The organism is Rapidithrix thailandica (assembly GCF_039710355.1).
Taxonomy (GTDB): Bacteria; Bacteroidota; Bacteroidia; order Cytophagales; family Flammeovirgaceae; genus Rapidithrix; species Rapidithrix thailandica.
In genome coordinates, this window is record NZ_JBDKWZ010000001.1 from 1 (window position 1) to 57671 (window position 57671).

At 42.7% G+C, this 57671-nt stretch carries 38 protein-coding genes (1 of these 38 running past the window's edge); 24 read left to right on the forward strand and 14 right to left on the reverse strand.

Going from position 1 to position 57671, the window contains the following annotated elements; all coding sequences use genetic code 11:
* Positions 1 to 406: hypothetical protein (locus tag AAG747_RS00005; RefSeq protein WP_346819054.1), on the reverse strand; the 406-nt coding region annotated here is incomplete at its 3' end.
* Positions 407 to 777: 371 nt separating this feature from the next.
* On the opposite strand from AAG747_RS00005, the gene AAG747_RS00010 reads away from it, so the two are divergent.
* Positions 778 to 4038, forward strand: a complete 3261-nt coding sequence (locus AAG747_RS00010; RefSeq protein ID WP_346819055.1) for an efflux RND transporter permease subunit — start codon at positions 778 to 780, stop codon at positions 4036 to 4038.
* A gap of 127 nt (positions 4039 to 4165) precedes the next feature.
* Here the strand turns inward: AAG747_RS00010 and AAG747_RS00015 are convergent, their stop codons facing one another.
* The 3 genes from AAG747_RS00015 to AAG747_RS00025 all read right to left on the reverse strand — a co-directional run bounded on the left by AAG747_RS00015 (position 4166) and on the right by AAG747_RS00025 (position 7015).
* Positions 4166 to 4954, reverse strand: coding sequence for a C40 family peptidase (locus AAG747_RS00015; RefSeq protein WP_346819056.1), 789 nt, complete (start codon positions 4952 to 4954; stop codon positions 4166 to 4168).
* Positions 4955 to 5053: 99 nt separating this feature from the next.
* Complete coding sequence (locus AAG747_RS00020) at positions 5054 to 6031, reverse strand: isopenicillin N synthase family dioxygenase (protein WP_346819057.1); 978 nt, start codon at positions 6029 to 6031, stop codon at positions 5054 to 5056.
* 246 nt (positions 6032 to 6277) lie between these two features.
* Complete coding sequence (locus AAG747_RS00025; RefSeq protein ID WP_430300546.1) at positions 6278 to 7015, reverse strand: superoxide dismutase; 738 nt, start codon at positions 7013 to 7015, stop codon at positions 6278 to 6280.
* 467 nt (positions 7016 to 7482) lie between these two features.
* Between AAG747_RS00025 and AAG747_RS00030 the strand changes: the two genes are divergently transcribed.
* The 5 genes from AAG747_RS00030 (at position 7483) to AAG747_RS00050 (ending at position 18133) form a co-directional block, all read left to right on the forward strand.
* Positions 7483 to 10248: a PAS domain-containing protein gene (locus AAG747_RS00030; RefSeq protein ID WP_346819058.1), complete on the forward strand. Its 2766-nt coding sequence runs from the start codon at positions 7483 to 7485 to the stop codon at positions 10246 to 10248.
* Between the two features lie 638 nt (positions 10249 to 10886).
* Positions 10887 to 11504 carry an RNA polymerase sigma-70 factor gene (locus AAG747_RS00035; RefSeq protein WP_346819059.1) on the forward strand — a complete coding sequence of 206 codons (618 nt, stop codon included), beginning with the start codon at positions 10887 to 10889 and terminating at the stop codon, positions 11502 to 11504.
* 167 nt (positions 11505 to 11671) lie between these two features.
* A complete protein-coding gene (locus tag AAG747_RS00040; RefSeq protein ID WP_346819060.1) occupies positions 11672 to 12691 on the forward strand; it encodes a FecR family protein in 1020 nt (339 codons plus the stop codon).
* Between the two features lie 385 nt (positions 12692 to 13076).
* Positions 13077 to 16523 carry a SusC/RagA family TonB-linked outer membrane protein gene (locus tag AAG747_RS00045; protein ID WP_346819061.1) on the forward strand — a complete coding sequence of 1149 codons (3447 nt, stop codon included), beginning with the start codon at positions 13077 to 13079 and terminating at the stop codon, positions 16521 to 16523.
* A 20-nt stretch (positions 16524 to 16543) separates the two neighbouring features.
* A complete protein-coding gene (locus tag AAG747_RS00050; RefSeq protein WP_346819062.1) occupies positions 16544 to 18133 on the forward strand; it encodes a SusD/RagB family nutrient-binding outer membrane lipoprotein in 1590 nt (529 codons plus the stop codon).
* 465 nt (positions 18134 to 18598) lie between these two features.
* On the opposite strand, the gene AAG747_RS00055 is transcribed toward AAG747_RS00050, so the two are convergent.
* A complete protein-coding gene (locus tag AAG747_RS00055; protein ID WP_346819063.1) occupies positions 18599 to 19027 on the reverse strand; it encodes an ester cyclase in 429 nt (142 codons plus the stop codon).
* 520 nt (positions 19028 to 19547) lie between these two features.
* Between AAG747_RS00055 and AAG747_RS00060 the strand changes: the two genes are divergently transcribed.
* Complete coding sequence (locus AAG747_RS00060; protein ID WP_346819064.1) at positions 19548 to 19991, forward strand: HNH endonuclease; 444 nt, start codon at positions 19548 to 19550, stop codon at positions 19989 to 19991.
* A 30-nt stretch (positions 19992 to 20021) separates the two neighbouring features.
* On the opposite strand, the gene AAG747_RS00065 is transcribed toward AAG747_RS00060, so the two are convergent.
* The 5 genes from AAG747_RS00065 to AAG747_RS00085 all read right to left on the reverse strand — a co-directional run bounded on the left by AAG747_RS00065 (position 20022) and on the right by AAG747_RS00085 (position 27093).
* Positions 20022 to 20465 (reverse strand): response regulator, encoded by a 444-nt coding sequence (locus tag AAG747_RS00065; protein WP_346819065.1) that lies wholly within the window; start codon positions 20463 to 20465, stop codon positions 20022 to 20024.
* The gene (locus AAG747_RS00070) at positions 20446 to 21966 is read right to left on the reverse strand and encodes an ATP-binding protein (RefSeq protein WP_346819066.1); all 1521 of its coding nucleotides are present in this window, start codon (positions 21964 to 21966) and stop codon (positions 20446 to 20448) included. The genes AAG747_RS00065 and AAG747_RS00070 overlap by 20 nt, the downstream gene beginning before the upstream one ends.
* A gap of 151 nt (positions 21967 to 22117) precedes the next feature.
* Positions 22118 to 25651 carry a response regulator gene (locus AAG747_RS00075; RefSeq protein ID WP_346819067.1) on the reverse strand — a complete coding sequence of 1178 codons (3534 nt, stop codon included), beginning with the start codon at positions 25649 to 25651 and terminating at the stop codon, positions 22118 to 22120.
* A 3-nt stretch (positions 25652 to 25654) separates the two neighbouring features.
* Positions 25655 to 26251 carry a chemotaxis protein CheB gene (locus AAG747_RS00080; protein WP_346819068.1) on the reverse strand — a complete coding sequence of 199 codons (597 nt, stop codon included), beginning with the start codon at positions 26249 to 26251 and terminating at the stop codon, positions 25655 to 25657.
* Entirely contained in the window at positions 26248 to 27093 is an 846-nt protein-coding gene (locus AAG747_RS00085) for a CheR family methyltransferase (RefSeq protein ID WP_346819069.1), read from the reverse strand. The genes AAG747_RS00080 and AAG747_RS00085 overlap by 4 nt, the downstream gene beginning before the upstream one ends.
* Before the next feature lie 379 nt (positions 27094 to 27472).
* Here AAG747_RS00085 and AAG747_RS00090 point away from each other — a divergent pair, with 379 nt between their 5' ends.
* From AAG747_RS00090 to AAG747_RS00110, 5 genes are all read left to right on the forward strand, one after another.
* A complete protein-coding gene (locus AAG747_RS00090) occupies positions 27473 to 29671 on the forward strand; it encodes an ATP-binding protein (RefSeq protein ID WP_346819070.1) in 2199 nt (732 codons plus the stop codon).
* A gap of 295 nt (positions 29672 to 29966) precedes the next feature.
* Complete coding sequence (locus AAG747_RS00095) at positions 29967 to 32627, forward strand: TonB-dependent receptor (RefSeq protein ID WP_346819071.1); 2661 nt, start codon at positions 29967 to 29969, stop codon at positions 32625 to 32627.
* A 13-nt stretch (positions 32628 to 32640) separates the two neighbouring features.
* Positions 32641 to 33963, forward strand: coding sequence for a DUF4876 domain-containing protein (locus tag AAG747_RS00100; RefSeq protein WP_346819072.1), 1323 nt, complete (start codon positions 32641 to 32643; stop codon positions 33961 to 33963).
* A gap of 226 nt (positions 33964 to 34189) precedes the next feature.
* Positions 34190 to 35746 (forward strand): DUF6850 family outer membrane beta-barrel protein, encoded by a 1557-nt coding sequence (locus AAG747_RS00105; RefSeq protein ID WP_346819073.1) that lies wholly within the window; start codon positions 34190 to 34192, stop codon positions 35744 to 35746.
* Positions 35747 to 35793: 47 nt separating this feature from the next.
* The gene (locus tag AAG747_RS00110; protein ID WP_346819074.1) at positions 35794 to 36942 is read left to right on the forward strand and encodes a cytochrome-c peroxidase; all 1149 of its coding nucleotides are present in this window, start codon (positions 35794 to 35796) and stop codon (positions 36940 to 36942) included.
* Positions 36943 to 38041: 1099 nt separating this feature from the next.
* Here the strand turns inward: AAG747_RS00110 and AAG747_RS00115 are convergent.
* Entirely contained in the window at positions 38042 to 38923 is an 882-nt protein-coding gene (locus AAG747_RS00115; protein ID WP_346819075.1) for an RluA family pseudouridine synthase, read from the reverse strand.
* Between the two features lie 187 nt (positions 38924 to 39110).
* Positions 39111 to 40313, reverse strand: coding sequence for an SPFH domain-containing protein (locus AAG747_RS00120; protein WP_346819076.1), 1203 nt, complete (start codon positions 40311 to 40313; stop codon positions 39111 to 39113).
* A 725-nt stretch (positions 40314 to 41038) separates the two neighbouring features.
* Here AAG747_RS00120 and AAG747_RS00125 point away from each other — a divergent pair.
* The 12 genes from AAG747_RS00125 (at position 41039) to AAG747_RS00180 (ending at position 55763) form a co-directional block, all read left to right on the forward strand.
* The gene (locus AAG747_RS00125; protein ID WP_346819077.1) at positions 41039 to 41635 is read left to right on the forward strand and encodes a helix-turn-helix transcriptional regulator; all 597 of its coding nucleotides are present in this window, start codon (positions 41039 to 41041) and stop codon (positions 41633 to 41635) included.
* 761 nt (positions 41636 to 42396) lie between these two features.
* On the forward strand, positions 42397 to 42732 hold the full coding sequence (locus AAG747_RS00130; protein ID WP_346819078.1) for a hypothetical protein: 336 nt from the start codon (positions 42397 to 42399) through the stop codon (positions 42730 to 42732).
* A 68-nt stretch (positions 42733 to 42800) separates the two neighbouring features.
* On the forward strand, positions 42801 to 43445 hold the full coding sequence (locus AAG747_RS00135) for a hypothetical protein (RefSeq protein ID WP_346819079.1): 645 nt from the start codon (positions 42801 to 42803) through the stop codon (positions 43443 to 43445).
* Positions 43433 to 44374 (forward strand): HTTM domain-containing protein, encoded by a 942-nt coding sequence (locus AAG747_RS00140; protein ID WP_346819080.1) that lies wholly within the window; start codon positions 43433 to 43435, stop codon positions 44372 to 44374. The genes AAG747_RS00135 and AAG747_RS00140 overlap by 13 nt, the downstream gene beginning before the upstream one ends.
* 415 nt (positions 44375 to 44789) lie before the next feature.
* Positions 44790 to 45182, forward strand: coding sequence for a thiol-disulfide oxidoreductase DCC family protein (locus AAG747_RS00145; RefSeq protein WP_346819081.1), 393 nt, complete (start codon positions 44790 to 44792; stop codon positions 45180 to 45182).
* 91 nt (positions 45183 to 45273) lie between these two features.
* Positions 45274 to 45804, forward strand: a complete 531-nt coding sequence (locus AAG747_RS00150; protein ID WP_346819082.1) for a hypothetical protein — start codon at positions 45274 to 45276, stop codon at positions 45802 to 45804.
* A 498-nt stretch (positions 45805 to 46302) separates the two neighbouring features.
* On the forward strand, positions 46303 to 47445 hold the full coding sequence (locus tag AAG747_RS00155) for a T9SS type A sorting domain-containing protein (protein WP_346819083.1): 1143 nt from the start codon (positions 46303 to 46305) through the stop codon (positions 47443 to 47445).
* Between the two features lie 152 nt (positions 47446 to 47597).
* On the forward strand, positions 47598 to 48518 hold the full coding sequence (locus AAG747_RS00160) for an EamA family transporter (RefSeq protein ID WP_346819084.1): 921 nt from the start codon (positions 47598 to 47600) through the stop codon (positions 48516 to 48518).
* A gap of 241 nt (positions 48519 to 48759) precedes the next feature.
* Positions 48760 to 49362 (forward strand): RNA polymerase sigma factor, encoded by a 603-nt coding sequence (locus tag AAG747_RS00165; RefSeq protein WP_346819085.1) that lies wholly within the window; start codon positions 48760 to 48762, stop codon positions 49360 to 49362.
* Positions 49363 to 49603: 241 nt separating this feature from the next.
* Positions 49604 to 50665, forward strand: coding sequence for a FecR family protein (locus AAG747_RS00170; RefSeq protein WP_346819086.1), 1062 nt, complete (start codon positions 49604 to 49606; stop codon positions 50663 to 50665).
* Between the two features lie 128 nt (positions 50666 to 50793).
* Positions 50794 to 54219 (forward strand): TonB-dependent receptor, encoded by a 3426-nt coding sequence (locus tag AAG747_RS00175; RefSeq protein ID WP_346819087.1) that lies wholly within the window; start codon positions 50794 to 50796, stop codon positions 54217 to 54219.
* A gap of 20 nt (positions 54220 to 54239) precedes the next feature.
* Positions 54240 to 55763, forward strand: a complete 1524-nt coding sequence (locus tag AAG747_RS00180) for a RagB/SusD family nutrient uptake outer membrane protein (RefSeq protein WP_346819088.1) — start codon at positions 54240 to 54242, stop codon at positions 55761 to 55763.
* A 467-nt stretch (positions 55764 to 56230) separates the two neighbouring features.
* On the opposite strand, the gene AAG747_RS00185 is transcribed toward AAG747_RS00180, so the two are convergent.
* A complete protein-coding gene (locus AAG747_RS00185; RefSeq protein ID WP_346819089.1) occupies positions 56231 to 56962 on the reverse strand; it encodes an MIP/aquaporin family protein in 732 nt (243 codons plus the stop codon).
* 78 nt (positions 56963 to 57040) lie between these two features.
* Positions 57041 to 57671 carry the 3' portion of a glycerol kinase GlpK gene (gene glpK / locus AAG747_RS00190; RefSeq protein ID WP_346819090.1) on the reverse strand. 863 nt of this gene lie beyond the right edge of the window, so the window shows 631 of its 1494 coding nt (coding positions 864-1494); its start codon lies beyond the right edge, outside the window; the stop codon is at positions 57041 to 57043.

Genomic DNA, 57671 nt, shown 5'->3' on the forward strand with positions numbered 1-57671 from the left:
AGTTTTCTTTTCTAACGAATTTTTTGACGATTAATAAATTTTGCCTGGCAATTTTTTTCCCTTCTCTCATTAATTGTTGTGCGGCTTCCAGTTCTTGTTTGTTCAAAGCCTCCTCTGAGAGGGGTTCTATTTTGCGCGTTTTGTAGTGGATTTGTTTCAGATGGAGTTTGTCTGTCCGGTTTATGAACTCTTCACAAGCCCTATGCAACTGTTTGGAGCAGTGGTGTAACTCTTGCAAGTTTTCTTTTTGGCTGGCATTGTTGAGTTGAAGTAAAATATCCTCAGCTTGTTGTACTAATATTTTATCCGTATGCAACTGGTTTTCGGAGAGGTTGGAGATAGGAATCCAAGAGCTGATTAATACTAATATGAATAAGGGAAGTTGATTTTTTGCTACTATCTTCATCAAGGATCTTCTGTTCTTCTTAAACACCATAGTACTACTAGTTTGATGAAAATACTATAATAACGGGTAGCTTTTCCTAATTAGTATAACGGTGGGATACCTGTTTTCTCAAATTTTCTATTTGCGGCTTTTTTACTATGCATTTCCCCTGTACAATTTGCCGAGTGTTCCGAAAAGCTTGTTATGCTTTGTTATAGGTTTACTCACCTCAAAACAAGACCTGTTGCATCAAATTGAGTGAAATCCTTCAACATTCCTTATCGACCAGCCTTCACTTTCATTTGCCCAACATAAAAATCCTATATTCTACAAAGTGAATTCTATGTAAATTGCTTAAAGTATCTTTCTACTCATTTTTCTATCATAAGCTTATGCGTAAACTTGTAGAACATTTCGTTCGCTACCCCTCTTTGGCCAATATTGTGATTGCGTTCACATTAATAGCCGGGCTTGCCAGCCTGTTTAATACCAAGAAATCTTTTTTTCCCTCACGCAATCCCAGAAATATCACCATACAAGTGGCCTATCCGGGCGCTTCTCCGGAAGAAATGGAAGAAGGGGTAACTCTGAAAATAGAAGAGGCTATTTATAGTATTGTCGGTATCGATGAGATTACTTCCACTTCCTCTGAAAACTCGGCTACAGTATTAATCGAGACCTTGAAAGGCTATGATATTGATGAGGTATATACGGAGATTAAAAATGCCATTGACCGGATCAACTCCTTTCCGGTGAGTATGGAGAAACCCATTATCTTCAAAGAAAAACCTCAGTCTACGGCTCAATGGGTTGCCGTGTACGGAAGTGTGGATTTGTATACCTTGAAGAAATTTTCGGAAGAGATAGAAGAAGACCTCCGGGCTACCGGGGTGATTTCGCAGATCGAAATTTCCGGATACAACGACCGGGAAATTTCTATTGAAGTAACGGAAGAAAACCTCTCGCGCTACCAACTCACCTTTGATCAGGTAGCCAATGCCGTCCGGTTTAACAACCGGGATATTTCCGCCGGTTCGATCAAAGCCAGTGATGAAGAAATCCTGATCCGTTCGAATGCCAAACAAACCGAAGCCGAACGGATCGGTGAAATCGTCCTGCGTTCTGATACCAACGGAAATAAATTATTACTCCGGGATGTGGCCGATATCAAGGAAAAGTGGGCGGATATCCCCAATAAGGCCACATACAACGGCAAGCAGTCCGTATGGATCGAAGTCCGGAAGTTAGAAACCGAAGACCTGGAAGAAATCTCTTCCATTGTGGAAAATTATGTACAGGAGTTTAACGAAAGCCATGATTCGGTACAGATGGCGGTTTCCTACAACTTTCTGGATATGTTGCAACAACGCCTGGACATGTTGGTGGACAATGGGGCCATAGGTTTGTTATTGGTAATGATCTCTTTAGGTTTGTTTCTAAGTTTACGTTTGTCTGCTTGGGTGGCATGGGGGATTCCATCTTCCTTTTTGGGCTTGTTCATTGTGGGGACTTTCGTAGGGCTGACTATCAACATGATTTCTCTTTTCGGGATGATTTTGGTAATCGGAATCCTGGTAGATGATGGAATTGTCATTGCCGAGAATATTTATACCCACTTTGAGCGGCATCATAACCCTGCCAAAGCGGCTATCGAAGGAACGATGGAAGTGCTGCCGGCTGTCTTCACTTCGGTGACGACTACCATTGTGGCATTTACCCCTTTATTACTTTTAACGGGTGGTTTTGAGTTTTTGAAAGATATGGCAGTTGTGGTGATTGTCTGTTTGGCCTTTTCCTTACTGGAAGCTTTTTTCGTATTACCCGCTCACTTGGCCAGCAGAAAAGTACTCAGTATTAAGACCAAAGGCACGCTTAGTCATAAAATCCGCTCCCGGATCAATGGCTTTATTGATAGGGTAAAAAATAACGTCTATGGCAGAATGTTGCAATTCACGATGAAATACCGGATCGTATCTGCCGCCGTAGTGATTGCTAGCTTTTTGATCGTAGGCGGATTAATGGGTGGAGGATTTATCAAGTCGACTTTCTTTCCGAATATTCCTTTCGATGCCTTCAGTGTGAACATTGCCTTTAAACCGGGCACCCGCGAACAAAAAGTAGAAGAATATATTAAGCGGTTTGACAAAGCGGTTTGGGAAGTAAATGAGGATTTGAAAAAGAAATACGATGATCCGGAAGATTATGTGACCACTACGTTTAGCACCGTTGGGTCTACCATGGACGGGCAGGAAAGCGGAAGCCATGCAGGGGGCTTGCAAGTGTTTTACCGGGAGTTAGACGATACTCCCATCAATAGTTATGAACTCTTGGATTTGGTGCGGGAGAAGATTGGGAAAGTGCCTGAAGCAGAAAAATTTAATGTGGGTGGAGGAGACAACCGCTTTGGGAAACCGGTGGCAATCCGCCTGAAAGGTAGAAATATAGAGGAACTGAATGAAGCGAAAAACTTTCTGAAAAAAGAACTGGAAAATATTAGCGATTTGCGGGACATTCAGGACAATGTGGCCTTGGGGCGAAGGGAAGTCATGTTTGAACTAAGTCCCGAAGCATATTTTTTAGGGTTTACACACAACGATATCACCAAGCAAGTCCGGCAGGGGTATTTTGGAGAAGAAGTGCAGCGCTTGCAAAAAGGAAAAGACGAAGTGCGGGTGTGGGTACGGTATCCGAAAAGCAACCGGGCCAATATGGGGCAATTGGAAGATATGAAAATCAAGGGTGAAGACGGCAAACAATATCCTTTGAGTGAGTTTACTACTTATACCATTGAACGGGGTATAGCCGGGATCAAGCATTTTAATACCATTCGCACCGTCACGGTAGATGCCGAGTTGATAGACCCCTATGCGGAAGTACCTCCGATTATTACCAATATTCAAAAGGACATTATTCCGAAATTGACCGCTTCGTACCCGGGTATTAAGATTGATTTTGGCGGGCAGTCCGAAGAAAGTCAGAAGTCGCAAGCCGAAATTGGCTTGTATTTCGGTGGGGCATTTATCTTGATCTTTTTTATCATTATGGTGACATTCAAATCCTTTTATCAGGGAATTCTGATCATGATGATGATTCCTTTGGGTTGGATGGGAGCTGCCATCGGGCATGGTATAGAAGGCATTGCCGTATCTCTATTGAGTGCCTGGGGAATGATAGCCTTGTCCGGGGTGATTATTAACGATGCGGTGGTGTTTTTGGCGAAATTCAATTCGAACCTAAAGGGCGGGATGAAGGTGTACGATGCGGCATACGATGCCGGCCTTTCCCGTTTCCGGCCTATCATTCTGACTTCCATCACTACGGTAGCCGGTTTGTATCCATTGATTCTGGAAAACAGCTTTCAAGCCCAGTTCCTGATTCCTATGGCGGTATCAGTGGCGTACGGAGTACTGATTGGTACGTTCTTTATCTTGTTATTCTTCCCTGTTCTGATTTTGATTTTTAACGATATCCGGATAGGAATTACTTGGTTCAGTCGCTGGCTTTCTTGGTTATGGACGCCTAGCTACCAGGTAGTGAAGGAAGACGGAAGTATAGAAGAGGTAAAACGGAATGTACACAAACCTACGCGTGAAGAAGTGGAACAGGTGATTATTGATTTGGAACGGAACAAAGAATTTGAAGAAGCAAATTAAAAACTTTCCACCGGGCGAATACAAAGAACAATTTCACCCGGTGGAAAACCTTTTGATATCCATTCATTCAAGTAGCGAAGCATAGTTTCGGTGAAGGAGGGAATTCATCACAGAGCTCAAGTTCGCGTTATTTACTCAACAAGTGTTCTAAAAACTTGCGGGTCTTTTTGTTATAGGTACCATTCGGATTAATTTTCCCTTGTAGTTGAAGATCGCGAATAGCCCGTGCCGTACCAGGTCCGAAGATGCCATCAGGCTTGCCACAGTCAAAACCTGCGATATTCAGGGAGTATTGCAAATCTTCAACAGCCACCCCTTTATCTCCGAATTTTAATTTTAAAGTGGGAATGACCAGGATTTTGGTTTCCAAGGCTGGTTGGTGAAACTCTTTTTCTTCAGGTGTTTCCGGGAAGGTTTCTTCAGGGTTTGTTTCCGGGGAAGGTGTAGGTTGGGGAACGGAAGGAGGGTTCATCTCCACTTCGAAAATTTTAGAAGGGTCGTCAATCAACCTTCGAAACCCTTGTACCTGGCTGGCGGCAAACTTACTGATGTCGACCTGGTCGCCTTGATTTCCTCCCAAGGTAAAGACAAAATGACACTCTTTGCTATAGCCCATGAAAATTCCCACATGGTAAATACTGTTTGATGAAGAACCAAACAGCACGATATCTCCCAACTCAGGTTGTGCTATGGCTTCTCCGACTTCCATCCAGGATTGCGCCCGGGCGTCTTTTGAGGCTTGGAGTCCGGCTTTTTGGACAGCCCAGTTCAAAAAAATACTACACCAGGGTGTCTCATCGCTATTTACCCAGTCAAAGCCGGCTTCTTGGGCATATTGCAGGATACGGGCGTTGTGCTCGGCCCCGGGAATTTCCTTTGTGCCGATTTCGGCCGATGCTATTTCTAATAGTCTCATGATATTTTAAATCAGTGGTTATAATGGACGTAAAAAATGGAGAGAAGTACCTTTTCGGCTCATCTCAGAGGCCGGAAAAGTACTCTCTTGTTGTTTATTTTATTTTTTGCTTGATAAGCCGATTTCTGCCAAGCGCTCTGCCAAAAACTCCCCGGCTGTAATATCCTGATACTGTTTTGGGTTGTCCGTATCCACACAAGTTTCCAGACAACTCAAATCCATTTCAGAGCGCGGATGCATAAAGAAAGGAACAGAATACCTAGAGGTATGCATCTTCTCTTTGGGAGGGTTAACCACCCGGTGGATGGTAGATTTCAGTTTGTGATTGGTCAAGCGGTCCAACATATCTCCTACATTGACCACAATTTGATCGGGCAGAGCCGTAATCGGAATCCATTTTCCATCCCTGCGCAACACCTGTAGCCCATCCGCACTGGCTCCCATCAACAAGGTGATCAAGTTAATGTCTCCATGCTCTGCGGCCCGTACGGCATCTTCAGGAACCTCCCTGGGATTTTCGATAGGGTAGTAATGAATCGGCCGGAGTATGCTATTGCCTTTTTCTACTTTCTTTTCAAAATACTCTTCTTCCAGGCCTAAGTACAGGGCTATGGCTTTCAACATGGTTTTTCCGGTAGTTTCCAAAATCCGGTATACTTCCACACCCACTTCTCTCATTTCGGGAAGTTCTTCCGGCCATACATTGGGTGGGTACCCGGTGGTTAAGGGATCTCCTGAGGCTACTTCCTGACCGATATGATAGAATTCCTTCAAATCTCCCGTGTTTCTTCCCTTGGCATGTTCTTTCCCTTTGCCTGTATAGCCTCTTTGGTATTGGATATCAGGCATTTCATGTCTGCTTTTTACCTCATCTGATAAGGCAAAATAACGCTGAATGACATCGTATAATTTTTCGGTTAGAGCATCTGTTAATCCATGGTTTTTGATCGCTACAAAGCCAATAGTCTGATAGGCTTCTCCCAGTTCTTGTACAAAACTTTGTTTTTTTTCCGGGTCTCCCGACTGGAAATCCGACAGGTCCAGAGAAGGGATCTCTTCGTATAATTTTTCAGACATTTTTATTTATTGGTTAAATATGAATGATTAAGCTCTGGTTAAAAGTAGCCAATGTTCTAAAAAAATGAGTCGCAATGCATTTTTTCATAAAACTATTACTTTTTAGCGATTGGAAAAAAGACCGGGGCGAAGAAAATACAGAAAATTAAAAAGGCCTTTTTGGGTAGGAGTAATTGACTGTTCAGACATAAAAAAGCTGCCTGGGGTCAAAAGGCAGCTTTCTATATTTTAGCTTATTAGGACGATTTAAGCCATTGCCTTATCAAAGCGGGCAGCAACTTCTTCCCAATTGATAATATTGTAAAAGGAATTGATATAATCCCCTCTGAGGTTTTGGTATTTTAGGTAATAAGCATGCTCCCAAACGTCAATACCCAAAATAGGCGTACCTTTTTCGCTGGCAATATTGCTCATTAACGGATTGTCTTGATTAGGCGTGGAAGAGATGAACAGTTGATTCTGAGCGTTCAATGCCAACCAGGCCCATCCTGAACCGAAACGGGTTTTAGCCGCAGTGGTGAATTGTTCTTGAAAACTTTCGAATGAGCCAAATGCAGCCGTGATCGCTTCAGCCAATTTTCCAGTAGGTTGACCTCCTGCATTCGGAGCAATTACACTCCAGAACAAAGAGTGGTTGTAGTGGCCACCGCCATTGTTGCGAACGGCTGTGTCATTTTCCCCTACATTTGCCATGATTTCTTCCAATGTCATCCCGGCAAACTTTGTATCGGCTATCGCGGCATTCAGTTTTCTTACATAGCCAGCATGGTGCTTCCCATGGTGAATTTCCATGGTCATCTTGTCGATATGGGGCTCTAAGGCATCAAATCCATATGCTAACTTAGGTAAAACAAACTCTGTGGCTCCTTGCTTGGTCTCCTCTTCCTTCTGGCTGTCTTCTTTAGAAGTACAAGCCATAAAAGGGTTAAGAAGAGTACCAGCCGCAACGGCACCGCTTACTTTTATAAATTCACGTTTGTTCATGGTGATTCTGACTGATTTATGTAAAAAAATAAATGTGACTGACTATCACAAAGGTATTACCTCAATAGGTTCTTTAAAAATTTTCATAATTTTTTTAAAATAAATTCAATTGAATGCCAAAAAATCTTTGGTGGAAATCGTATTGTGCGGAAAAACTATGGAAAAGATTTAATAACTTAAAGGATCAGATGGCTTCCTATAGCAATGCTTATCCCTGATTATCTTAACTTTCCTGACGTTGCCGGTGGTTTTTTACCTAAAAACCAAGAACTGGGATAGCGGTATATTGATTCGCGCTGCCTTGTCTTAAAAGTGCTTAAAATTGGATTTTGCTAGTATGTTCCTACAAGTAATTAATGAAAATAAATACCTTGTAAATTGGTAGAAATCCTGTATTTTGCGTAGTTTTTCCAAAAAATAACAATGCAAATATCTTTTTTGGAATATGAATTTTCCCCTAAATCACCATGAAAGTAAGTCTTAATGAAAATGAAATAAAACAGCTATTAAATACCCTTTGTGAGGTAGTATTTCAGTTGGATACGTGGGGGCGTTGGCAGTTTGTAAATCCGGCTTGGGAAAAGGTTACTGGGTTTCCCGTAGAGAGTATGATCGGTAAAATGTTTGTAGATGCTCTGTATGTTGATGATGTGATAGGGGGGCACCGGTTTTTGGATAATTTGTTCAAAGGAAAAAAAGAATCCGGCCACAAGCGCTTGCGTTTACGCACACAATGGAATAAACCTGTATGGGTGGAAATCAGGGCAAGTAAGCTGGAGCAAGAGCCGGGAGTAATTTCAGGGCTGATTACCGAAATCAAAAACACACAAACCCAGGAGATTGATGAACTTGAGCTGCTTTTGCAACAAATAGAGGAAGACAACCAGGTAGTGTATGAAACCCAAACCTTGGAAAATACACTTGTTGATAAAAACACAGCTAGGACAGCGGAAGTCCGTAAAGGGGTTTTCGACTGGAAGGTAAATGAAAATAGATTTTATTTTTCACCACAGTGGAAAAAAATGCTGGGATATGCACCGGAGGAATTGATTGACAGAGAGGTCATTTGGAAAACACTACTTCATCCGGAAGAGCGCAAGCAGGTACTGCATAAGTATATACAAAGGATTGACCGGGTGTTTGACAACGAACTCAGGTTGTTGCATAAGAATGGTAACTATTTATATGTGCGTTCGAAGGTCTATTCGGTATTGGACGAGGAAGGAAAGGTGCAGCGCATTGTAGGGCTGCACGAAGATGTAACACAAACCCGGAAACTGGAACAGCGTCTAAACGAATGCGAACAACGCTATAAATACTTATCGGACCTGATGGAAGAAGGAGTATTTATTCATGAAAGAGGGCTTGTTTTGCATGCGAACCAAGCTTTGTTGGAGATGTTGGGCTGTCGGGAGGGAGAGCTACTTGGTGAAAACCTGATCTTGAAATTTGTCCCTGATACCTGGCAAAGTTTAGTGTACGAAGCAGTGCATAAAGGTTGGGAAGGGCCTTATGAAATTGAATTGCGGAGAAAAGACAATACACTGTTTCCGGCCGAAATCCGGGCAAAACAAGTCTATTATGCAGGGGAGCAAGTACGGGTAGTAGCCATTCGTGACCTCTCACTGCAAAAAGCGGAAAAGGCAAAGCGCCAAGAAAGGGAAAATACCATAAAACAAATACAGGTAGGGGTTGCGGCCAAAGTAGGGGATAAGTTTTTTGAATCCATGGTTTCTCAACTGGCTACTCTGTTACAAGCGGACCATGTGTATGTAGGGAGGATTATCGGAGAAACAAAGGATCAGATCAAAACGATTTCCTATTATAGAGACCAGCATTTTACGGAAAATTTTGAATACAGTATTGTCGATACTCCCTGTGGGGATGCACTGTGTCAAGGATTTTGTTTTTATTCCAATGGTGTAGACAAAGTATACCCTGAAGACGAACTCTTGAAAAGCTTTAAAATCAAAGCCTATATAGGCACTTCTTTATTTGATTCGAATAACCAACCCATAGGGATTTTGGTAGCGATGTTTACCAAGCCCATCGATCATAGAACCGAAGCCGAGGCAGAGGCTTTGTTTCAGATTTTTTCTTCGCGGGCAGGCGCCGAATTAGAACGAAAACTCACAGAACAACTGGTGCGTACCAGTGAGGAAAAATTCCGGAACCTGGTGGAAAATATCAGTGGGGTCTTTTGGATCAAAAACATTACCCATAATTGCATTGAGTACATCAGCCCTCAGTTCGACCATGTATGGGATTTTGATCGCAACAAACTATACGAAGATATCCGGTACTTTTCGAAATTTATTCACCCGGACGACCGGGAACGGGTCCGTAAAGAGTACCATATTGCCAGTTTCGGTTGTAAAACGTTCAGTACGGAATACAGGATTATCGGAGGGAAAAATAAAGAAAAAACCGTATGGGCCAAATCCACTTTCTACTACAGCCGGGCCGAACATATATTGAGGGAATTCGGATACGCGGAAGATATTACCCAACGAAAAGTTTATGAAGAAGCCATTAAAGACCATAATGTACAGTTGGAAAAAGCGAACCAGGAGTTAGATAATTTTGTCTATAGCGTTTCACACGATTTGAGGGCCCCTTTAACCTCTGCCATTGGTTTGATTACCCTTGCCAAAGAGGAGCCGGATCATGAGCAGATAAAAGAGTACTTGTTATACCAGGAAAAATGTTTGGGCAAACTGGATAATTTTATTCAGGATATTTTGAATTATTCGCGTAACTCCCGGATGAAACTTGTACCGGAACGGATTACGTTCCCGGTCTTGGTCAATGAGGTGTTTGAGCAGTTGAAATATTCGAACGAAGGGCAGCAAATCCGGAAAGAAATTGCCATCCAACCGCTTGAAGAATTTTACAGCGATTACCGTAGGTTGTTTATCATTTTGAATAATTTGATTTCAAATGCCATTCGCTTTTCCAATCCGTATGCAAAAGAGCCTTATGTAAAAATAACCGTTAAAGGAACAAACGAATATGTATGGATGGAAATCGAAGATAACGGACAGGGAATAGCCGAAAGACATCTCCAAAAAATTTTTGAAATGTTCTACCGGGCTTCTGAAAACAAACCGGGCTCCGGCTTGGGTTTGTATATCGTTAAAGAAACTGTCGGTAAGTTAAAGGGAAAAGTGGGTGTTACGTCCAGGCTTGGCGAGTTTACTCGCTTTACCATTGGTCTGCCCAACCTGAAATAGCCCTTGTTGTAACTGCTTAAGTAGAGGAAAGTAAAATTTGGATAGGAAGCCTTTTTCAAGGGGGGGAATAGACGAAAATTTGAGTATAAACTATCCGGTCGCGAGGAAACAGTATTCATCGGGTTGTGTCGGGAATTACGCAAGTCTTTGGGTTTGGGCAGTATGTTTAAAGGACAATAGTAGTTTATAGGTAGAGGAAAATATGAGCTTATCCACCGGTTTTGCTTTTCATCTTTCCGGATTAGTTGTAGATTAGGGGAGGTTTTTAGAGGTTGAACCTGTTTGTTGCAAAATGAAATACCAAAAGTTTGCTTTATAAGCGGCACTTATTGCGATTTTTTGAGTGAAAACCGGTTTTCCCAAAGAAAAGTGTTTAGAGCCTGTTTAAAATTCGTTGTGGGGGACTGCCTCTTTGGTGATAAAAAATCTCTGTTTAGGGCTCTCAAAATACTGCACTGAAGTTCCTGAAATAAGAATTTTTGACCCAAAGGATCAACGTTAAACAGGCTCTTTGAGAATAATCATTTGCGATAAGATGTAGCAACTGATTAACACAGTTACTATTAACTTAGTAAGTTGAGGAGGGTGACTACCGAAATAGACCTGTTTTTACCATCCATATTTTTGATCGACCATTAATGAAGTTCAACAAAGTAAATACTTCAAAAAAAGATCTACACCTGAAACAGTTGGAGGCGTTACATGATCAATATTTTGATCGTTTGTATCACTACACACTGTACTTTGTGAAACATGCGGAAACAGCTGAAGAAATCGTGTATGATGTATTTATGAAAATATGGAAACAGATAGGCGAGTTGGATGCAATCCGCAACCCGGAGGCTTATTTATATACCCTTACCCGCAATCATGCGCTGAACCACCTGAAGTCTCATCAAAAATACAAAGGCCATCTTACCATTGACGGAGTAGGTGCGGAGCCTTCTTGTACCGATTATTTTACGCCCGAGGCCTTTTATCTCAACAAAGAATTGGAAGGGGTACTCAATGCCGCCATCGAACAATTGCCTCCTCAGTGTAAAAAAGTCTTTCGTTTGGTAAAACAGGAAGGGTATAAATACCGGCAAGCTGCGGAACAATTAAATATTTCGGTCAACACAGTGGATATTCAAATGGCCAGGGCAGTGAAAAAACTCCGGAATATCTTGCAAGAGTACGCACAACCCGATCCCACCGGCAAAGACCGTTATAATCCTTTGAAAAAAATGGTGAGTATACTCCTTTTGTTTATTTGATATGTCATAGCCTTTTTTGCATAACGTATTTTCCGGGTATTCGGAAGCAATTTTTTGGGTTTTACAAAGGGGATACAAACGCATATTCTGAAAAAAAATAATTTTTTTGAGCGGCTTGTAGTGAGATTTTTTTCCTTGGTTGTCAATACTAACAAACAAGGACTTTTATGTTTGAAGAAATTGAACATTTGATTGCCAAGACGCTCGCAGGAGAAGCTACGGAAGAAGAGGAGCAGCAATTGTCTGCTTGGCTACTAGTGGATACAAAGAACCAACAGGCATATCAGATGCTCCGGGCTTACTGGAATATCCGGGAAACAAAGAGGGGGCGGAAAAGGCATTGGCTGAAACTCCAAAAAGACATTCTTGCAATGGAAAAAGTCTCTGTTCCGGTGTATTCGAAGAGGAAATCCCCGGCAAGTATATGGTGGCGGTATGCTGCGATATGGTTGGGATTAATGCTTACCTCTTTGAGTATCTGGTGGTTTAATGCTGAACAACCTGTAGTACAGGTCCCGGAGGTGCAGACAATCGCTATGGTGGAAAAAGTGGTTCCTAAAGGACAAAAACTAACCGTAAAACTTCCGGATGGTACCTTGGTGAAACTGAATTCGGAAAGCAAATTAACCTTTCCCGAAAGGTTTGGTGAACAACTCCGGCAAGTACACTTACAAGGAGAAGCCTTCTTTGAGGTACAAAAGGATACCACCCGGCCTTTCCGCATTGTGAGTAGAGAGGTTACCACCACCGTGTTAGGAACTTCTTTTGACATCAATGCCTATCCTGAAAACTCCGGTGTACAAGTAGCAGTACTTACTGGCAAAGTAAAAGTAGAACAACAGCAGGCCGGCTCGGTGGTATTGACTCCCCGGGAGATGGCCCGGGTGGAGGCAAAACATATCACAAAAGCTACTTTTGATCCGGATAAACTTTTTGCTTGGAAAGATAACCGTCTTGTGTTCGAAAAAGCTTCTTTGTCAGAGGTGATCAAAATTCTTGAGCGCTGGTACGGATGTAATTTTGCCCTTGGCGAAAATACACAGCTTACCAAAGCTCGTCTATATACAGCCGTATTTGTGGAAGAATCGTTGGAGGTAGTGCTTCAAAACTTAAATTATTCCTACGAATTAAACTTTATCCTTGATCCAAGAACAAAAACTGTAAATGTCATTAACCCTCAAACTTAAATTATTATGAAAATGAAAATCCCATAACAAACCACACTCCTGTAGAAGTAGACTAAAATTCTTTTTGGGTTATAAATTCACCTCATTGACCGCAGTCTAAGAAATTTTTCTTGTTTGTAGTTTGGTCAAAATGTGGCCTGGCCGGGCTATGTCTGGTGAAATGCCTTGATTGCATAAATGCTGGTGGATTTAGGCCCAAAGGATATAATCTGAATAGGCTCATACAACGGACAAAACCGTTGGGTTACTTCCGGGGAAAAAACTTCAGCTGCCCTATACCGGGGCAGCTGAATTTAAATCTTGCCTCTTGCCCTTTCCATAGTTGGCACTCTCGGAACGGCACAGGCAAACATGGCTACTATTATTTCACCATTCATTCAAAAATATGAAAAGAGAACATTTACATCAAGTTTGGAAAATGACAAAGTACATTTCCTTTGGTATATTTCTCCAAGCACTACTGGGTGGATTGCTTTCGGCAGAACCGGGAATTGCCCAGAAAAGTGTGGATGAGATTTATGTATACCATCAGCATAGTAACAAAACGGTGCAGGCTGTTTTCAAAGAAATCGAATCACAAACAGATTTCTTTTTTACGTACCGGGAACATGAAGTCCTGAGTAAAAAATACCATTTGCTCTCGGGAAAAATTTCCTTGGGAGAATTGCTTCGCGATATTTCGGTTCAACATAAAGTACATTTTAAGCGCATTAATAACAACATCAGTGTCAATGACCGGCAGAAAACAGAAGAGGTTCCCATAGTCGAAGTCATGGCAGAAGAAGAGATAATGGTGAGTGGGAAAGTGACGGACAAGGCGAATGTGCCATTGCCGGGAGTCAATATTCTGCTGAAAGGAACCAGCAAAGGGACCACTACCAATGCCGAAGGTGGGTTCCAGTTGAAAGTACCGGAAGGGGCAGTGCTCGTGTTTAGTTTTATCGGATATCAGAACCAAGAGGTGGCCATAGGAGCACAAACCCGCCTGAATGTGGTGATGGAAGAAGAGTACGAACAACTCGAAGAAGTAGTGGTGACAGCCTTAGGGGTAAAAAGAGAAACCAAAGCTCTGGGCTATTCGGTGACGGAAGTGAATGCCGAAACCATGACCAAGGCACCTGCTTTGAACTCCATCAATTCCCTGGCGGGAAAAGTGGCCGGGGTGGATATCTCTGCCCCGAATACCGGTCCCGGTGGATCCTCCCGGGTAGTGATCCGAGGAAACTCGTCCCTGTCACCCAATAGCCAGCCCTTGTATGTGATTGACGGAATGCCGGTGGATAATCAAACGCCCGGCCAGGCCGGTGACTACGGAGGCTTGGACTTGGGTGACGGGATTTCCAGCCTGAACCCGGACGATATCGCTACCATGTCCGTATTGAAAGGTCCTGCCGCAGCGGCCCTGTACGGTACCCGTGCCCAGCATGGGGTTATTCTTATTACCACCAAACAAGGAAAGGCCCGCAAAGGCATTGGGGTCGAATTCAACAGCAATGTGGTCTTTGATGTGATGGGTGCGCAGTTTAAAGATGTACAGAAAGTTTATGGGCAAGGAAGTACAGAGGATCCACTTCCTGACACTCAAGACAGAGCCACAAGATATGGTAGTTGGGGGGCTAAACTGGATCCTTCTGTAATGGTTTTCCGGTTTGATGGAGAAATGGTGGATTATGGAGATAAGAACAGTACGATCCGGGATTTTTTCCGAACCGGGCATACCCTATCCAATACCCTTACGCTTTCGGGGGGTAACGAACAGAGCACTTTCCGCTTTTCCATGACCGACCTGCGCAACGAGGACATTGTGCCCAATAGCGGACTGGAACGGAAGACCTTTACCCTGCGAGGTACCACCAAACTGGGTAAAAAAATGACTGTAGACGCCAAAGTGACCTATCAGAATGAAAAAGTGAACAACCGGCCTTTCTTGGGCAATACGGATGAAAATGCCGCCCTGGTTTTGACGCGCTTGCCGGCCAATGTGGATATAAACTGGCTGAAAGACCTGCGCCTGAACGAAGACGGGACTTATCGCAACTGGAACAATAGTAGTGAACGGGTCAATCCCTTCTATATCATCAATGAGATGTCCAATAAAACGGTCAAAGACCGGATCATGGGTTTTGCGGAGTTCAACTATGCGATGACCGATTGGCTTAACCTGCGGCTTAAAGCGGGGCTGGATCAATACAGCTTTTATCATCAAAGCAAAGCTCCCCGGACTACTCCTAATCGGGTGAACGGGACCATGGAAGAAATCCATATGAAGGCCAGTGAGTTCAATGGGGAATTTTTGCTGACGGCCAAAAAGCAATTCAGTGAGGATTGGTTTGCTTCGGCTAGTGTAGGAGGAAACCTGATGAAGAGCCAGACCGAGCGTACGGACATCGTAGCTTCGAATGAAATTACGGGCAACTTGTCTTCTATCAATAATTATACGGTGTTTTCCACTCTTTTTTCACAGCCACGGAAACAAATTAACTCCCTTTATGCTTTTGGAAACCTGTCTTACCGCAACTTCCTGTTTCTGGATGTAACGGCCCGGAACGATTGGTCTTCGACCTTGCCGACTGCGAATAATTCTTATTTCTATCCCTCGGTAGCGGCCAGTTTTGTTTTTACCGATGCCTGGGATTTTACCGGTAATCTGCTTTCTTTTGGAAAAATAAGGGCCTCTTATGCGGAAGTAGGTGGGGATACCGACCCTTATAACCTTGATCTGAGTTATAGCTTGCGTCCTTATGCTTTTGGAGGAAGGCAAATGGTAGCTGCGAACCTCGATCGCATTCCGAACAAGGAACTCTTGCCTTCCCGTACCAAGGGCTTTGAAGTAGGGCTGGATTTACGCTTTTTAAAGGGACGGGTCAATCTGGACATGACCTACTACAATCAAATGACCCATGACGAAATCATTGCTTTGCCGGTGGCTCTTTCCAGCGGTTCAAGTTATTTGATTGTCAATGCGGGAAAAGTATCGAACAAGGGGATTGAATTATTGTTGACGACCAATCTGGTACAAAGTAAAAATATTGACTGGGAGTTGAGCTTCAATTTTGCCAAAAATACCAATAAAGTGGTTAAGCTATTGGAGGGTGTAAAAACACATGAATTGTCCAGAGCTACCTGGGTGTCGGCCTATATACAAGCCAACGAAGGGGAGCGGTACGGGCAAATTGTGGGCTTTGATTTTAGACGGGATGAACAGGGTAATATAATATATGCCACTTCTGGAGAAAATAAAGGGTTGCCTCTAAGATCCGGTGAGCCGGTTGTTTTGGGTAATGGAGTGTATGACTGGACAGGAGGGATTGGCAATACCTTGCGCTATAAAAACTTCGGGCTTAAAGCTTTGATCGATGTGAAAATGGGGGCGGACGTACTTTCCATGACCAATATGGCTCTGTATTTTACAGGGGTCCATATGCATACCCTGGAGGGCCGAGAAGATGGATACATCGGGAAAGGGGTGAAGCCTGTAGTAGGAGGTGATGGCACGGTAAGTTATGTGCCTAATGACCAGAGAGTAACTTCGCACAAGTATTTTACTAGTTTACAGAATAATGATATTCTCACTCCTTTCATCTATGATGCTTCGTATGTCAAGTTGAGAGAATTAGCCTTATCTTATTCGGTGCCAAACCAAAGCCTGGAAAAGTCCTTTATCCGGGGGCTGTCTTTTGCTTTGGTGGCCCGCAACCTGTGGACTATTTACAGTAACCTGCCCAATGTGGACCCGGAGTCTTCTTATAACAATGGTAACGGACAGGGCTTCGAATACGGTTCTTTACCTACCCGTATAAGCTACGGTTTTAATATTAATGCAAAGTTTTAAGAATGTAAATTGTGTAAGATATGAAAAATACAATCCTGATATTGCTGCTCATGCTTGGACTGACAAACTGCCAGCATTTTGAGGAACTTAATATTGATCCAGCCCAGCCTACACAAACCGAAATAGATAAGGTGATTACGAATGTGGAAGCGCTAATGAGCGGCTCCCGTGAGTCCATCTGGGGGTATAATTATACCTTTGGAATGGGGATTACCCAGCAGTTGGCAGGCCAATGGGCGATTGGACAGGGCTCAGTGTATCATAAAGCTTCCTACTTAATGGATAGACTTTGGAATACACATTATGAATATATCCAGAACCTCCGGATCGCTTTGCACGATGTTAAAGGTCAACCTGACATGCAGAACCACTATATAGTGGCCAATACCCTGATGATTTACTTGTTTGCCCAATTGACGGATACCTATGGAGATATTCCCTATTTTCAGGCTGGAAAGGGCTATTTGGAAGAGTTGTATTTCCCGGAATACGATGCCCAGGAAGAAATTTACAATCATTTTTTTGAAGAGTTGCAGGCCATGCATAACCAGATTGCACAGGGCTCCCAAGGCAATGTAAAGGGGGATGTTTTTTTCAATGGGAATATGCAAAAATGGCAGCGTTTGATCAATTCCCTGCACTTGCGCCTGGCCTTGCGCCTGGTGCATGTAAACGAGGCCAAAGCCAAAGAAGAAGCTTCCAAAGCTATTCAGGCCGGCTTGATGCAGAGCAATGAAGACATGCTGGTGATGAGACATGAGAACTTCCCTTATTCAGCGGGTTTAGACGAGCTCAGAGGCAACGGCCTTTCACAGACCTTCCATTTTGGAGGTGCCGAACGTATTTGTTCCACTTTTTCCGATATGTTATATCACAAAAATGACCCTCGTTTAACCATAATGTTTGGGGTATTCCAAGGAGATGCTTTTACCGGTAGTATTGATGTGACCGAAGAGTTTGGAAAATACCTGGGGCATCCCGCCGGATATTTCCTATGGGATGTTCCTAATAAAAACCCTACGGATACGGTAATTATAGAAGATGGTACAAAGTTGCCTTTGGAATATGTAGATCAACTCTTACAGGCGCGTAGAGAAATGACCCGATTGGATGCTCCTTATGTGCATATGACCTATACGGAGGTGGAATTGCTTCAGGCCGAAGCGGCCCACCGTTGGCAGGTTACGGGGGAGCCGGCTGCGGTCCATTATGAAAAAGCGCTACGGGCCCATGAAGTCATGCTCCGGGAGGTATACGGTTGTCCGCCTTCCTTAAACGGGGACATGGATACTTATTTGGAGGAATATCCTCTGACGACCGGGCAAGAGCTCCGGCAAATCAACGAACAATTGTACATCAACCATTTTCTGAACGGGCAAGAAGCTTTTGCCAACTGGAGGCGCTCAGGCTATCCGGAGTTAAAGGTAGCCCCTCCTACAGGAGATATGGATCCGGAATTGAATGGGCGGATCCCTCGTTCTTTTGAATACCCGAACGATGAACTAACTTATAATGGAGAAAATGTCCGAAAGGCGCTGGATGGAAAGCGTAATTTTTGGGGAAATACCGTTTGGTGGGATACCGATCCTATGCGGGGAGTACTTCCCTAAGGCCATGTTGGGAGAGGTAATTATTGCCAATAATTTAACATATTATGTCAATGAAACTCTACTATGTATATATCCTTCTACATCTGGCTTTATTACTGGTTTTCTCGATTTATGAAGACTCATGGGAAGTACCTATTGAGCCGTATACTTATTTCGTTCGAGAGGTATTTTCTTTTTGAAAAGCAAATCCAAAATCTTTTTGGAAGCATTTTATGCCTGTTTTACAGGTATTCAAAAATTGCTTGAAATCAATAGGTTTTTAAAAACGAAAGATTAAAAGTCAACAGCTCTTTGTCTGGCTAAATTCACAAACCCCTGGCAGGATCTACCAGGGGTTTTTATTTAGTTGTTAACTATTTGTCGTATTCCTGAAAAGCAGGGATAGTTTGATGTAAAATTCCTGTTTTGCCATTAGCCAAGTGTAAACGTATTGCGTAGAGCTGCAATACTTTCAACAAGGGGCCTTTAATGAGCGGCTTCGTGCAGATGACCGATTTGGATCAACAATCCTAAGGCATCTCCATAATGATGCCCTTCAAAGGCTTCTCCTTGTTTGTTAAAATGCCAAACTTCACAAATGTCCACTTCAAAGCGTTTCTGAGAAGGTGGGACGTTTTCAAACATTCCGTCATTGGTCCCTTTGGCCGTAAAACGAGCTGTTACCCAATTCCCTTCTCCGGCAATATAACTGAAATCAAATAACTGAACATCCGAAGACATACCGATAAAAATTTCCATCCAACTTTTAAACTCTTCCCGGGAATGGGCTTCATGATGATGACCATGGTCGGTGAAATTAACTGAGGGGCTGAGCATTTGTACGACCGCATCCAAATCTCGTTGATTAAAATTTTGATGGGCTTTGCGTAAGGTTTCCAAATGTTTATTTTCCATGAATGTACGAAGGGCAAAAAGATTAAGAACTGTAGTCAATAACTTACGTTGCGAATGCAAATAACAGTGCTTATTAGGAAGGGTAAATTTCAGATCTAAGTTAATGAATTTATTCCAGAGATGATAGGAACGGAAAGACAGAATTTTTGACTTGTACCTGGTTGCTACTCTTTTCAAATAAACAAATGTCGATGGTCTGATTTCTTCTATGCAATCGCTCTGTTTACAAAGTACTCAGGCCTTCCGGAAGTAGGATGTTTATACACTTCACATAACCTGTCACGGTAGAGGGGAAATTATGTTTTTATGAGTCGTTTCAGGGAAAATGCCTTGAGTGCCGGCATGCTATGAGGAGAGGCATTTTGTTTTTTAGTAAATTTCGCGGTTTTTTTGCCGTGATGCCTTTTCAAAGAAAAATAATGAATTTGGAAAAGAAGTTTTATAAACTACTGAAAATAGAGAGATAAGCGTTATTTTTACGGTGCTTTATACAAATAAACCATAAAAAATAACAGGACGGATGATGAATTCCCTTAAGAGAAGACTGTCTTACAGTCGGTCTCGTTTAAGAGAGATTTTTGACCGTACAGACGGTCATTGTCATATTTGCCATGGAAAATTATCCTTTGAAAGGTATGCTAAATTCGGAGAACAGGGCTCCTGGGAAGTAGAACATTCCAAACCCAAAGCCAAGGGCGGTACCGACCGCCTGACAAACTTGTACCCGGCTTGTATTACTTGTAACCGGAGCAAAGGAACGCGTAGCACCCGGTCTATACGAGCGCGCTTTGGTTTTACCCGGGCACCCTATTCCAAAGCCAAGAAGCGAAGAATTAAAAAGCGCAACCGCAGGTTCGGGGCTGTTTTGGGTGGTGCTTTAGGCGTGTGTTGGGGTGCTACCGGGGCGGCCATTTTGATCGTAGTCGGGTTATTGTTGGGGAATTTCTTGGGTCCTCGTAAATAATCATTGGATAGATATTTGTCGAAAGGGGAACTAAGAGCTTGAGTTATTTCCGTTGTTATAGGGATTCTCCAGTAGCTCTAAGAGCATGTTGGAAGTCAGGGGTTTGTTTTTAAAATCAACTACCTCCTTAAAAGTATTGGCTTTTTGTTTGTCTTGAGGGTTGGGAGAGGTAGTCAGTATGACCACCGGTACCCGCTTTTCCCGGAATACATTCAACTTGACATAGGCATCCAGAAATTCCCAACCGTCCATGATAGGCATATTAATATCCAACAGGATAATATCCGGTAGAGCCGTGTTACTGGTATTATCCTGGTATTTACCTTGTTGGGTGAGATAATCCAAAGCTTCCTGGCCGTTTTCCGCTACATCTACCACATACGTAGTGCCTAATTGTTGAATCAGGCGTTGATGAATGAAATTGGTGGTTTCGTTGTCATCGACTAATAGGATTTTATAAGTTTTGTTCTTCATAAGAATGTTGTTTAAGTATGGTAAAATAAAATTTGCTTCCTTGGTTTTCCAGAGATTCTACCCAAATTTTCCCTCCATGCTCTTCAATGATTTTTTTACAAATGGCCAAGCCCACTCCCATGCCTTCATACACCCCTCTTTTATGCAATTGTTTGAATATGCTAAAGGCTTTATGAAAGTGTTGTTGCGAGATGCCAATGCCATTGTCTTCCACACAGAATACCCAGTTTAATTCTTCCTCTTTGGAGAAAATCCGGATGATAGGTTTTTGGTCTTTCTTTTTGAATTTGATGGCATTACTGATCAAATTTTGGAACAAATGCCTGATTTCTTCTTCACAACCGGTAATTTGAGGGAGCTCGTCCATCAGAATTTCAGCCCGGTTCAGTTGTATGGACGGTTGTAGTTCTTCCAACACATCGTTTAAGACGTTGGGTAAATCGATGGGGTCTATGATTTTCTCTCGTCCAATCCGCAAATAATCCAGTAAGCAGGTAATCAATTCTTTCATCCGGTTGGCCGATTCCAAGGTATACTGTAGATATTTTTCGGCATTCTCATCAAATTGCTGTTCATATTCTTTCTTGAACAATTCGATAAAACTGATGACGGAGAGCATGGGTTCTTGTAAATCATGGCTGGTGAGGTAGACAAAGTTTTCCAACTCATCGTTGCTTCGTTGCAGCTCTTTGAGCGTTTTTTCCAGGCGAATGCGGGCAGACTTCAGTTCGGTGATATTACGTAAACTGGTGTTACTATGGATAATCTTTCCATGTACATCGCGCATTCCGGTGGCATTAAACAATACATTGAGCTTAGCGCCATCTTTCATTTTCAGAATCAACTCTATGTTTTCTACTTTCCCAGATTGAGCAAAATTACGGAAGGCTTGTTGGGCTTCTTGCAGGCAGTCGGGATGGTAAATATCAAAAATGGATTTACCTATAATTTCTGTTCGAAGGTATCCGGTATTTTTTAATAAAGTATCGTTACATTCTGTAATGAATGTAGTTTCCATATCCAAGGAAATCAACATATCCGGGGAGCTATTGTATAGCTCCATATATTTGGCTCTGGACTCTTGAAAAGCTTTTTCCATATGAAATTTTTCTATGAAAAAGCGAACTTTATTGAGAAGTTCAGGTGGTTCAAAAGGCTTGGTAATAAAACTAAAAGCCCCTTTTTCAAAGCCTTTGAATACATTGAGGCGGTCGGTGTAAATCGCGGAGATAAAGATAATCGGAAGCTCATAGGTGCTTTCTTCTTCCCTGAGAATTTCCGCCAGTTCATAGCCATCCATTTGAGGCATCTGCACGTCAAGCAGGGCCAAGGCAAATTCATGGTTTAGTGTATGTTTCAAGGCTTCATTACCACTTGTCGCCGTGATGAGTTCTACCTCCAGTTCGGTTAGTACTTTTTGAAGGACAAGAAGGTTTTCAGGCTTATCGTCTACAAGCAGTAGTTTGGGATGTCTCTTGTCAGTGTAGCTGATCTCTTTCATGGCTTCGAAGTTAGTGATAGGGATCTTTTGTAAAATATCCGGAAAGTAGTGATTCTGGCTGATTACCTGTAGTTATATTTTTATAACTCGAAAAAAAACCAATTGTTTGTGCTGTTTTTTAGGTAATATTTATGTGTGAGGTTTTACAGTGTCAGTGTATCCAAACCCTTATCAAACTGAGTAACTTATCGATCTCTACGGGCTTGGTGAAATAGTCGTTCGCTCCGGCATCAATGCATTTTTTCCGGTCTTCCTTCATAGCTTTTGCCGTCAGGGCAATGATCGGCAGTTGGTGAAAGGCCGGTTGCTTGCGGATTCTGCGCATGGCTTCGTAGCCATCCATTTCCGGCATCATGATGTCCATCAAAACAAGGTGTATATCAGGCTCTTGTTCCAGTACATTCAGGGCTTTCAAACCGTTTTCGGCTTTTAATACATGAATGCCTTGCGCTTTGAGTACTTTCGAAAGGGCAAACATATTGCGCATATCGTCATCTACCAGCAGTACCTTTTTGTTTTTAAAGGCTTCTTCTTTGTCATATACTTCTTGGATAAGCTGTTGCTGTTTATGCGGTAAGTTATCAACTGTATGGTGGAGAAACAGGGCGGTTTCATCGAGCAACCTTTCTTCTGATTTTTCACTTTTGATAATAATACTTTTTGCCCAGGTATTCATTTGATTGACTTCGTCCTCGCTGAGTTCCTTTCCGGTGTAGACGATAATAGGCGGGAGCTGATGGGTTTGGTTTCTTTGCAAATCGTTAATTAAATCAAAGCCCGATGGCCCGGGTAGTATCAAGTCCAGTACAATGCAGTCTATGGTTTGTTTTTCGATAATCTTCCGGGCTGTTTCTGCCGTATCGGCTTCAAAAAGTTTGATCTCATAAGAAGAAATGGCGCTTTTGATATGTTTGCGGGTATGCGCATCGTCTTCCACAATCAGGAGGTATTTCATTTTGCGATGGATGAACGTTTCAATTTCTCCGAACACTTCTTCCAATTGACTCTGATTGACGGGCTTGGTCAGGCATTGTACGACTCCTGCTTTGTAAGAATCCAAACTGTATTCGGTTGCCGAAATAATATGTACTGGAATCTTACTATATTCGGCATGCACTTTTAATTCTTTTAAAAGGCTGTTTCCATGCATTCCGGGTAGTTCCAAATCAAGAATAATGGCATCCGGGCGGTATTTTTCAATCAACAAAAGCCCGTCTTCTCCGGTGGCGGCTACCAGGCATTTATAATTCTTTGCATTGGCTTGTTTTTTCAGTATCCTGGCAAAATGAGCGTCATCTTCAACAATTAACACCACTATGTCTTGTTTTGAAATGCTTTGCCGGTCATCTTTGATGCTTGGATAATTAATATAAGCCGCTTGTAGTAATTGTTGTGTGGCTAAGTCGAGAGATTCGATAGTATCCTCTTCTGGAAGTAGCGTATCCGTACTTTCAGTGTTCTGGGGTATAAGTGGAAAGGTCAGCGTAAATTCAGAGCCTTTGTTTACTTGACTTTCCAGTTCTATTTGCCCATCCAACAAGTAGGTCAATTGTAAAGCGATGGAAAGCCCGAGGCCTGTTCCTCCGTATTTTCTGGAAATGCCTCCTTCTGCTTGTTGGAAAGCTTCGAAAATGGTCTTTTTCTTTTCTTGGGGAATCCCAATCCCTGTGTCCCGAACTTTTATGGATAATAAACCGGGAGATTGTATCGAAAAACGGACCGAAACGTCTCCCTGTTCCGTAAACTTGACCGCATTGCTCAACAGGTTTTTGAGTATTTGATTTAACTTTTGCAAATCGGTCCAAATGACATCCGGTACCTCCGGGGCAATGTCAACAGATAGGCTTAAGCCTTTTTTATGAACCAGAGGGGTAAAAGTATAGTGAATACTTTCTGTGATTTTTGAAAGGGAAACTTCTCTTTTTTCAATATGCATTTTACCTGCTTCAATTTTACTCAAGTCGAGAATATCATTGATGAGATTGAGTAAATCCATACCGCTTTGGTGAATGATTTGTGCACATTCGACTTGTTCTTGCTCCAGGTTGCCTTCCTGGTTTTTAGCCAGAGTTTCCGAGAGAATCAACATACTGTTGAGAGGTGTCCGCAGTTCGTGGCTCATATTGGCCAGGAACTCAGATTTATATTTGCTGGCCGAAGTCAGTTGTTCCGCATGTTGGATGAGGTCTTGGCTTTTACTCTCCAGTTCACCGTTTTTGCTTTCCAGTTCTTTGCGGTGTAACTGCAATTGCTCATAGGTATAGAGCATTTCTTCCTGTTGGGTTTTGAGCAGTTTACTTTGCTCTTCCAGCTCCTCATTGGTTTGTCGCAATTCTTCTTGTTGGGTTTCCAGTTCTTCTGCTTGTGCCTGGGTTTCTTCCAAGAGTTCAATAATTTGTTTTTGGGTAATGGCTGCTTGTATACGGATGCCAATACCTGGCATTACTTCTTGAATAAATTCCTTTTGTAGGGGAGTAAAGGGAGTAAATGTACCCAACTCTATTACGCCTAATACTTGGTCCTTATAAAGGAAGGGATAGACAAGTAATTGTATCGGGGAACTCACTGTAAAAGTACCGCAAACCAAGGCCTGTCCGGCAGTGGGTTGTTCTACCCAAATAGGCTTTTTTTCTGTATAGGCTTGTCCTACCAAGCCTTCTTGCGGACGGTAAGACGACCGGAACTCTTCCCCTTTGGCAAATGCATACCTCCCTTGTAATTGTAGTTCGTCTCCCCGTTCGTTGAGTAGGTACAAGGCGCCTACTACGGCTTTCAGGTATTGACATAAAAAACCGATGATGTGGTTAGAGAGCTTATCCAAAGGAATCTCTCCCAGCATCTTCTGGCTCAGTTGATTATATCCGTTGCTGAGCCAGTTATAATCTTTGGACTTTTGGCTACTGACCTTCAAGGCATCGCGCATCAGCAGCAAAGATTTCCCCAAACCTTGTAATTCCTTAGGGCCTTGAATACGGATAGGAAAATTTAAGTGGCCTTCCGCTATGTTATTGGCTACTTTAATAGCGGTATTTACCGGACGGGACACCGAACGGGAAATGACAATCGAAAGCAATACGCTCAACAAAACACCTGCACCCAGTAAAAAGCTGTTGGTATAAATCATTTGCTTTAAAACCTGGGTACTGCGTAGTTCATCGGCAAGCATCAGCTTTTTTTGCCTTTGGTGCATTTGGGTTAAGATGTCCTGTGTTTCTAGTGAGGTTGGGACGGCCTGTTTCCGCAGTAGTTCATTGGCTTTAGCCGAATCGTTAAGGATAGTGAAATGCTCTATTTCGTTTTGGTAGTGTTCCAGCTTTCGGATCAAATCTTCCGCTTTCTGTAAGTCTTGAATATTTTTGGGGTTGGTCCACTCCGTGCTTAATCCATGCATTTCGTACATGGCAGGTTTTATCAGTTGCTGCCAGGCGTCTTCCCATTCTTTTTTTAAACTTTCATCCTTGAGAATCAGCCATCCTCTTAAAGCGCCCACAGATTGATTGACTCCGCTAATGACTTTTAAACTGGCTTGGGTGGTGGGGGCCCTGTCCTGAATGATTCGATGGGAAACCTTTTTGATTTTTTCTACTTGAAATAACATCATGAGAATTCCTCCACCCAGTAATACAAGTACCAGTGCGTATCCTAATCCAATCCGGCCAGCGAGTGTATGGTAGTATTTTTTCATAAATCAATTTACAGTTGGCGAACTGACAAGGTTCGTGATTAACAAATCCGTGATTTCCTGGATGGAGAGTATCCAATGTGGGTTGGCGCGTCTGATGGCTGCTTGGGGCATTTCCGGGCTTTCGGCTTCTTCCGGTTTTTGGACGATGGCGAGGCCCCCGGCTTCTTTGATCAAACTCAGACCATACGCACCGTCTTGGTTGCTACCGGTCAATACGATTCCAATGAGCTTGTGTTTCCAGGCATCGGTGGCTGTTTCAAACAATACATCAATAGAAGGCCGGGCGTAGTTGACTCTTTCGTCAAGAGTCAGGGTGAAGGTGCAATTGGTTTCCACTAGCAAATGGTAGCCTGGAGGGGCAAAATATACGATTCCTCCTTGTGCCTTTTCTCCGATATTCGCCTCTTTTACATGTATGATTGCTTGGTTATTGATAGAGGTAATCCATCTTAAACTGCTATCTGTGGCAATATGTTGAACAATGATGACTGGCAAAGGGAAACTTGCCGGCAAGGCATACACCAACTGCCGGATGGCTTTGAGTCCTCCGGCCGAAGCCCCCATCACAATAGCTTGGTATTTTGTCCAGGTGATGTTCATGAATGATGCATTAATTTTCTCTTATAAATCTTTTCTGATTCGCTCAATATGCTAAACTGATCCTGTACCAAAGTAAATTTTAAGCTTTCTTTTGTACCAAGGCATAAGATGCCCTGTGGACTGAGGCTGGCCACAAAAAGGTTGAATACTTTATCCCGTAGCGGGCGGGTAAAGTAAATCATCACATTCCGACAAATAATCAGATCAAACTCATTAAAAACCCAGTCCGTTACCAGGTTGTGGTTGGCCCAGACAATGTTTTGTTTTAAATTCTGATGCATGATGGCCGCTTTATACTGGCTGTAATAGTACGTGCTGAAATCTTCCTTTCCTCCCGACAAACGATAATTGATACTGTACTCCCGCATTCGCTCATTTTTATAAATACCGTCCCGGGCCAAAGCCAGGTTCATTTCATTGAAATCGGTAGCGTAAATCCGGCAACGGGAGTACAGGCCTTCTTCTTTTAAAAGTATTGCTAAAGAATATACTTCTTCTCCACTGGCACAGCCGGCATTCCAAATTCTGATAAAGGGAATGGTACGCAAGAGGGGAATGGCTACCTGACGGAATTTCAGGTAAAACTGCGGGTCCCGGAACATTTCGGTGACACAGATGGAGAACTGCCGGATTAAGGCCGTAGCCAAAGGGATGTCTTGGGGGATTTGTTCCTGTGCGGCTTGTAACGTGGGGATATCTTGTAAATGCAACCAATGTAAGATGCGCCTTTTGATATGTGCCCGGCTGTATTCCCGGAAATCATATCCATAATGATTGAAAATGATCTCCAGGAATTGTTCGATTTCCTGATCGCTGATATATTGATTGCTAATAGGGCCCATAGGATACCTTGTTTGGTAGAATGACTCCGGGGATGTGCGTTCAAAGTATCTGAAAATATCGAAGAGACAGCCTGTTACGGATTTTAAACATACTTATTTTGAATCGCTAAAAAATAGAAAATCCGCTTATTAAAGATAATGATATTTTAAGTTTGATCATAAGTTTTTTACAAAAAATAAGGTATCAAAATATAGAAATTAAGTATTGGATGCTGCTTTTTTATTGGAATTCGAGAGGTGGATTTCCGGGCAAGTGAATTGGCATTTCTGAAAATTTAATATTTTTACTAAAAAACTGTAGTATAAGAATATACTCGAAGAACTATCATTAACTATCATCACAACTATCTTTTCTCCATTCTTAAGGAATAAATTAAGTATGCGACTCCTTGGGTCTTTGATATTCTGGGTGCTATTTTCCCCTTTCGTTTTTGCTTCTGTTCCCGATAGTTTACACCATGGATTGGCCGGTGCGGATGACAGCCTCCGGGTTGAAATCTATAATAAATTGGGTGACTATTATCAGTACAAAATGCCTGATTCCGCTTTGATTTATGTTGATAAAGGCTTGGAATTGGCCATGCAAAAGGGCTTTCTACACTTGCAACATAAGTTGTTAATCCAAAAGGCAAAGTACCTGGATGATCAAAGAGATACGGATCGTATTATGCAATGTTATGAAGAAGCCGGAAAAGTTGCCCTGCAATCCGGTGATACGGCCTTGATCATTCAAAGTTATAAGTTGCTGGGAGATTTTCATTTACTCCGAGCTCAATTTACCCTGGGTAGAGAGTATTACCAAAAAGCGCAGAATGTATACTGGCAACTGCAGGATAGTTTGGGGGTGGCTGATATGAAAACCCAATTAGGTATTGCGTATGATCAAGAAGGGCTTTACAACCGGGCGCTTACTTATTATATGGATGCGCTGGATTTATACATCCAGCAAAAAGACTCTGCTACAATTTCTGCCGGATTAAATAACATTGCGATTATCTACAAGCGGCAAGACCAGCTGGAGGATGCGCAAACCTATTATGAGCAAGCATTGTCGATTAGCCGCGCCATCAATGATACTACCGGGATGGGGGTGACAATGGTCAATCTGGGTTTGCTTTACAAAGACCAGGGAAAATTTGAGCGTTCGGAGCGGATGTTTAAGGAGGCCTTGGCAATTTTTGAACACAAACGGAATTTCTATGGTAAAATGGTAGTGCTCCACAATTATGGGGAGTTGAAGTTTGCCGAAAAAAATTTCCGGAGCGCTTTGGACTATTTCACTCACTCAAATATGTTGGCGGACAAAGAAGGGGTGGTGGTATTGATGGCAAAAAATATTTACTCCATCGCCAAAACGCTTTATCAGCAAAATCACCGGAAACAAAGTCAACAAGCTGCGCACCGCAGTTTGAAAATAGCTGAAGATGCCGGCCTGATCGAAGAGCAAAAAGATGCCCATGAATTATTGGCGAAAATATATGAAAAGGCCGGGCTGTTTGAGCAATCATTGAAGCATTTTAAAAAATCAGTGGTTTTGAAAGAAGATCTTTACAATGAAGACAAGGCTACTTCTATCAATCGCTTAAAGTCCGAGTTTGAACTCAAACAAAAAGACCAGGAAATTCAGAGCCTGAAAACCGAACAGGTGTTGCAACAAGCCCGTACCAAGGCCGAAAGCCAGATGAATAAAGTATTGGTAGTAGGTTCTTTACTTTTGATTGTCAGTCTGTGCATCTTGGCCTATCATAATTTTAAAACCCGTAAGTTCAATCTTTTATTAAGAGAACAGAAGCTGCAAGTCAGTCGTAAAAACGACCAAATCCGGCAAAGCCAAGAGGCTTTGTTGGAAAAAAATAAGGCATTGGAACGCATTAATTTGGAAAAGGATGATATCATGGCTATGCTGGCACACGACTTACGTAGCCCGTTGAACAATGTGAAAGGCCTGTTGAGTTTGATGGAATTGAGTGGGATTGATAACCTGACCGGCGAACAAGCAAAATGCATGGGAATGATGCGTAAGGCTACCGAAAAGCTGGACCAACGTATCAACTATATGTTGGATGTGGAAGCCATCAATGCCGAGCGAATCAATTTGCATGAGGAAGTGGTGAAAGCGAAAGAGATCGTGGAGCAGGTACATGGGGTGTTTAGAGAGCCTGCCCGCCAAAAACAAATTCACCTGATTCTGGAAAATTTAAATCAGGAAGTAGAGGTAAAAGTAGACCGGAATTATATGGTTCAGGTGTATGAAAATTTAGTGTCCAATGCGATTAAGTACTCTCCTGAAGGAAAGAAAGCCTGGTTGGGCGTACTTTCTCAAGAAAACAAAGTGCGGTTTTATGTAAAGGATCAGGGACCCGGCATTTCCTCACTGGAAGCCAATAAATTGTTTCATAAATTTCAAAAACTAAGCAGCCGGCCTACTAAAAATGAAAAGTCTACGGGACTGGGCTTGGCGATTGTCAAAAAATATGTGGAAGCTATGGGCGGCAGTGTAGGGTATATCAGTGAAGTAGGGAAAGGAGCCGAATTTTATATAGAGTTTTCTTTGGCTGAGGAGAGAATGGTAAGTTAATAAGAAGAACCTACAGAAATATTATTAAGCATTCGAAGGTCCCTCTCTCGAAGTTAAGTGTGATTGCCCCTTAGGAGCCAAGGTGGGGCTGGCCCGTACTTTTTAGGCTAACTTGTACTACAAATAACAATCAGGCGGTTTTCGTTTAAAAGCCAGCTTATTCCCTACCTAACAACTCTTACCTTGTTTGTTTACAACATCAGAAGAACAATTCTTTAAAATAATTTATTTAGAATTAGTCTAATTAAGAATTGAATTATATTTTTGCCGCTTAACTAACTTTCCCGGGTAATCGATGAGTGTACGAATACTGTTTACAAGCATTTTATGGACTTTAGGGGTAACGGTGGCGGCTTGGGGCCAATCCGTCAAAGGCATTGTGAAAGATGACAACGGTAAGGGTCTGCCCGGAGTTATGGTGGAGATTCGGGGTTTACAGAAGATAACGTTTACCAATGAACAAGGGGGGTTCGAACTCAAGGTACCGGAGCAATTGCAGGAGTTTTCCCTGCTTTTTCATCTCCTGGGCAAAAAAGACGTACAGCTCGATTTTCAGCGAGACTCCGTTCCTGCCACAGTGCTGGTGGTGTTGCTGGATAATGATTTGTACCTGGACGAACTGGTGGTGACCGAACAACGCGAAACCAACGGCAACAGCTCGGCCACGGTATTCGAAGAACAGGCCATAAACCTTTTGCAGGCACAAAGCCTGGCCGAGGTCATGACCTTGCTGCCAGGTAAAAGGATCGAACAGCCGGAGATGTTTAGGGTACAGACGTTGAGTTTACGGACGGCCAATCCCGACCGGAATAACTCTTTTGGGGTGAGTTTTCTGATCGATGATATTCCCCTCTCACAAAACGAAAACATGCAATTGTACCGGCCACATACAAAGGGATTTAATCCGGTGAATCAACGAAGGCCCACCAATGATCCGGCCGGGGGAATTGACTTACGGACCATTCCGGTGGGGAATATCACCAAAGTGGAAGTGAATGCCGGTATTACCGATGCCCGGTATGGAGATGCGACTACCGGCCTGGTACGAATAGAACGGGAAGCGGGAAAAGCGCCTTACAAGTTGAGGATGACCATGCGGGGAGGCTCTTATAGTTTTAGTTTGACCAAAGGTTATAAACTTTCCAAGCGGAGCCAATTGAATGCTTCATTGGACTACTTGCATGCGGCACAGGACCCTCGCGATATGTTGACCCAGTATAAACGGGTTACCGGAAACCTGCTCTGGACGGTAAGAAATCGCAAAAATAGATTGCGAAATACCGTTTCGGCATCCGTATCTACCAACTTGGATGGGGAAAAAGAAGAACCGAATTCTCCTGGCAGGAATACTGCCAAAGAGAAAAATCATTCTTTCCGCTTTTCCAACCGCTTGCATTGGAGTCCAAAGAAAGTCCTGGACCGCTTGAGTTTCAATACCGGTTTCTCCTTTGGCATCCAGCAAACTCGTAGGACTTCTTTTGTTAATAACGGAGGGAATGTGGTTGCTCTGGGAATGGAAACCGGTATGTATGAAGCTACTTATACACCGGTGGCCTATACCTCGGTAAGGGAAGTGGATGGCAAACCCCTTTCTGCGCATAGCAGATTGGAAGGAGACAAAAGTTTTTGGACCGGAAAGATCAGACACCGCATCAATGCCGGTATAGAGATTAATTTTAGCGATAACCTGGGGGAAGGACGGAAGGTCTCCAGTGAAAATCTTGATGTACAATTAGCTGTTGGCAATGGAGTAGGGGAACGTTCCTATGCTTTTAAAGACCGGGTGCCTGCCAGTTGGCGTTGGGCGCTTTACTTACAAGACAATATGATTATTCCGTTGGGGCAAAAGGAGCTGGAAACCAAACTGGGTTTTCGCTACGATAGAATGAACGGTTATGTCTCGATGAGTCCGCGCCTCAACTTGGGTATGAAGATCCATAAAAACTGGCATTGGCGGGGAGGGGTCGGCTATTTTACCAAGGCGCCTAGCCTGGTGCATATGTACAACGGCAATTTGTATTACGATTTTTTATTGGCCGACCACCGGAACAATTACTACGCCCGGGCATTGGTATATACCTTGGTGCGCGATGGGGATGTAACCGATCTGAAACCTTCCAAATCCTGGAAAACGGAAATGGGATTGGATTTTAAAAAGAAAGGTTATTCGCTCTCGCTGACCGGTTATTATTCAAAACGCTATGATGGCTTCGAAAAGAAGAGTCTTTACGAACAGGTGAACATTCCGAAACTACAGTTCGAACCGGTGGAGCCTACCCGGCCTCCGTTGTATGAACAAACCGGAGAGGAGAAAGTACTCATTAAATATACACGGATGACCAATGCTCACTTTTCGCATGATTACGGAGCAGAGGTATTGGTTTCCACCCCGAAATTACAAGAAATTAATACTTCCTTTACCCTGAGTGGAGCTTATTGGGTGACAGAGACTTCCTCTACCTTGCCTCATATCATTAATTCGAACGACCCGTTGTCCGAGGAGCTGAAGGCTTTTCACAAACGCGCAAAAAATTTGTCTAAGGAACTGAATTTGCGATTTACAGTCGTACATCATATTCCGGAGGTGGGCTTGGTATTTACCCTGATAGCCGAGCAGTTTTTGATCAAAAGCAACAAAAATTATTTCGATTCGCCTTATCCCTATGCCTACCTGGATCGGAACCTGGTCTACCATGAACTTTCTGAGGAAGAGCGGGCCAACGAGAAATACGCGCATTTATGGATTCAGAAAGTCAAAGTAACCGATACACATGCTCCCTTGGTGTACCACAATTTTCATATCAGGGCTTCCAAGCAAATGAGCAATGGGATTCAACTGTCCTTTTATGCCAACAATTTTCTGAATTACCGGCCTACCTATAGGGATAATGAAAACAAAGAAAAAAGATTAAACGAAGCCATTTCTTTCGGAGGGCAATTAACCATAACCTTATAACTAATATCGTAATATGAATTTCCTAAAAGTAAACTGTTTAGCCATTTTTATGGGTTTGTTTTTGTTTACCGCCTGTAATGAAAATGATGATGGAGTACCTCCGATAGAGCCGGTGTCCTATCAGGTACAACTGGGCTTTAAAGCATCCCTTTCGGAAATCGTTCCTATGGGGATAGAAGTACGGTTGAGAAATCTGAATAGTGACCTTGAATATACCGGTACTACCGATGAAACCGGTCTGGCAGAATTTGCCGCCATCGTGCCCGGAAGCTATGAAGTAAAAGCCAATTTGCAACTTACCCAAAGTGAATTTAAAGAATTGTTTGGTTTTACCACCCAAAATGAGTTGACCAACTTCAATGCGGTGCATACCGGGGTAGTGATTAATCATAATCAGGCTGCCAAAATCGAGTTGACCCTGGAGTCGGCACGGATTGGCGGTTTGGTATTCAAACAAATTTATTATGTAGGTTCTGACAGGAATAAAGCCGCAATGTTCCGGGATATGTTTTTCGAAATCTATAATAACTCGGACGAGGAAATATATCTGGATGGAATCTGTTTTGCACAATTATTCGGCTCTACATCGACCAAGGGCGACAGCAAGCAATTCGACTGGTCCCAATCCATTGGCCAGACCAAAGGTGACCGGTCCAATACCGGTTATGTCTATGCCGATCATGTGTATAAAATACCGGGTTCCGGCACGGACTATCCGTTGGCACCAGGGGCAAGTGTAGTGATAGCCGGTACAGGGATCAATCACAAAGCACCCTTAGTGGTAGATGGTAAGGAGTATAAGGTTGAAGACCCTTCTTTGACTGTAGATTTATCCGATGCAGCCTTTGAAATAAACCTCAGGCAGTACCGCATCGATCGAGGAATGAAACCTTATTCAACGGATATTGACAATCCGGATGTGCCGAATATGGACATTGTGTACAATTTGAGTAATAAAGATTTAATATTAGATGTAATGGGGAGGGATTCTTTTATACTTTTCAGATTGACCGAAGACGCCTCAAATTGGGATCGTTTACCCAATCCGGAAGAAACAGTCGTAGATGAAGATACAAAACGGTATTTACAAATCCCTGTGGAAATCATTGTTGATGGAGTAGAAATTAATAGGCCTGTGAAGCCATTCCCAAGGCGTTTGCCACAAGCCATAGACGGAGGGTATACATATGCGCCTAAAGGTATTTTTTCTTCTCAGTCGTTGATCCGTAGAGTAGCCACAACCTTGGACGGTCGTAAAATTTTGCAAGATACCAATAACAGTTCAGAAGATTTTATCACTATCGATCTCCCCTTGCCTGGCGGTTGGGTAGAGTAAGCATTCTATACATTTCGCAGTCTGGTGTTGAGTAGGTACTGTTACTTCGCCAACATCCGGTTACGGCAGCTCTTGGTGTTCATTCCTGGCAGAGGGGGGCTTACCCTTCTCTGCTTTGTAAAAAAGCAGGAGTCACCTGTAAGGAGGGGAATGTATTGTAACGTTGAATAGTTACAACATCTTTCGGCAATCAGGTATAAAATTATCTATCGTTGAAATCATTTTGATGAAATCCATTATTATCTTCAGTTTGTTATTTTCCTTCGGGTTGGTCCGGGTTCCTCGTTTATCGGCCCAGGTTGATTCCATTCCTTTGCCTTTGAAAAGCCAGCGTTGGCAATGGTTTCGTTCAATGCCTACAGGGTTGGGGCAAACCATGCCGGAGGCCTATGCGCTGAGTTATTTCTATGCAGATTATCGAAAACAAGCTTTTCGCCAAGGAAGGCAACCGGGTTATGTAAAACAGTTTGGGTTTTATACCGAGGGAATCACCAAAGTGAAGCAAGTGACCTTGTTTGGCGAAGCCCGCATAGAAAAAGAGTTGCTAACGGACCATAATTGGGACCTTTCTCATGTTGAGCAATTGCGGGGTGAACAAAATGTCAGCCCTTTTCACTACGCTGCCTACCATCCGGGAAACTGGGACAATCAGAAATATGAATTTAAATTGGGGTTTACAGTGCCTCTGTTCAACGAAAAACTGCAACAAGCTTTGTACTTACGCTATGAGGCGAGTAATTATTACCGTTTACAAGAGCCTCAGCCCAAGATTGATTATTTTCTGATTAATTTTTCTTACCAGGCGGCTTTTCAATTGGCTCCGGGTTGGCAAGTTGGGGCTTTTGTGTCAAAAGGTAAATCCGAAAAGGAATTTAATATTAACTACAAAGATGTATACCGGGATTCTCCCTCTTTCCCGGAATATTATAACCGGATTGTAATTGGGTACGGTACAGTAGAAGGAGCGGAGCAACGCAGAGGGGAGCCTGTTAAAAAGGATACGGATTTTGGCGGTTTTATTCAAAAGACCACTTCCCGGCAGGATGCTTACCTGAAGATCAAACGCTATTCCTTTACCGATGAATATATATTTCCAACCATCGAAAATGGAAAACGGATAGGATCGGATACCATCGGGGATTACCGCTCTGATGGTTGGGAACTGAATGCCTTGATTGTGGGGAAAAGCGCTTACCAATCCCGTTTTCTTAGAATACAGGCTAATATGGCCGATGGGATTAATTACAACAGGGTCTTGGGAGGATATAATTATTTGTACAAGGAAAGCGCTCTGGAAATAACAGTAGGGAAAACAAACTGGCAGCGTAACTACCATTCTATATGGCTAGGTGCCCGTTACGATACTTATCAAAAAGAAGATACCCAGGCAGAAGTCCTGCTCAAAGTCGCTAACCTGAAAGGAGAGGTAGGTTGGTTAAAAAAATACGCTTTGCCCAAGGGCCATCACCTGCAACCCCTGGTGGAAGGCAGCTATACGGTCAGCTTGTCGAAACGGCTTCAGGTAGGGGAAGGATCGGTGGACCAGGCTTTTTATCAGGATATTATCCAACGGGACTATTTCTTTGCCACGGCCGATAAAGTAAGCCTGACTACCGGCCTGGAATACGAGGTTCCCATGAAGAAGGAGAGCCACCGGGCATTTATCCAGATACAAGGCAATCTTTTACAAGCTATTGCTACCTCTAGTCAAATGGAAGGATTACCCGAAAGCTGGAAAAAATTAAACCTGACGGCAAGCCTGAAACTTGGATTCAGGTTTTGAATAAAATCGCCATTAATAACTAACCACTATTGATAATTCCTTTGACAATGAAATATCCGTTCGTACTACTTAGTTTGTTTTTATTCGGAGGAGCCACCTACCAAAATGTACAAAAAGCACCTTCCTTTTCCGAACCGGCGGCTTCCGGGGATACCCTTACCTTGCGGGAAATTTACAGCCTTCCCCCGGAGCAATGGCCGGCCCCTTTTGTGGATGATACCATTGTCTGGCAGGAACTCGGGTCTTTACCGGAGCCCCGGTTTCCGGGTGACAGTTTGCCGGATACCCGATTGGTTGAGCTGGGAAAGCAGCTGTTTTTCGATCCGCGGCTTTCTTCTTCCGGGCAGGTGGCTTGTGTTTCCTGCCACCATCCCGACCTCAACTGGGCGGACGGAAGGCGGAATGCCATGGGACACGACCTCCGGGAAGGCAAACGCAATTCCATGTCCATTCTGAATACCTGGTTTTACAAAGAACTGTTTTGGGACGGACGGGCTGGCAGTCTGGAAGCGCAAGTACACTTTCCTTTGGAAGATAGTGTGGAAATGAATGCGGTGACGGAGTTTGTTGTCCGGAAGTTGACCGATATACCAGGGTATCAATCGCAGTTCCAGGCGCTTTTTGGCAAGGACGAAGTGGAAGCGGAAGATATGTTCCGGGCGATTGCTACCTTCGAAAGAACCATTACGAGCCGGAAATCCGACTTTGACTACTTTTTAGAAGGTAAAACCCACCGGATGAGTGACGAAGCTTTGCAGGGTTTACATCTTTTCCGTACCAAAGCGCGCTGTATGAATTGCCACAATGGCCCGCTTTTTACCGATAATCAGTTTCACAATGTAGGACTGACGTATTACGGAAGAAAATACGAGGACTTGGGCCGCTATCACGTGACGGGCCTGCCCGAAGATATCGGGAAATTCCGTACGCCCAGCTTACGAGATGTTATGCGGACCCGGCCCTGGATGCACAATGGGATTTTCGACAGTATGGAAGGGATCTTGAATATGTATAATATGGGAATGCCCCGGCCCAAACCCCGGAAGGAGATGGAAAACGATCCCTTATTTCCGGTTACCTCGCCTTTATTACACAAACTCGGGCTGACTAAACAGGAAAAAGAGGCCATCATTGCCTTCTTACATAGTATTACGGCTGCGTCTTCTCGTATCTCCCGGCCGGAATTGCCACAGTAATTTTATTAAGTTTGGTGAATGCGTGCAAATACGATGAGAGGTCGTATTTCATACATTCATTAGCGATTATTACGAATCAAATAGTACAAGGGAGCCAAAGGGTGGGTGATGTAATTTTCCCACAGGAAAAAGTATTCACCCACGCGCTTCAAGGCTTTTCAGAGCCTGAGCGAGTGTGGATTTGAAGATTCTTGTCAGAATTCCGGCCTATTGTGGAAACATATTTTCGCTATCATCCCCTGAAAGGGGACAAAAGGGTATGCCCAATGCGAAAGCTCAATACGAGCTTGTTAGGAGCAAGAGTTCGATTGTACTTTACGGAGGTGTAAAAAAGTACCGGCGGTACTTCCCCGGAACCCGTACCGTTATGAATAAACCGCTCTTCTTCTCCTTTTCAGAACAAAAATACCGGTGTTCAGCCTAAAAAAGACGGCAACTGCCGGGAAGCCTTTTTGTTAGGGGCCTTTCAGCTATTTTCACTTATTTTCATTTTTTTTCAGCTATTTTCAGTTAGCTTTTCACTTAGCAGAGGCGCGAAAAAAAAAATTTATTGAAGGCTTGCTAAGTGAAAATAAGTGAAAAGGGCTGTTAAGTGAAAATAGCTGAAAAACAGCCAGTCATCCGTTCGAATTAACCGGAGCGAATCAAGGGCTAAATTCCACGCCAGCTTTGTATTTTTCAAGGAATACCGCTTCGGGAGTAAAATACCTTGGAATTTTTTGCCACTTAAAAACAGGGCGGGGTCAGAAAGGCGGGGAGGAGCGTTTCGTTGCCAGGGACTAGTTGTTAGTGATTGGCTATTTGGAGTTGATGGCTATTGATTACAACATTATCCCTCCGAACATGGGCCTTGACGGAATACTAGCAAGAAAGCCAGGGGTTTTGGGAGCCATAAAAATTAGAGATTTTACGGAAAACAGTAAATTAAGGGAGAAAAAGTAAAAAAATACGGATGAGCCTTGTGTAAAGTATAAGTGACTGTATGTTTTTGGGCTCTTTGAGGGGAGGGAGAGGAGTTCTGTAGATGAACAAATTATGCGTCATACTGAAAAAAAAACTTAATCAATTATTCGTAATAAGGTTTCTGATAAACATGCCCTTATGGATACTTCTCCCATCTGCGCTGTTCCCGGGCCGGAAAGCTTTGGAATTTTTCAGGCGGGTTGATAGAGATCCGTAACGGTTCACCCGTAACAGGATGGGTAAAATGCAAAGCTACTGCACAAAGAAACAGGCCTTTATGTTGCATGGTTTCCGGGCCATAGAGGGAATCACCGATGATAGGATGTCCCAAATGAGAGAGGTGAATGCGCAACTGATGAGTACGTCCGGTCAGTGGAGATAACTCCACCAATGTAAGCCATTGGTGTTGTAAAGAAGGCGTATGGGATAATGCGGTATATTCCGTGATGGCCTCTTTGCCTTCTATCATTTGTGCTATCCGGCCGGAACCTTCTACTTTTCCCGCAACAATGGCTTTGTATTGTTTATGAATGGTTTTCCGGGCAAATTGATGGCTAAGATAATGCAAAGCCTGAGTTGTTTTGGCAATGAGTACCAAGCCCTTCGTGGGACTATCCAAACGGTGAACAGGCCTGGGTTGTAGCAAAGCATCGTAAGCCGATGAAGGTTTCAAATTGAAACGCAGGGCGTTTTCCAGCGTGCGAAATTGATTGCCACTGATACGTAAGCCGCCCGGTTTGTTGATTACGGCCAAAGCATCATCTTCATACACTACGTGCAAAGGGAGTTCATAGATTTTGCCCAATCTATCCTCTCTTTCCACGAGTTCGATACATTGGCCGGCTTGCACCCAATGGCCTGTGGAGGATACTTGTCCGTCTACTAATAATTCTCCTCGTTTGATGGCTTTTTTGATGCCTTGGTGAGAAGGTAACCGTTCGAATAAACCTTGTACATAGTCACTTAGTCGTTGAGGGAGAATTCCTGGAGGTACAATATGGTTTTCAAGGCTTCGCATAGGCTAATCTGTTTTGGCAAAAATAGAGATTAATTTGCGAATACTCTTTGATGAAGGCAAGCCCAATGAATTTACATAAAAATACCCCTTCTTAACATAAGAAGAGGGTATTTGGTGGATTAAGGAGTGAGATACCTCCTGTATGACGCTGATTTCACAAATTGCTGACCTTGGATGTATGGCTACGCTATTCCTGGTTTTTTTTAGGCAACAATTGCTTGGTCATAGCCGCTCCGATCAATGACTCCAGTGGAGTTCCTCCCTTGGTATCCCCTCCCATAATCATTACTTCGGGGAATTTAATGTTGGCAAGCTCGGTTGCTACACCGATGGCTGTTTCTTTCTCTATTTGGGCTTTTTCCTGCGGGGTTAATCCGGCAGAAACCAGTTTTCTGTTTTTATACGATTCGGCATCTGCTTTTACCTTTTCTGCTTCAGCTCTTAGTTTTTCCGTTTCCAAAGCCAGTTGAGCAAGTTTACGGTTGGTTTCTTCTTGTTTCAACTTGGTTTCAATGGCAATCAATGCTTTAACCTGCTCTTTTTCTTGGGCCACCCGTTCCCCGGCTTTGTCGCGCTCTCCTTCTGCCACAATCCGGGCTTGGGCATCTTTGGCCGTTTTGATTTTCTGCTGTTCCAATTGGCGTTTGGCGGATTCGTCTCTCTGTGCTTCCAGGCGCTTTTTAAAGGCTTTCTCCAGAATGACATCATCCACAATCACTTGTGCCACAATGACATTACTTTCGTTGATGTCATGAGGGATTCGGATGGTTTTCCCTTCATTATCCAGCCGTTTGTTCACCTCATACCTTGTCCGGATTTCCTGGATAGAGCGACTTTTTTGTTCAATGGCGGTTTCCAGGGTGTCTTTGTATTCGATCTTTTGTACACTGAAGGTTCCCATTTTTAATTGATCATCAATGGCTACCCGGAAGTCAGAAGCCGAGCCGGAAATATAATCTTGTGCGGCAAACATATACCCTGTGTTCGACACCACTTCTCTTACAGTGGGAATCAAAGTCGTTTGCACCAGATTCTGTAACGAGCGGTATTCAATGGCCAGGTTGATAAAAGATTCCGGGTCCGTAGGCAATTGGAAACGTGTAGACAGCATGGCCTTGGCCGTTACCTGATCGATAAACCGGATGGGAATAGGGTCCATGGCTCCTTCTATTTCACCGGTTTCTTCATCGGCGTTTACTACTTTTACATCGATGTATTTTTGCCAGGGAATTACTTGAGCAAATCCCCTCCATTTTATTCCCTCATCCATGATCGCACTCTTAGACCCGGTAGGATGTACCAATACATACTGATAACCGGGCTCTGCATAAAAGAACAGATAAGGGAAAAGTATCAGGGTGGTTCCGACGAAAGCCAATGCACCGGCCATACGATGGAAGAGTTTGATAACGGTAGAGGGTGAATGATTTTCGTGTCCCTCCTTCAAATTTAATTTTTTACTTACCAGGGGAGCTGCAAAAAATAAAAATGCAGCAAGGAAAATGAATAAAATCCCAAAAATGATCATCGTTTTAGAGTTTAATCAGTTAATATTAGCTTGTTAGTAATGGCGCAATAGGGTATTTTTTTACAATCCGTAAATCGTAAATTTCCTATAGACTATAGACGTCTTTAAGCAGGGTTTACCCACAGCAACCTGTACATATCGTTGTGATTGTTTTTTGAAAAACAAAATTGTAATATATGGTTAGGAGGGAGGCGCTTCAACCTAATGAAATACGGGGAGTTATTTCCCGATAGGTGGCATCCTCTGTGTGTAATATCTTGTACGTACGTGATTGAACAAAGGTTTTGTTAATAAACTATTTTGTTAGTTCTTGTGTTTTTGCTTTCTGTTTTTTAGTGAATTAAATTTGATTATTCTTGGTTTTTGCTCTTTTTTTTTATTGAAAGTAAATCATTATTTTTAGAATAATACCAAGAGAACTCCATAAATCAGGAAGGGTAAAATTTGAATTCAATGGTTGGGTTTTTACCATTTAATCAGTATCTTGCCAATAACAATTCGCACAACTTTCTACACTTTTTACATTACTACCACTTAGACTTAGCAAACTGGAATAATTGCTTTTTAATTCTAAACCAATAAGTAGAATGCAACCATTACATCTCGTTTTGGTGGGGAATTGCGATGTGCTTTTACCCTGTTTCTTAAATCCTAAACGTCCCATTGACCCAATTAAATTAGCCGCCTTTTTACCTAATATGCTTGACGCTATGAATTTTTTACAGCGCAATCAGGTGGAGGTGTTGGTCATTAGTGATTGTCAGTTTAATACTTTTGGGAAAGATTTTATCTCTGTGATCAAAAGAATGTCAATACATACCTATATCATTGTGTATTGCAGTGCGGGAACGATGGAGAAATCCATGGCAGGTTCTAGTGAAATCGATCGCTATTGCGTGAGTTTAGAGGAATTTTATCAAAGTCTAAATCATTTGATTGCCTGTACTGAAGAGCGTTTAAAAACTCCGGAGGCTACCACCATTAGCCCTGAAAAACTCTACTCCCTGACCAAACGCGAACAGGAAGTGATCGAGTTGATTGCTCAGGGGCAACGTTATAAAAGTATCGCTCAACAGCTTAATATCAGTCCGGGTACGGTAGATAAACACCGGAAAAATATTCAAAAGAAATTAGGCGTGCCCAGTGCCGCCGAATTGATGACCCTCTTACAACAGGGGTATTAAAAATACCGATTTTTATTCGAAAAAATACCGATTCGGGGTATTTGCTTCTAATGGATCTTCCCCTAACTTCACAAGTAAGAAATAATTGTGGATATCACTGTCAAAAAAGATTTTAATTGCACTTGAAAAAATCAAGAATGGCCCCGTTATACCCATTTTGTACCCGGTGTATAAGGGAAGAAATATGACCATGAAGAGGATATACTACATGAGGGCAACCGTTATGCATTTCACTGTTGCCGACTTTTTCATTTGCACGATTGTTATTAACAAACTAAGGCTGGTAAATATATCCGAATAGCAGACTGATACTATCCGACAACGTTTTTGTGCAAGTTTCCGGGTTGGAATTACCTTCATACGGAATATGGCACTGTATTGCCAAATTTTACTTTCTTGTACTTAGCATAAAGTACATAAAGCTTTTGATGCAAATTTAAGCCTGATACCTGTATGTCAATTTTGTACTTGTAATCTTAAAAATAAGGTCAGGCAGTGAATATAACCGGGCAAAGTGTAGTACATGTTAACTCTTGTAACAAGGTGTACATTCTTTTTGTCATCAAGATGTTGTATGCCTTTTTTGAGAAGAAAAACGATTAAAGTATTCGCCTCTTTTTGGTTCCGACTAAATCTCGTCAGAATCGTTTTTGTATCTCGATAAAGGCTGTTCAGCAGTGGGTAACCGAAACCACTTTAAAAAGAAGTAGGCGCAATGCCTGAATGCGTTAATGAAGGTAACTATTCAAAAATCACTTAAAATGAAACTTTTTAAAAAATCTTTGCTGGTCGTTAGTGCTTGTTTGCTAAGCTTAAGTTTGTTTTCTTTCAAACCTGCAAGCATCAATGAGGCAAACCTTTCTGTAGCGACAGTAAGTTACTCTTCTACTACTCTTCAACCGAGTACTGATCATGCTGCAGCCCGTATTACGGCTTTGGCAAGAACTGCCAAAAAAGTATGGGACAGAAGTGGTAAAGAAGCTGCAAAATTTGTTGCTTATGAAGTAGTGATGAGAGGAGTTGATTGGGTACTTTCAGCCGAAGCTCCTGTAGTTGCTTTGGAAGATGAGATGAATTACAAATTGAGCAAGTTATAGCTAATGACAATCTAATCTCCCTTGGGTGGTGTTTTTGCTTCCTGAGGGAGGTTTTAAATTCTACTCAAATGGTGAAAAAATTAATGGTGCTTTTCGTGTTTGGCCTTTATTGGGGGATAACGGTATTCTTCACTATTCCGGAGAATTATTTACAGATCAAAGCGATTCGGTTAGGTAAAGTGTTTTCTACAATGTTTTACCAAAGATGGTCGTTTTTTGCCCCGCCTCCTCAACACAACGATCGCTTGTATTATCAATTCATCACTCATAACCATGACACCTTACTTTACGAGGTACTCCAGCCTGTTCAGAAGTTGAGAAAGAAGCAATATTTGGCGAATAATGATATTTCCATCATTGATTATGTATTGTCAAATTCGTTGAATAATATTTCTGACCAAATCAGGGAAAATTTTGGCAACTATAAGTACTTGCATTGTGAGGGAATGGATGAAGATGCCTGTTTTTCCATGTTTTTAGAGGGTTTTGAAAAGGAAATGTACGAAATGAATGAAATTAATACCTTGAAAAACTATGGAATCCGGCTTAATCATTCAAAGAGCGACCGCCACTTTTATAAGTTCAAGGTGATTTATGCCACGGTGCCCGTTGCCAAGTTTGCCGATAGAAATAACCCGGAAAAGGTTCCAAAAGAACAGTTTGTCTTTGAAACGAAGTATTACGATTTAACACACAACCTATGGATAGATTAAACGCATTTCTGGACAATTTATCTAAGCAGAATAATTTCTCTTACTATTTGTCAATATTCAGAATATTCATTGGCTTTCATATTATCAAGAAAATATATCTTTTGTGGGGAAGTCAATCGATTTTGCTTTCAAATGGGGTGTTTTTTGAACACAAAGATATTTTCTTGGATTATTTAGGCATAGATTCTACCCTGGTTTTAGACTATAATACCTTATTTCTTTCCACCATAGTGGTTACTTCAATACTCATCATTTTTGGTGTGGGAAAGAATTTTACATTGATTGCCTTATATCTGGAAATGAAGATATTACAAGATCTAACCTATCCCATCCTCAATGGGGGTGACAATCTTTTAATATTCGTCTTGTTGTATTTGATTTTTAGCAAATGCTTTGACCATTTCACGCTTGTCAAGTCGGAGGTCAAACACGGTAAGCTCTCCCTGTTCGTTTCCAACTTGGCCGTGTACTCTATTTGTATTCATTTGGGCTATGTGTACTTTATTTCGGCCATTCACAAAATCCACTCGGATGTGTGGTTTAACGGTACGGCCTTGTACTACATTATGAACCTGGAAAGGTTTGAAAGTCCTCTCAATCATTACGTGAGTGACAGTGGTTTTTTTACCACGATGGGTACTTATTTTACCTTGTTATTTGAAATGTTATTTATCTTTTTGGTTTGGAATAAACACTTGAAAATAGTTTTTTTACTATCTGGGATTTTATTACATGCAGGCATCTACTTTTTTATGATGATCTATGATTTCGAAATCTTTTTTGTTTCCCTCTACGGCTTTTTTATCAGTAATCTTTATTGGGAAAAAATTGTGCGGTACCTTGATAATCAGGTGATGAAAATAAAATCCATCTATCTAAAAAAGTCAGTAACCATGAAGGTGGGCGCCACCGAAGTGCTGAAAAAATAACCTTTTTGATATATAGCAAGAAAGATTAAGTGTATCGACTTGCTCTTATGCTGATACGAAAATAAGGATTACAACCAAGAGTAATTTCAATTGGGAGTACAAATCTATGGGCAGGCTTTGTCATACTAAAGGGTGAATATTCATCTACGGCTAATAGTTATCGATAACGATGGGTTTTTAAAAATAGAAATAGCCTTAAAAGCCGGTTGGTTTGAAAGTGTATGAAAACATGAAACACTCCTTTTTTCAAACATGAAAACCATATAAAAATGAAATTAAAACATCTGAGACTACTGGGCTTTTTGGGCTTCGTTGGGTTCTTACCCTATCTCATGGAGGTCCCTGATTATATAAAAGTATTCAAGCTTTTTTTCTTTTTCTTTTGGGCAGAAGGAGCTTATAAATTTTTCAAAATATGAAAAAAATCGTAATTTTCGATGGAGACTGTCCTTTCTGCAACCGGTCGGTGATGTGGTTGGCAGAGATGGACACTGACAATGATTTTTTATTTGTGTCTAATTTATCTCAAAAAGGAAGAGAAATTTTGAACCGGCATCACCTTGAACGGGTAACCCTTGATTCGATCATTGTATGGGTGGAGGGGCGCTTTTATACAAAGGCAAAGGCCATTGCCGTCTATTTAACTGAAACAAATAAATGGCCTGTGTTGCAGTTCATTTTGAAAATTACGCCATCGTGTATTTCCAACTTTTTGTACGATATGGTCGCCTCTGTCCGGAAGAAAATTATCCGGAATAGTTGTGCCTTGCCAGAACAAAAGATTAGGACAAAGTTTATCATACAGTAGCTCTATACGGTAAGGCATAATGGATTGCATGAGGCATTTCTTCAAAAATCAGGAAGGCAAATACTTCTTTAACTATAAAATAGTTTGAATCATGTTAAAAAGCAGTGCGAATGAATCGTTGCTCAATACCGCATTAATCCTGGCATTAGCGAGTGTGTTTACATGCTATCTCATTGCAAATTTGACTTTGCAAGAAGGCTTTAGCCAAATCGAGTTTTCCATGATGGCACTCATGCCGGGAGTGGTATTTTTCTTTTGTACCTTTATTGGAGGGATTTATGGGCTGATGCTGTACCGCAAGCATTGTTTTAAAGAAGAAAAACAGCCTTCTACATGGTTGGCTCTGGGCATACTCTTGCTGGGTCTTTTGGTAGTGACCGGGTTGCTGGATGCCCTGTACTTTTTTGTCATAGACAAAAGCCTGTCTCAAGAATTTGCCAATGGGTTTCAATTATATATGGGGATGGAGCAAGAGGAGTTAGAGGGTTTTGCCGAGCTCCCTTTTCTGATGCAAAATGGAGCCGTCTCCATAGGGGCTATTGTAATGGCCTTACTATTGGCTACTCCCATTGCCAATTCCCTGGCCAAAAAACCTGAGGAGAAAAACCCTGCCATGATGTAGGGGGGCACCATTCATATTGAACGAATGCATTAGTGACTTCAAAGAGGGGGAAGGAAGGGGGAGAACGTTTTATATAACAAAGTATAAGAATGACTCTGGTCTTTGGTTAGACACAGGGTTCTTTGAGTGAATACCCTCTTGCCTTCCTCTCTACCTTTACGACTTTGGACTTTCTCGCACCCGCCACTTGAAAGGAGCTTAGTTCTTTAGACCCAATTTTATTGGGTCATATTGTCTGTAAATGTGTTAAGTATATAAAATTAACAAAACATTTTAAGTGACTTTATCGAAGCTTAATTAGCTTTGCGATGCATTAACTTTCGAATTAGTATTAAACTCCTAAAATTCATGCATTTCAAAGCACTTCCTGTTTGGATTACGTTCTGTTTAGTAATCTTTTCCTTTGGCTATGCCCATTCCTAGTGTCAAACCGTTCAGGCCGGAGCCTGGGAAGATCCCGCTACATGGGGTGGCACCTTACCCACATCAACTTGTAACGTGACCATCAGTCATAACGTAACGTTAAACTCTTCGCCTACCATTGAGTCGCTTCAATACACGGATGTTGGCGCGGGCAACCCAACTTTTACTGTACAGTCAGGAGTGTTGGCGATTACAGATAGTTATACCATTACCCGTGGAGTGACCAACATCAATGCCGGGGGCAAAATTCAGGTAAACGGGTTAATGACCATTACTTCCGGGATTGCTGTAGTCAATGTATATGGTACGTTAGATATAGAACACCTTACGATGGGAGGAAACAATACGCTAAATGTAAAAAATACTGGTTATATCACCGTCAACCAGGATGTGGACCTTACCAATGGAAAAATAACCATTGATGAGGGAGGGTTTATGGATGTAAAGGGAGATTACAATACTTCCGGGGGAGCTACGACTACCTTAAACGGTACTTTAAACGTGGGACAAGAGTTGAACTTTGCAAATGACAGTAATGATATCACTGGAGACGGTACCGGGAGCATCTACTATCCGGCGATTTCTTGTCCTGCCTGGATTACAAACAATGGCCATACCTGTGAAGATTATTTGATAAGTGGGGTCAATATTTCTACTGAACCCTTGCCAGTGACCTATATGTATTTCCACGCTACTCTACAATCTCCTACAGTATTGCTGGAATGGGCTACCGCTACAGAAGTTAACAATGCGTATTTTGTCATTGAACGTGCAGGCTTTGAGGGGCACTTTGTAAAATTAGCAAAAATCCCAGGCGGTGGAACTACCTCTTCTCTGCAAAAATACCAATGGAGAGATGATGCGCCTCTTTCCGGAAGGTCTTATTACCGGATCAGACAAGTGGATTTTGATGGTCAAAACGCTTATACCCCTGTAGTGACCATGAATACTGTTCAGCCCGAAAAAACCGTATTGTTTCCTAACCCGGTGGCTATGGGAGAAAGCTTTTCTTTGAAGGGAGCTTTTCATCGAGAAGAAGTTGTGAAAGTAACAATTATCGGGGTGGGCGGGCAAATGTTATTTCGGAAACAATATCTCGTAAAAGAAAACCCATCACTTGATTTTAATACAGCCACCATAGGCTTGGCGAAAGGAATGTATTGGGTGAAAGTAGTTGCAACAGGGAGTCACTCAGTCCATAAACTGCTGGTACGGTAACCCTGGTTTTACGGAAGTAATTGTATTTATTTTACTCCTTTTATTGGGTAGTGAAGTCTTTCTTCGAAAACACCGGAGAAAGGCTTTTTTGTTTGCACTTGAATTCCTGAGAAAATCTTACCTTTGTTCTCACTTTTTTAACCAGTTTAACCATGGAAAACCCAAAACACTATTTAGCAGGAGTGGGGGCATTTGTGATATGGGGATTTTTTTCTGTTCCCTTGCGGGCACTTAAGGCTTTCTCTGCCGGAGAAATCCTGTATTTCCGGATTTTATTTTCCGTGCTCTTCCTGTCAATTATCTTATTTAGCTTTAGAAAAGCTTCACTCAAAAAAGACTGGGCTTATTTTCGTAGTATGTCCGGCTCGAAGAAGTGGAAAGTCTTGGGCCTGACCCTAGCCGGCGGTTTGTTACTGACAATCAATTGGCTGGTGTTTATTTACACAGTTAATTATGTCAATGTCAAGACGGCTTCATTCTCTTACCTGATTTGTCCGGTAATGACGGCCGCTTTAGGGTATGTAATTATTAAAGAAAAGTTGGAACCGCTCCAATGGATTGCCGTAGGATTGTGTGCCCTCAGTTGTGCATTGATCGGCATGAGTTCGTTTCAAGAGTTGGGCTATAGTGTTGTGACAGCATTGAGTTTTGCCTTGTACTTAATCTCACAAAGAAAGAATCAAGAGTTTGACCGCTTATTTGTTTTGGGGGTTCAGATGTTATTTGCCTTATTGGTATTAAGTTTTGGAATTAATCATTTGGTGGGGCATGTGCCTGCTTCGGGTTTGTTTTACGAAATCATTATTTTAATTGCCATAGGCTTTACCATCATTCCTCTTTTTCTCAATTTATTTGCCTTGCAACAGGTGAACTCTGCCACCATTGGAATTCTCATGTACATCAATCCCATGCTGAACTTTGTATTGGCATTCACTCTTTTTGACGAGCAAGTAGATCTGACGCAGTTACTGGGCTATGTGATTATTTTTATAGGCTTGTTTTTATTCAATTATCAAAATATTCGCAAACTTCAGGGGAAGTGGGTAGGAGTAAAAAGAACCACTAGTCATTAATACGTTTTTAGAAAATCAAAGTAAAGGCCTTGGAAGTAGGGGATACATACTTCCAAGGCCTTTTTTATAAGCTTATATCTCTTTACAAAGCTTGTACTTCCTTGTACCGTTAACAGATTAATAGTAAGGCTTTTGGAAATAATTTAGAAATTATAGTATATTTAACAACCGGTCTTATGACTATGAATGAAAAAAATTAAGGGTCTTTTCTGAATTTTTGGATGGAACCTATGAGGTAAATATGAAAAACCAACTAGCTTCGGAACTCAAAAAAGGGAACTGCGATGCATTAAAAGAAGTGTACAACAAGTATTGGTACAGGTTGTACAGGCTCTCTATGAAATATCTTTCCAACCAGGAGGATGCCGAAGAAGCCGTGCAGGATGTAATGTTAAAATTATGGAAGTATAGAGAGAACATCCGGGAAGATAAAGAACTGGATGGGTACTTGTTAAAAATTGCACAAAATACATTGCTCAATACCTTACGAAAGAAAAAACTGTCCATGGTTCCGTTGACCGGTGATACTGTACTTTCTTACCAGGCTTGTACCACAGAGCATGAAGTGTTGGCCAACGAGCTGGAAAATATTTCGGAAGAACTTCTTTCACAATTATCCCCCCGTAGATATAAAATATTTTGCTTGAGCCGGAAGAAGGGCTTAAGTTATGAGGAAATTGCCAAGAAGCTGAATATCTCCAAAAAGACAGTGGAAAATCAGATGTTTTTTACCTTGAGTTACCTCCGGAAAAAACTCAAGGAGTACCGCCATGCACATTTGTCGATAATGCTTATTGGTATGGTATGGTTTTACCATATTGTGCAAAAAATATTGGATTCTTGAAAAGATTTTTTTTGTCAAAAAAGCCCTTTATAGTTCGTATGAAGGGCTTTTTTATTTCTTTGGGGAAAAAAGTGAATTTTTTTTGATACCTCGATAGGTACTTTGCCCGCTTTCCTGTGTACTTCCTTTATAGAGAGGCCGAAAGAGGATGATGGGAGGATTTTGAAGCCTCTTTGATGGAGAAAAAAACTTACTTTTCATAAGGAAGCGTAAGCGAAATTTGAATCTAAACTTCCATTAGATGGAACCCAAAAAAACAACAATAGAGCAATTGTTAAACAAATTCCGGAAGGGAGAATGCACGCTCCAAGAACTGGAGAAAGTGCAAGAATGGATGGCTGACCCTGCGAATGAAGGAAAGGTGAAGGCTATGATGGAAGAAGACTTTCAGGAAACCAACACAGACTATACAGCAACCGAAAATGAGAACATTGTCAAAGGGGAAATTTGGGGGCGAATTGCTCAACAGTTACCTATGAAGCCCAAAAGTACTCAAAACTCCTCCATTCAAATTCACAGAGGTGGTGAGCGGGGCAATTGGTATAAGTGGGCAGGAATAGCTGCGATATTGATTCCTATACTATTGAGTATTACCGTTTACCGTTTGGCTTACTTGCCTCAAGAGAAGTCCGGAGAGTCTCAGTTAACTATAGAAGAGGCCTTGTACAGTAGTCAAACACTTTCCGGAGAAAAAAAGACACTCAAACTTCCGGACGGATCGGTAGTGAAGTTGAATGCCCGGTCCAAAGTTTCGTTTTCCGAGGACTTTTTGCGGGCCCGGGAACGCGAAGTGTTTTTAGAAGGGGAGGCGTTTTTTGAGGTGGTCAAAAATGGAAAACCCTTCTTGGTAAAAACCCGCAGGGCAGTCGTCAAGGTGTTGGGAACGAGTTTTAATGTCAATGATATTGAAGGGCATAACAAGGTGCAGGTTGCGGTCGCTACAGGCAAAGTAGCGGTGGAAGTCAGTCAGGACACTGTCATGTTGGAACCGGGTAGAATGGCAGTATATGACGAAGAAAAGCAAGCTACCTGTGTGGTTTCTTTCGCTAATGGAGAAGATGTGTTTGGCTGGAAAGACGGGATATTAAAATTTAATAATAACTCTTTTGAAGAAGTAATTGAACAGCTCTCAAACTGGTACGGAGTGGAGTTTGTAATTCATCCTGGCTTTCAAATTTCCAGAAACTGGTATAACGGGCGCTTTGAAAACCAATCGCTGAAAGGCGTGTTGGAAGGGTTAAGTTATGCAGGGAGGTTTCAATACAAAATCATTAATAAGAAAGTAGAGATTTATTCAAAATAATATTTTGCAGCATATGGATACTAGCTAAGTGCTTTTCAAAAAAATACCGGCAAGCAGGAAAGAAATTTTGGCCGATTTCAATGCTTGCCGGTAGATAAACTATTCGTTCATCTTAACTTCTTAAAAATATGAAAAGAAAAATACTTAAGCAAGCCGTGTTTATGTCCAAAACAGCATTTTACGGTCTGGTCTTGCACATGATATTAGCAGGTTTGTTAGTTGCCAAAGCGAGTAACGGCCAGAAATTGAGCATAGATGATATTTACCTTAGCATCGATGCGAAAAATGAGAAAATAACGCAGGTGTTGACTAAGATTGAGAGGAAAACTCCATTTGAATTTTCCTACTTCGGAACCATTACGAACAAAAGCCAACGAGTTACCTTTTCGGCCAATAACTTGAGCCTGAGAGAAGTGCTGGAACAAATCTCCCTACAGACAGGCTTTGGGTTTAAAAGGGTCAATGACAATATTTTTGTCGATCGTTTGGATCAAAAAGAACCTTCTGTGGACGATGAATGGGCAGGGCAAGAGAAGGTTACGGTTAGCGGAATCGTAACTTCCGCAGAAGATCAAGTACCCTTGCCGGGGGTCAGTATTATAGTGAAAGGAACGTCGTTGGGTACCATTACCGATGTCAATGGAAAATATATGCTAACAGTAGAGGAAGGAGATGTGTTGAAGTTTAGCTATGTAGGTTTTCAAGACCAGGAAGTGACTGTGGCTGACCAGACAGTGATCAATATCACCTTGGAAACAGACTTTGAACAATTGGAAGAAATAGTAGTAGTGGGGTATGGAGAGCAAAAGAAAAGCCTGGTGACCGGAGCCATTTCCTCTATCAAAGCTTCCGAATTATCCTCTGTATCCAATACCCGGGTAGAACAAGCGCTGCAAGGTAGAACTGCCGGGGTATCCGTATTGCCCAATTCCGGTTCGCCCGGTAGCGGTATGAAAGTACGTATCCGGGGTACGGGTTCCAACCAGGGTTCCGACCCTTTATACATCATTGACGGGGTGCGTGCAGGGAGTATGGAATACCTGAGCCCTACGGAAATTGAGTCCATTGAAGTGCTAAAAGATGCGGCCTCCGCAGCGATTTACGGTGCCGAAGGGGCCAATGGAGTAGTAATCATCACTACCAAAACCGGAAAGGCAAATGATCCTAAAATCAACTATTCTTTTCAGTATGGGCAGCAATCGATAGGAGATAATATTGAAATGATGAATGCCCAACAATACCAGCAATACCTGGAAGAAGCAAATGTTCCCATCCGTCCGACAATTGACGATGTACAAGGCATCAGCGGAACGAATTGGTTTGATGAAGTATTTGAAAATGCTCCCCAACAAAGGCATTCTTTGACCTTTAGTGGCGGAAATGATAATTCTACATATCTGGTCAGTGGTAGCTATTTTGCCCAAGAAGGTATTGCGGGAGGCGACAAGTCAAAATTTGAGCGTTTTACCGTACGGGTGAATTCCGATCATAAAATCAAACCCTGGTTGAAAATCGGAGAACGCTTTTCCTATTCGCATTTCGATCGCAGTGGCATTGCCGAAGACGATGAATTTGGCTCGGTGATCAACAATACCTTAGCGTTTGACCCGGTCACCCCGGTAGCGTATACCGATGGGTTGCCTGCACATGTGGAAGCCGCATTGGCTGCCGGGCATCCTTTGGTGAAAAACTCGGCCGGATATTATTATGGGATCTCCAAATATCTGACAGGAGAATACGGCAACCCTTTGGCACGCTTGGATTTGGAAAAAGGAAATACGGTACAAAATAAGATTGTCGGTAATTTTTATGCGGAATTAGAACCTGTGAAAGGCCTGAAAGTAACCTCACGGTTTGGTATAGACGCTTCTTTTTTAAGAGAGCATGACTGGACTCCTACCTATTGGTTTTCCTCGGAACGCTTGAATACCGTTGCGAACGGTTCGGACAAACAGGAAAATGCTTTTAGTTGGCAATGGGAAAATTTTGTCACCTATCAGAAAAGCTTTCAAGATCACAGTTTTACATTCTTGGCGGGGATGTCGGCAGTAAAGTGGCTGTACAACGACATCAATGGAAGTTATTCGGGTTTGTTCAAGGAGGATGAAAAATTCTCGTATGGAAATTATGTGCCGGACGACCAAGACCGGATCGGTAGCTATTCGGACACCAAAACACTCAGTTCTTATTTCGGGCGGGTTTCTTACGATTACAAAGGTAAGTACTTGTTTAATGCCACGGTCAGAAGAGACGGCTCTTCGTTGTTATCTCCCGGCAACCAATGGGGTACTTTTCCATCCGTATCGGCCGGTTGGGTACTGTCCAACGAAAGCTTTTACCCGGTTTCGGTAAGCAATGTCATGAGCCATGTAAAATTGCGTGCCAGTTGGGGGCAAAATGGTAACCTGGCCAACCTTTCCATTGGTCAATGGCTGGCGGGGATTTCTACCGAAGGGATCCGTTATCCAAACTCAGCCGGAAACTATCTGGTAGGGGCCAGTCTGACCAGTCTTAGCAACCCTGATTTGAGATGGGAAACCAGCGAGCAAATTGATGTGGGCGTAGAGTTAGGCTTTTTTAATGATCAATTGAATGTAGTGGTAGACTATTTTGAGAAAACCACCAAGGACTTGATCACAACGGGAACGGCTCCTCTGTTTGCCGGTAAAGAATTGCCTTTTATCAATGGTGGTGATGTACAAAATAAGGGCTGGGAATTTGAAGTTTCCTACAGAAATTCAGCGACTAAAAGTTTTTCCTATGAAATAGCGGCAAACTACACCGCCATCAAAAACGAAGTGACATACCTGGACCCTAATGTAAACCGGATCACCGGCTCGGGAGTGGGGACAGGCTGGACGGCTACGATGTTTGAAGAAGGCTATCCGATCTGGTATTTCAGCGGCTACAAAACGGACGGGATTTTTCAGAATCAGGAGGAAATAGACGCTTATCTTACGTCTACGGGGATTACAGGGTATAGTCCAAGTCCCGGCGATCCTGTTGTAGTGGATGTGAACAAGGACCAGCAAATTTCCATTGCCGATCAAACCTATATCGGTAGTCCGCATCCTGATTCCTATTACGGTATCCGGGCCAATGTGAATTTTAAAGGCTTTGACTTTTTGGTATTCCTGCAAGGTCAGATTGGCAACGATATCTTGATGGGTTTTAACCGCACTGACCGCCCAACGGCAAATAAGCCTTTGTTTTTCTACGAAGACCGCTGGACCGGTGAAGGTTCTACCAACAGTTGGTTTGCTCCGGATGGAGAGAATCCCTATATCTATAATAGTGATTTGATGGTATTTAAGGGTTCTTATGCGAGGGTTCGTCAGTTGCAATTAGGGTATACACTTCCAAGTGAGTTTACCGAGCGTTTGAAACTGAAAAATGCCCGGGTGTATGTCACATTAGACAACTATTTCACTTTTACAGACTATCCGGGTCTGGATCCTGAATCAGGAAGTGGGGACAATAATAGTTTGGGAATTGACAGAGGGGTGTATCCTGTGCCAAGGACGATTTTGGGGGGTATCTCGGTAACATTCTAAACTGATAAAATGCATTGAAAATGAAAAATAGATATATAAAAAGTATTGTCGGGCTATTGATAGCATTGTTGTTAGTGACGGGGTGTGGAGATTCGTTTTTGGAACAACCCATTCCCGGCAAATATCCTGAAGAAGATTTTTACAAAACAGACGAAGATGTCTTGTTAGCCGTGACGAACATTTATGATTTGATGTCCGCTCAGTATTATAAAGATTGGAACAGCATGGTCATCGTGAAAATGTTGCTTTCGGATAATTGTAATGCCGGGGGGAGTGGTTTTGGGGATCAGCCGGGCTACCAAGCATTGGACGATTTCAACACTGATGCGGCCAACGACAAAGTGCGGGCTGCCTGGAAGCAATGCTACGAAGCGATTTATGATGCGAATAAAGTGGTGAACAACGTACAAGGGGAAACCGCTCTTCGCAAACGTTTGATTGCGGAAGCAAAAGTTTTACGGGCGTTTAACTATTTCGATTTGGTAGTTTTTTGGGGGGAGGTGCCTTTGATCACGCAAGAAGTAGATCCCGCGGATTATACTAAGACTACTCGTGCTCCCAAAGCTGATAGTTATGCCTTGATCGAAAAAGATTTACAGGAGGCCATCTCAGACTTACCCTTGAAGAGTGCTTATGGAGAGGATGAAAAATTCCGGGTGGCTAAAGGAACGGCACAAGCTCTGTTGGGCAAGGTGTATTTGTACCAAGAAAAGTGGGCGAATGCCGCAGAGCAATTTGAGGAAGTCATTAATTCGGGTGAATATAGTTTGGAATCTTCTGTGGCCGAGGTGTTTTCCAAAGCCGGTGAATTTGGTGCGGAATCGCTGTTTGAACTCTCATTTACCAGTGCGGAAGCCTATGATTGGGGGAATTTCCCTTGGGATACCAAGCCTGAAAGTAATATCCATATACAACTTATTGGTCCGAGAAGTGATTTTTATGTGAAAGCACCTGCCGATTCACTCATTGGAGGATGGGGATTTATCACACCTAAGGAGTCTTTGTACAATGCCTATGTGGCGGCTGGAGACGAGAGCCGGAGGAAATCCATTGTTATGTCCGAAACGGAACTCAAGGATGCCGGAGGTAACTGGACCAATACCGAGGCGCACGATTACGAAGGCTTCTTTCAAAGAAAATACGGCACTTTTGCAGGACTTTCCGGTGACCCGGTAACAGAATTGAACTATGGAACCAACTTTCGTATCCTTCGCTATGCAGATGTCTTGTTGATGGCAGCCGAAGCCAATTATGAAGCCGGAAATGAGGGCATTGCACAGGGTTATCTGAACCAAGTGAGAAGCCGGCCCGGAACAGGACTTCCGGATGTGATGGCCTCCGGCAATGATTTGTTTGAAGCCATCGTTACGGAACGGCAGTTGGAGCTAGCTTTCGAAGGAGTGCGGTTTCTCGATTTGGTGCGTTGGGGCAGAGCGGTCCAAGAGTTGGGAAGTTTAGGGTTTGTAGCTGGCAAGCATGAGTTGTTACCCATTCCGGCAGATGAGGTCAATGTAGCCGGACTGAGTCAAAATGCAGGTTATTAAACGGTTGGTTAAGAAAATTAAGATTCTGAAAAAGGAAAAGGTGGTTCATTGGTTTACTGCGAAAATGAATCTGTGTATTGATTGCTGCTCTTGGGAGGGATTTGCCCCTTCCGGAGCAAAGTACAGGCGTATTGAAACAGAATCATGAAATATAAGTTCACTGCCTTAATATCTACTAATAAACTATGGAAACTGTTTGAATTTGCCAGAAGTTCAGAAAGGTCTTAGAGATGTGTGAAGCATTCGATTCAGACAGCTTCTTGTAATACACAAGTAGTTTAGTTCTATTGGGGTTAATGCCCGGGAATATTTCCCGGGTATTATATTTTTAACACAAGTTGTGGGTTATCATTTATGCAAAAACGGCTGTTAGGTGAATGAGTGATAGGGTGAGTTGACGCCCCATAAGCTTTAGCCTTTTCATTAATACTCCATAACTTGAATTAGTATTCATCCGGATGGTGAATTTATCCTTGTAACCATAGATGCAATACTGCCGCAATACCGGCCCCTAACAACGGACCGAATACCGGTACCCAGGAATAGCCCCAGTTACTGTTGCCTTTTTGAGGAATCGGTAAGAGGGCGTGCATAATTCTCGGGCCTAAATCCCGTGCCGGATTGATGGCATAACCGGTAGTGCCTCCTAAAGACAAGCCAATCACCCAGACCAAAAAAGCTACGGGAATAGCCCCGACCGAACCCAAGCCGATGGGCGTGCCGTTAGAACTGATTTCGGCATTGGTAAAGTAAAAGATTACGAATACCAATACGAATGTACCCACCACTTCGCTGATAAGGTTGGATACGGGGTTTTTGATGGCAGGATCGGTGCTGAAGGGAGCGAGTTTCAACCCTGAGTCATCGGTGGCTTTGAAATGATCTTTGTAGATCAACCAGACCAGAAAGGCACCTATCATGGCCCCTGCGAATTGAGCGGCCACAAATACAGGCACCTTTACCCAGTCAAATTTACCGGCAATGGCCAAGCCGATGGTAACGGCCGGGTTTAGATGAGCGCCACTATAAGGCCCTGCTACCACCACTCCGATAAAGACGGCCAAGGCCCAGGCTGTGGTAATCACAATCCATCCGCCGTTGTTGCCTTTTGTGTTGGGAAGTACCACATTGGCCACCACACCATTTCCCAATAAAATCAATAGCATGGTGCCAATTACTTCCGCTGAAAATTCTGTCATAGTAAGTTTAATTTTTTTCTATTTTCATAAATTCCGGATTCCTTCCCTCAATCCTTCAACTCTTCAATCCCTTAATCCTTAAATCCCGTCATCCGCCCAAGCGATGGCCGATTTAACGGCTCTGTGCCAGTTCTTTATCAGCTCACCGGTATTTTGGTTTTCAGGATTGAAGTAGCGGTTTACTTTCCAGTATTCCTGGATTTCATCCACGCTGTTCCAGAAGCCTACGGCCAATCCGGCCAAGTAAGCGGCTCCGATGGCGGTGAGTTCGGTGAGTTCCGGCCGGACAACTTTGCATTGGAGAATATCGGCTTGAAACTGCATCAACAAATCGTTGGCAGTGGCACCACCGTCAACTCTTAGCTCTTTGATTTCTACACCCGAATCGGCCTCCATCGCTTTCAGAATGTCCCAGGTTTGGTAGGCAATACTTTCCAAGGCCGCTCTGGCAAGATGTGCATCGGTAGTTCCCCGGGTAAGGCCAACTACGGTACCCCGTGCATGCTGATTCCAATGGGGAGCGCCAAGCCCTGCAAAAGCGGGGACCATATACACGCCACCATTATCACTTACCTTTTCAGCCAGCGATTCGATTTCAGAAGAATCTTTGATAAGCCCTAAGCCATCTCTTAACCATTGAACTACCGCTCCCCCGATAAAGATACTTCCTTCCAAAGCATAGTGTACCTGGTCATTGATTTTCCAGGCG

Coding starts and splice junctions, on each gene's coding strand:
- AAG747_RS00105 (WP_346819073.1), top strand. CDS start 34,190: ATGAAATCCATTATTATCTTCAGTTTGTTATTTTCCTTCGGGTTGGTC.
- AAG747_RS00055 (WP_346819063.1), bottom strand. CDS start 19,027: ATGGAAAATAAACATTTGGAAACCTTACGCAAAGCCCATCAAAATTTT.
- AAG747_RS00010 (WP_346819055.1), top strand. CDS start 778: ATGCGTAAACTTGTAGAACATTTCGTTCGCTACCCCTCTTTGGCCAAT.
- AAG747_RS00175 (WP_346819087.1), top strand. CDS start 50,794: ATGAAAAGAAAAATACTTAAGCAAGCCGTGTTTATGTCCAAAACAGCA.
- AAG747_RS00135 (WP_346819079.1), top strand. CDS start 42,801: ATGGTGAAAAAATTAATGGTGCTTTTCGTGTTTGGCCTTTATTGGGGG.
- AAG747_RS00030 (WP_346819058.1), top strand. CDS start 7,483: ATGAAAGTAAGTCTTAATGAAAATGAAATAAAACAGCTATTAAATACC.
- AAG747_RS00100 (WP_346819072.1), top strand. CDS start 32,641: ATGAATTTCCTAAAAGTAAACTGTTTAGCCATTTTTATGGGTTTGTTT.
- AAG747_RS00145 (WP_346819081.1), top strand. CDS start 44,790: ATGAAAAAAATCGTAATTTTCGATGGAGACTGTCCTTTCTGCAACCGG.
- AAG747_RS00160 (WP_346819084.1), top strand. CDS start 47,598: ATGGAAAACCCAAAACACTATTTAGCAGGAGTGGGGGCATTTGTGATA.
- AAG747_RS00115 (WP_346819075.1), bottom strand. CDS start 38,923: ATGCGAAGCCTTGAAAACCATATTGTACCTCCAGGAATTCTCCCTCAA.
- AAG747_RS00085 (WP_346819069.1), bottom strand. CDS start 27,093: ATGGGCCCTATTAGCAATCAATATATCAGCGATCAGGAAATCGAACAA.
- AAG747_RS00150 (WP_346819082.1), top strand. CDS start 45,274: ATGTTAAAAAGCAGTGCGAATGAATCGTTGCTCAATACCGCATTAATC.
- AAG747_RS00090 (WP_346819070.1), top strand. CDS start 27,473: ATGCGACTCCTTGGGTCTTTGATATTCTGGGTGCTATTTTCCCCTTTC.
- AAG747_RS00045 (WP_346819061.1), top strand. CDS start 13,077: ATGAAAAGAGAACATTTACATCAAGTTTGGAAAATGACAAAGTACATT.
- AAG747_RS00140 (WP_346819080.1), top strand. CDS start 43,433: ATGGATAGATTAAACGCATTTCTGGACAATTTATCTAAGCAGAATAAT.
- AAG747_RS00070 (WP_346819066.1), bottom strand. CDS start 21,966: ATGAAAGAGATCAGCTACACTGACAAGAGACATCCCAAACTACTGCTT.
- AAG747_RS00080 (WP_346819068.1), bottom strand. CDS start 26,251: ATGAACATCACCTGGACAAAATACCAAGCTATTGTGATGGGGGCTTCG.
- AAG747_RS00180 (WP_346819088.1), top strand. CDS start 54,240: ATGAAAAATAGATATATAAAAAGTATTGTCGGGCTATTGATAGCATTG.
- AAG747_RS00130 (WP_346819078.1), top strand. CDS start 42,397: ATGAAACTTTTTAAAAAATCTTTGCTGGTCGTTAGTGCTTGTTTGCTA.
- AAG747_RS00050 (WP_346819062.1), top strand. CDS start 16,544: ATGAAAAATACAATCCTGATATTGCTGCTCATGCTTGGACTGACAAAC.
- AAG747_RS00165 (WP_346819085.1), top strand. CDS start 48,760: ATGAAAAACCAACTAGCTTCGGAACTCAAAAAAGGGAACTGCGATGCA.
- AAG747_RS00015 (WP_346819056.1), bottom strand. CDS start 4,954: ATGAGACTATTAGAAATAGCATCGGCCGAAATCGGCACAAAGGAAATT.
- AAG747_RS00095 (WP_346819071.1), top strand. CDS start 29,967: ATGAGTGTACGAATACTGTTTACAAGCATTTTATGGACTTTAGGGGTA.
- AAG747_RS00075 (WP_346819067.1), bottom strand. CDS start 25,651: ATGAAAAAATACTACCATACACTCGCTGGCCGGATTGGATTAGGATAC.
- AAG747_RS00025 (WP_430300546.1), bottom strand. CDS start 7,015: ATGAACAAACGTGAATTTATAAAAGTAAGCGGTGCCGTTGCGGCTGGT.
- AAG747_RS00120 (WP_346819076.1), bottom strand. CDS start 40,313: ATGGCCGGTGCATTGGCTTTCGTCGGAACCACCCTGATACTTTTCCCT.
- AAG747_RS00060 (WP_346819064.1), top strand. CDS start 19,548: ATGATGAATTCCCTTAAGAGAAGACTGTCTTACAGTCGGTCTCGTTTA.
- AAG747_RS00125 (WP_346819077.1), top strand. CDS start 41,039: ATGCAACCATTACATCTCGTTTTGGTGGGGAATTGCGATGTGCTTTTA.
- AAG747_RS00040 (WP_346819060.1), top strand. CDS start 11,672: ATGTTTGAAGAAATTGAACATTTGATTGCCAAGACGCTCGCAGGAGAA.
- AAG747_RS00035 (WP_346819059.1), top strand. CDS start 10,887: ATGAAGTTCAACAAAGTAAATACTTCAAAAAAAGATCTACACCTGAAA.
- AAG747_RS00020 (WP_346819057.1), bottom strand. CDS start 6,031: ATGTCTGAAAAATTATACGAAGAGATCCCTTCTCTGGACCTGTCGGAT.
- AAG747_RS00185 (WP_346819089.1), bottom strand. CDS start 56,962: ATGACAGAATTTTCAGCGGAAGTAATTGGCACCATGCTATTGATTTTA.
- AAG747_RS00110 (WP_346819074.1), top strand. CDS start 35,794: ATGAAATATCCGTTCGTACTACTTAGTTTGTTTTTATTCGGAGGAGCC.
- AAG747_RS00065 (WP_346819065.1), bottom strand. CDS start 20,465: ATGAAGAACAAAACTTATAAAATCCTATTAGTCGATGACAACGAAACC.
- AAG747_RS00170 (WP_346819086.1), top strand. CDS start 49,604: ATGGAACCCAAAAAAACAACAATAGAGCAATTGTTAAACAAATTCCGG.